51 protein-coding genes and 2 tRNA genes (1 of these 53 cut by a window edge) are annotated in these 56,188 nt (G+C 67.6%); 32 read left to right on the top strand and 21 right to left on the bottom strand.

Translation table 11 applies throughout. The annotated features are described in order from the left end of the window. From clpX to BME24068_RS13770, 5 genes are all read left to right on the top strand, one after another. On the top strand, positions 1-644 hold the 3' portion of the coding sequence (clpX, locus tag BME24068_RS13790) for an ATP-dependent Clp protease ATP-binding subunit ClpX (protein ID WP_006754177.1). 628 nt of this gene lie to the left of the window's left edge; 644 of the gene's 1,272 nt are visible here — the last part of the coding sequence; the start codon falls outside the window, past its left edge; it ends in the stop codon at positions 642-644. Positions 645-841: 197 nt separating this feature from the next. Beyond that, the gene (gene lon / locus BME24068_RS13785; RefSeq protein ID WP_096503147.1) at positions 842-3,268 is read left to right on the top strand and encodes an endopeptidase La; all 2,427 of its coding nucleotides are present in this window, start codon (positions 842-844) and stop codon (positions 3,266-3,268) included. Positions 3,269-3,474: 206 nt separating this feature from the next. Next, positions 3,475-3,550 (top strand) — tRNA-Val (locus BME24068_RS13780). A gap of 23 nt (positions 3,551-3,573) precedes the next feature. Next, positions 3,574-3,650, top strand: a tRNA-Asp gene (locus BME24068_RS13775). A 341-nt stretch (positions 3,651-3,991) separates the two neighbouring features. Further along, entirely contained in the window at positions 3,992-5,923 is a 1,932-nt protein-coding gene (locus BME24068_RS13770) for a SurA N-terminal domain-containing protein (RefSeq protein ID WP_174926413.1), read from the top strand. A gap of 88 nt (positions 5,924-6,011) precedes the next feature. Here the strand turns inward: BME24068_RS13770 and BME24068_RS13765 are convergent, their stop codons facing one another. Further along, positions 6,012-6,686, bottom strand: a complete 675-nt coding sequence (locus BME24068_RS13765; RefSeq protein WP_174926412.1) for an arylesterase — start codon at positions 6,684-6,686, stop codon at positions 6,012-6,014. On the opposite strand from BME24068_RS13765, the gene BME24068_RS13760 reads away from it, so the two are divergent. Next, the gene (locus BME24068_RS13760; protein WP_174926411.1) at positions 6,685-7,386 is read left to right on the top strand and encodes an ABC transporter ATP-binding protein; all 702 of its coding nucleotides are present in this window, start codon (positions 6,685-6,687) and stop codon (positions 7,384-7,386) included. The two genes, BME24068_RS13765 and BME24068_RS13760, sit on opposite strands and share 2 nt — an antisense overlap. Before the next feature lie 77 nt (positions 7,387-7,463). Here the strand turns inward: BME24068_RS13760 and pgi are convergent, their stop codons facing one another. From pgi to BME24068_RS13745, 3 genes are all read right to left on the bottom strand, one after another. After that, positions 7,464-9,086 carry a glucose-6-phosphate isomerase gene (gene pgi / locus BME24068_RS13755; RefSeq protein WP_174926410.1) on the bottom strand — a complete coding sequence of 541 codons (1,623 nt, stop codon included), beginning with the start codon at positions 9,084-9,086 and terminating at the stop codon, positions 7,464-7,466. A gap of 111 nt (positions 9,087-9,197) precedes the next feature. After that, positions 9,198-10,742: an NAD(P)H-hydrate dehydratase gene (locus BME24068_RS13750; protein ID WP_174926409.1), complete on the bottom strand. Its 1,545-nt coding sequence runs from the start codon at positions 10,740-10,742 to the stop codon at positions 9,198-9,200. Between the two features lie 51 nt (positions 10,743-10,793). After that, positions 10,794-12,095, bottom strand: a complete 1,302-nt coding sequence (locus BME24068_RS13745; protein WP_096503135.1) for an FAD-dependent oxidoreductase — start codon at positions 12,093-12,095, stop codon at positions 10,794-10,796. 329 nt (positions 12,096-12,424) lie between these two features. Here BME24068_RS13745 and purL point away from each other — a divergent pair, with 329 nt between their 5' ends. Together purL and BME24068_RS13735 are read left to right on the top strand one after the other, a co-directional pair. Further along, positions 12,425-16,489, top strand: a complete 4,065-nt coding sequence (purL, locus tag BME24068_RS13740) for a phosphoribosylformylglycinamidine synthase (RefSeq protein ID WP_174926408.1) — start codon at positions 12,425-12,427, stop codon at positions 16,487-16,489. Next, on the top strand, positions 16,489-17,031 hold the full coding sequence (locus BME24068_RS13735) for a GNAT family N-acetyltransferase (RefSeq protein WP_174926407.1): 543 nt from the start codon (positions 16,489-16,491) through the stop codon (positions 17,029-17,031). The genes purL and BME24068_RS13735 overlap by 1 nt, the downstream gene beginning before the upstream one ends. A gap of 169 nt (positions 17,032-17,200) precedes the next feature. Here BME24068_RS13735 and BME24068_RS13730 read toward each other — a convergent pair whose 3' ends face one another. From BME24068_RS13730 to BME24068_RS13710, 5 genes are all read right to left on the bottom strand, one after another. Then, positions 17,201-17,983: a peptidylprolyl isomerase gene (locus tag BME24068_RS13730; RefSeq protein WP_096503129.1), complete on the bottom strand. Its 783-nt coding sequence runs from the start codon at positions 17,981-17,983 to the stop codon at positions 17,201-17,203. A gap of 18 nt (positions 17,984-18,001) precedes the next feature. Next, the gene (locus BME24068_RS13725; RefSeq protein ID WP_174926406.1) at positions 18,002-18,310 is read right to left on the bottom strand and encodes a BolA family protein; all 309 of its coding nucleotides are present in this window, start codon (positions 18,308-18,310) and stop codon (positions 18,002-18,004) included. 1 nt (position 18,311) lies between these two features. Beyond that, positions 18,312-18,842, bottom strand: a complete 531-nt coding sequence (locus tag BME24068_RS13720) for a septation protein A (RefSeq protein WP_096503125.1) — start codon at positions 18,840-18,842, stop codon at positions 18,312-18,314. Positions 18,843-18,965: 123 nt separating this feature from the next. Beyond that, positions 18,966-19,397, bottom strand: a complete 432-nt coding sequence (msrB, locus tag BME24068_RS13715) for a peptide-methionine (R)-S-oxide reductase MsrB (protein ID WP_174926405.1) — start codon at positions 19,395-19,397, stop codon at positions 18,966-18,968. A gap of 38 nt (positions 19,398-19,435) precedes the next feature. Then, positions 19,436-21,004 (bottom strand): protein adenylyltransferase SelO, encoded by a 1,569-nt coding sequence (locus tag BME24068_RS13710; RefSeq protein ID WP_096503121.1) that lies wholly within the window; start codon positions 21,002-21,004, stop codon positions 19,436-19,438. Positions 21,005-21,168: 164 nt separating this feature from the next. Between BME24068_RS13710 and BME24068_RS13705 the strand changes: the two genes are divergently transcribed. The 6 genes from BME24068_RS13705 to BME24068_RS13680 all read left to right on the top strand — a co-directional run bounded on the left by BME24068_RS13705 (position 21,169) and on the right by BME24068_RS13680 (position 29,859). Beyond that, complete coding sequence (locus tag BME24068_RS13705) at positions 21,169-22,812, top strand: 3-(methylthio)propionyl-CoA ligase (RefSeq protein WP_096503119.1); 1,644 nt, start codon at positions 21,169-21,171, stop codon at positions 22,810-22,812. Between the two features lie 184 nt (positions 22,813-22,996). Continuing rightward, positions 22,997-25,081 (top strand): 3-hydroxyacyl-CoA dehydrogenase NAD-binding domain-containing protein, encoded by a 2,085-nt coding sequence (locus tag BME24068_RS13700; protein WP_174926404.1) that lies wholly within the window; start codon positions 22,997-22,999, stop codon positions 25,079-25,081. A gap of 44 nt (positions 25,082-25,125) precedes the next feature. After that, on the top strand, positions 25,126-25,758 hold the full coding sequence (gene pncA, locus BME24068_RS13695; protein ID WP_174926403.1) for a bifunctional nicotinamidase/pyrazinamidase: 633 nt from the start codon (positions 25,126-25,128) through the stop codon (positions 25,756-25,758). Positions 25,759-25,798: 40 nt separating this feature from the next. Next, complete coding sequence (locus BME24068_RS13690; RefSeq protein ID WP_096503113.1) at positions 25,799-26,977, top strand: acetyl-CoA C-acyltransferase; 1,179 nt, start codon at positions 25,799-25,801, stop codon at positions 26,975-26,977. A gap of 308 nt (positions 26,978-27,285) precedes the next feature. Continuing rightward, positions 27,286-28,686 carry a sensor domain-containing diguanylate cyclase gene (locus BME24068_RS13685; protein WP_174926402.1) on the top strand — a complete coding sequence of 467 codons (1,401 nt, stop codon included), beginning with the start codon at positions 27,286-27,288 and terminating at the stop codon, positions 28,684-28,686. Positions 28,687-28,761: 75 nt separating this feature from the next. Then, positions 28,762-29,859 (top strand): DUF3592 domain-containing protein, encoded by a 1,098-nt coding sequence (locus tag BME24068_RS13680; RefSeq protein WP_174926401.1) that lies wholly within the window; start codon positions 28,762-28,764, stop codon positions 29,857-29,859. Between the two features lie 336 nt (positions 29,860-30,195). Here BME24068_RS13680 and dmeF read toward each other — a convergent pair whose 3' ends face one another. Together dmeF and BME24068_RS13670 are read right to left on the bottom strand one after the other, a co-directional pair. Continuing rightward, positions 30,196-31,473: a CDF family Co(II)/Ni(II) efflux transporter DmeF gene (gene dmeF, locus BME24068_RS13675; RefSeq protein ID WP_174926400.1), complete on the bottom strand. Its 1,278-nt coding sequence runs from the start codon at positions 31,471-31,473 to the stop codon at positions 30,196-30,198. An 11-nt stretch (positions 31,474-31,484) separates the two neighbouring features. Further along, complete coding sequence (locus tag BME24068_RS13670; protein ID WP_096503105.1) at positions 31,485-31,757, bottom strand: metal/formaldehyde-sensitive transcriptional repressor; 273 nt, start codon at positions 31,755-31,757, stop codon at positions 31,485-31,487. Positions 31,758-32,164: 407 nt separating this feature from the next. Here BME24068_RS13670 and BME24068_RS13665 point away from each other — a divergent pair, with 407 nt between their 5' ends. The 5 genes from BME24068_RS13665 to BME24068_RS13645 all read left to right on the top strand — a co-directional run bounded on the left by BME24068_RS13665 (position 32,165) and on the right by BME24068_RS13645 (position 35,517). Continuing rightward, complete coding sequence (locus BME24068_RS13665; RefSeq protein ID WP_096503103.1) at positions 32,165-32,479, top strand: Dabb family protein; 315 nt, start codon at positions 32,165-32,167, stop codon at positions 32,477-32,479. After that, complete coding sequence (locus tag BME24068_RS13660) at positions 32,476-32,955, top strand: PaaI family thioesterase (RefSeq protein WP_174926399.1); 480 nt, start codon at positions 32,476-32,478, stop codon at positions 32,953-32,955. Before BME24068_RS13665 ends, BME24068_RS13660 begins: the two co-directional genes overlap by 4 nt. Before the next feature lie 113 nt (positions 32,956-33,068). Then, the gene (locus tag BME24068_RS13655; RefSeq protein WP_174926398.1) at positions 33,069-34,067 is read left to right on the top strand and encodes an NADP-dependent oxidoreductase; all 999 of its coding nucleotides are present in this window, start codon (positions 33,069-33,071) and stop codon (positions 34,065-34,067) included. Positions 34,068-34,128: 61 nt separating this feature from the next. Then, on the top strand, positions 34,129-35,088 hold the full coding sequence (locus BME24068_RS13650) for an alpha/beta hydrolase (protein ID WP_096503097.1): 960 nt from the start codon (positions 34,129-34,131) through the stop codon (positions 35,086-35,088). A gap of 39 nt (positions 35,089-35,127) precedes the next feature. Then, a complete protein-coding gene (locus BME24068_RS13645; protein WP_174926397.1) occupies positions 35,128-35,517 on the top strand; it encodes a GNAT family N-acetyltransferase in 390 nt (129 codons plus the stop codon). Positions 35,518-35,531: 14 nt separating this feature from the next. On the opposite strand, the gene BME24068_RS13640 is transcribed toward BME24068_RS13645, so the two are convergent. Beyond that, positions 35,532-36,377 carry an NRDE family protein gene (locus BME24068_RS13640; RefSeq protein ID WP_096503093.1) on the bottom strand — a complete coding sequence of 282 codons (846 nt, stop codon included), beginning with the start codon at positions 36,375-36,377 and terminating at the stop codon, positions 35,532-35,534. Positions 36,378-36,453: 76 nt separating this feature from the next. Next, positions 36,454-37,488 carry a CAF17-like 4Fe-4S cluster assembly/insertion protein YgfZ gene (gene ygfZ / locus BME24068_RS13635; protein ID WP_174926396.1) on the bottom strand — a complete coding sequence of 345 codons (1,035 nt, stop codon included), beginning with the start codon at positions 37,486-37,488 and terminating at the stop codon, positions 36,454-36,456. A gap of 77 nt (positions 37,489-37,565) precedes the next feature. Between ygfZ and mltG the strand changes: the two genes are divergently transcribed. From mltG to BME24068_RS13590, 9 genes are all read left to right on the top strand, one after another. Next, entirely contained in the window at positions 37,566-38,585 is a 1,020-nt protein-coding gene (gene mltG / locus BME24068_RS13630) for an endolytic transglycosylase MltG (protein WP_096503089.1), read from the top strand. Beyond that, complete coding sequence (tmk, locus tag BME24068_RS13625) at positions 38,586-39,206, top strand: dTMP kinase (protein WP_096503087.1); 621 nt, start codon at positions 38,586-38,588, stop codon at positions 39,204-39,206. 19 nt (positions 39,207-39,225) lie between these two features. Continuing rightward, on the top strand, positions 39,226-40,254 hold the full coding sequence (locus BME24068_RS13620) for a DNA polymerase III subunit delta' (protein ID WP_174926395.1): 1,029 nt from the start codon (positions 39,226-39,228) through the stop codon (positions 40,252-40,254). Between the two features lie 79 nt (positions 40,255-40,333). After that, the gene (locus BME24068_RS13615; RefSeq protein WP_096503083.1) at positions 40,334-41,113 is read left to right on the top strand and encodes a TatD family hydrolase; all 780 of its coding nucleotides are present in this window, start codon (positions 40,334-40,336) and stop codon (positions 41,111-41,113) included. Between the two features lie 44 nt (positions 41,114-41,157). Next, positions 41,158-41,868, top strand: coding sequence for an ankyrin repeat domain-containing protein (locus tag BME24068_RS13610; protein WP_096503081.1), 711 nt, complete (start codon positions 41,158-41,160; stop codon positions 41,866-41,868). A gap of 122 nt (positions 41,869-41,990) precedes the next feature. Then, positions 41,991-42,347, top strand: coding sequence for a Rap1a/Tai family immunity protein (locus BME24068_RS13605; RefSeq protein ID WP_031399254.1), 357 nt, complete (start codon positions 41,991-41,993; stop codon positions 42,345-42,347). 96 nt (positions 42,348-42,443) lie between these two features. After that, positions 42,444-43,616: a mechanosensitive ion channel family protein gene (locus BME24068_RS13600; RefSeq protein ID WP_174926394.1), complete on the top strand. Its 1,173-nt coding sequence runs from the start codon at positions 42,444-42,446 to the stop codon at positions 43,614-43,616. A 32-nt stretch (positions 43,617-43,648) separates the two neighbouring features. Beyond that, positions 43,649-44,824 (top strand): AAA family ATPase, encoded by a 1,176-nt coding sequence (locus BME24068_RS13595; protein ID WP_096503077.1) that lies wholly within the window; start codon positions 43,649-43,651, stop codon positions 44,822-44,824. 262 nt (positions 44,825-45,086) lie between these two features. Then, positions 45,087-46,151, top strand: a complete 1,065-nt coding sequence (locus BME24068_RS13590) for a glycosyltransferase family 4 protein (protein WP_174926393.1) — start codon at positions 45,087-45,089, stop codon at positions 46,149-46,151. A 99-nt stretch (positions 46,152-46,250) separates the two neighbouring features. On the opposite strand, the gene BME24068_RS13585 is transcribed toward BME24068_RS13590, so the two are convergent. The 3 genes from BME24068_RS13585 to BME24068_RS13575 all read right to left on the bottom strand — a co-directional run bounded on the left by BME24068_RS13585 (position 46,251) and on the right by BME24068_RS13575 (position 48,144). Further along, positions 46,251-46,838: a BPSL1445 family SYLF domain-containing lipoprotein gene (locus BME24068_RS13585; RefSeq protein ID WP_096503073.1), complete on the bottom strand. Its 588-nt coding sequence runs from the start codon at positions 46,836-46,838 to the stop codon at positions 46,251-46,253. Between the two features lie 230 nt (positions 46,839-47,068). After that, positions 47,069-47,518: a hypothetical protein gene (locus BME24068_RS13580; RefSeq protein ID WP_162826239.1), complete on the bottom strand. Its 450-nt coding sequence runs from the start codon at positions 47,516-47,518 to the stop codon at positions 47,069-47,071. A 335-nt stretch (positions 47,519-47,853) separates the two neighbouring features. Further along, on the bottom strand, positions 47,854-48,144 hold the full coding sequence (locus tag BME24068_RS13575; protein WP_006402283.1) for a PsiF family protein: 291 nt from the start codon (positions 48,142-48,144) through the stop codon (positions 47,854-47,856). 272 nt (positions 48,145-48,416) lie between these two features. Between BME24068_RS13575 and BME24068_RS13570 the strand changes: the two genes are divergently transcribed. After that, the gene (locus BME24068_RS13570) at positions 48,417-49,439 is read left to right on the top strand and encodes an asparaginase (protein WP_174926392.1); all 1,023 of its coding nucleotides are present in this window, start codon (positions 48,417-48,419) and stop codon (positions 49,437-49,439) included. Between the two features lie 112 nt (positions 49,440-49,551). On the opposite strand, the gene lysM is transcribed toward BME24068_RS13570, so the two are convergent. The 5 genes from lysM to gcl form a co-directional block, all read right to left on the bottom strand. Further along, complete coding sequence (gene lysM, locus BME24068_RS13565; protein ID WP_096503069.1) at positions 49,552-50,022, bottom strand: peptidoglycan-binding protein LysM; 471 nt, start codon at positions 50,020-50,022, stop codon at positions 49,552-49,554. Positions 50,023-50,033: 11 nt separating this feature from the next. Then, the gene (locus tag BME24068_RS35290) at positions 50,034-50,159 is read right to left on the bottom strand and encodes a hypothetical protein (protein WP_264161748.1); all 126 of its coding nucleotides are present in this window, start codon (positions 50,157-50,159) and stop codon (positions 50,034-50,036) included. A gap of 322 nt (positions 50,160-50,481) precedes the next feature. After that, positions 50,482-51,375 carry a 2-hydroxy-3-oxopropionate reductase gene (locus BME24068_RS13555; RefSeq protein WP_174926391.1) on the bottom strand — a complete coding sequence of 298 codons (894 nt, stop codon included), beginning with the start codon at positions 51,373-51,375 and terminating at the stop codon, positions 50,482-50,484. Positions 51,376-51,417: 42 nt separating this feature from the next. Then, positions 51,418-52,227 carry a hydroxypyruvate isomerase gene (gene hyi / locus BME24068_RS13550; RefSeq protein ID WP_011657073.1) on the bottom strand — a complete coding sequence of 270 codons (810 nt, stop codon included), beginning with the start codon at positions 52,225-52,227 and terminating at the stop codon, positions 51,418-51,420. A 44-nt stretch (positions 52,228-52,271) separates the two neighbouring features. Continuing rightward, positions 52,272-54,047, bottom strand: a complete 1,776-nt coding sequence (gcl, locus tag BME24068_RS13545; protein WP_174926390.1) for a glyoxylate carboligase — start codon at positions 54,045-54,047, stop codon at positions 52,272-52,274. Between the two features lie 171 nt (positions 54,048-54,218). Between gcl and BME24068_RS13540 the strand changes: the two genes are divergently transcribed. The 3 genes from BME24068_RS13540 to BME24068_RS13530 form a co-directional block, all read left to right on the top strand. Then, positions 54,219-55,130, top strand: coding sequence for a LysR family transcriptional regulator (locus BME24068_RS13540; protein ID WP_096503063.1), 912 nt, complete (start codon positions 54,219-54,221; stop codon positions 55,128-55,130). Positions 55,131-55,287: 157 nt separating this feature from the next. Next, complete coding sequence (locus BME24068_RS13535) at positions 55,288-55,926, top strand: RNA polymerase sigma factor (RefSeq protein WP_174926389.1); 639 nt, start codon at positions 55,288-55,290, stop codon at positions 55,924-55,926. Next, positions 55,916-56,188 (top strand): anti-sigma factor family protein (locus tag BME24068_RS13530; protein ID WP_174926388.1); only part of this gene is annotated, 273 nt, incomplete at its 3' end. The genes BME24068_RS13535 and BME24068_RS13530, both read left to right, overlap by 11 nt.

Below are 56,188 nucleotides of genomic sequence, written 5' to 3'. Positions count from 1 at the left end.
AGCAGGCACTGCTGAAGCTCGTCGAGGGCACGATGGCGTCGGTGCCGCCGCAGGGCGGCCGCAAGCACCCGAACCAGGATTTCATCCAGGTCGACACGACCAACATCCTGTTCATCTGCGGCGGCGCGTTCGACGGTCTCGAGAAGGTGATCACCGATCGCACCGAAAAGACGGGCATCGGTTTCGGCGCGACGGTCAAGAGCAAGCAGGAACGCGACGCGGGCGAAGTGCTGCGCGAAACGGAACCGGAAGACCTGATCAAATTCGGTCTGATCCCCGAATTGATCGGCCGTCTGCCGGTGGTCGCGACGCTCGGCAAGCTCGATGAAGCCGCGCTGATGAAGATTCTCGTCGAGCCGAAGAACGCGCTCGTCAAGCAGTATCACAAGCTGTTCGCGATGGAGCGCGTCGAGCTGGAAATCCGGCCGGGCGCGTTGCAGGCAGTCGCCCGCAAGGCGATCCGCCGCAAGACCGGCGCGCGCGGTTTGCGTTCGATCATCGAACAGGCATTGCTCGACGTGATGTACGAGCTGCCGGCGATGAAAGGGGTCAGCAAGGTCATCATCGACGAGAACGTCATCGATGGCGACGGCAAGCCCCTGCTGATCTATGAGGACACGCCGAAGGTGGCGGGTTCGAACTGACCGGCTTGCCGACGATGTTCTGCGAAAAAGGCCGTTCATGAGTCCGTGGGCGGCTTTTTTTCGTTTATCTTGTGGGTAACTCTGACTCGACACGCGGTGGTTACTTTCTTACCGAATATTTCCCGCACTTGAAGGCTTGCAATTCGTTGTGGCGGCCTCAATTACCGAACAATTGATTCCACTCATGGGGAAATGAAATGTCAGGCACCCAACTTCTTCCGCCGGAACGCATCACGCTCCCGCTGCTGCCGCTGCGGGACGTCGTCGTTTTCCCGCACATGGTGATTCCGCTCTTCGTGGGCCGGCCGAAATCGATCAAGGCCCTCGAAGCAGCGATGGAAGGCGGCAAGCACATCATGCTCGTCGCCCAGAAAACCGCGGCCAAGGACGAGCCGACCGAAAAAGACATGTACGAGGTCGGCTGTATCGCCAACATCCTGCAGATGCTGAAGCTGCCGGACGGCACCGTGAAGGTGCTCGTCGAGGGCCTGCAGCGCGCGAAGGCGTTGTCGATCGAAGAACAGGAGACGCAGTTCTCCTGCGAAGTGATGCCGCTCGAGCCCGATCACGCCGACAGCGCGGAAACGGAAGCGCTGCGCCGCGCGATCGTGTCGCAGTTCGACCAGTACGTGAAGCTGAACAAGAAGATCCCGCCGGAGATTCTCACGTCGCTGTCGGGCATCGACGAAGCCGGTCGTCTCGCCGACATGATCGCCGAGCGTCTGCCGCTCAAGCTCGACCAGAAGCAGCACATCCTCGAGATGTTCCCGGTCATCGAGCGCCTCGAGCACCTGCTCGCGCAGCTCGAAGCCGAGATCGACATCCTGCAGGTCGAAAAGCGCATCCGCGGGCGCGTGAAGCGCCAGATGGAAAAGAGCCAGCGCGAGTACTACCTGAACGAACAGGTCAAGGCGATCCAGAAGGAACTGGGCGAAGGTGAAGAGGGTGCGGATCTCGAGGAACTCGAGAAGCGCATCAACGCCGCGCGTATGCCGAAGGAAGCGAAGAAGAAGGCCGACGCCGAGCTCAAGAAGCTGAAGCTGATGTCGCCGATGTCGGCGGAAGCGACCGTCGTGCGCAACTACATCGACACGCTGATCGGCCTGCCGTGGCGCAAGAAGAGCAAGGTCAACAACGACCTGTCGAACGCCGAGCAGGTGCTCGACGAGGATCACTTCGGCCTCGAGAAGGTCAAGGAACGCATCCTCGAGTATCTCGCGGTGCAACAGCGCGTGGACAAGGTCAAGGCGCCGATCCTGTGCCTTGTCGGGCCTCCCGGCGTCGGCAAGACCTCGCTCGGCCAGTCGATCGCTCGCGCGACGAACCGCAAGTTTGTCCGCATGGCGCTCGGCGGCGTGCGTGACGAAGCCGAGATTCGCGGCCACCGCCGTACGTACATCGGCTCGATGCCGGGCAAGATCCTGCAAAGCCTCGCGAAGGTCGGCGTGCGCAATCCGCTCTTCCTGCTCGACGAAGTCGACAAGATGGGCATGGATTTCCGCGGCGATCCGTCGTCGGCGCTGCTGGAAGTGCTCGATCCGGAACAGAACCACACGTTCGCCGATCACTACATCGAAGTCGACTTCGATCTGTCGGACGTGATGTTCGTCGCGACGTCGAACTCGCTGAACATCCCGCCGCCGCTGCTCGACCGGATGGAAGTGATTCGTCTGTCGGGTTACACGGAAGACGAGAAGGTCAGCATCGCGCAGCGTTACCTGCTGCCGAAGCAGAAGAAGAACAACGGCCTGAAGGACGGTGAGATCGAGGTCGCCGAGCAGGCGATCCGCGACATCATCCGCTACTACACGCGCGAAGCCGGTGTGCGTTCGCTCGAGCGGGAAGTGTCGAAGATCTGCCGCAAGGTCGTGAAGATGCTGCTGCTGAAGAAGGCATCGGGCGCGATCAAGGTCGATGGCGAAAACCTCGACACGTTCCTCGGCGTGCGCAAGTACGACTTCGGCCTCGCGGCGAAGGAAAACCAGGTCGGTCAGGTGACGGGCCTCGCGTGGACGGAAGTCGGCGGCGACTTGCTGACGATCGAAGCCGCGGTGATGCCGGGCAAGGGCAACGTGATCCGCACCGGTTCGCTCGGCGACGTGATGAAGGAGTCGGTCGAGGCGGCGCGTTCGGTCGTGCGCTCGCGTTCGCGACGTCTGGGCATCAAGGACGAAGCGTTCGAGAAGCAGGACATCCACATCCACGTGCCGGAAGGCGCGACGCCGAAGGACGGTCCGTCCGCCGGCGGTGCGATGACGACCGCGCTGGTGTCGGTGCTGACGGGCATCCCCGTGCGTGCCGATGTCGCGATGACGGGGGAAATCACGCTGCGTGGCGAAGTGCTGCCGATCGGCGGGCTGAAGGAAAAACTGCTGGCGGCGCATCGCGGCGGCATCAAGCTCGTGCTGATCCCGGAAGAGAACGTGAAGGATCTCGCGGACATTCCGGACAACGTGAAGAACGCGATCGAGATCGTGCCGGTCCGCTGGATCGACAAGGTGCTCGAGCTCGCGCTCGAACGTACGCCGACCCCGCTGCCGCCGGAAGAAGAGGCGAAGGCTGCGGCGGCACCGGTTGGCGAGGCGGCGAAGGATGCCGGCTCGACGGAAGTCGTCAAGCACTGAGCGCACGAACGCCGTCCCTGACGGTTGTTCACGAAACCCGCGGCGTGTCCGCGGGTTTTTTATGCCAGCGGGAATGGTGGTGTGCGAGCGGGATTTTTAAAAAAATCGCATCCGGGCTTGGCAAAATGATCTGGAATGAATTACACTCGCAGGCTCGCTGGTTGTTGATGCCGAAACGCAGATCGCAGCCAGAACGAATCGGAAACGGGTGCTTAGCTCAGCTGGTAGAGCGGCGCCCTTACAAGGCGTAGGTCGGGGGTTCGAACCCCTCAGCACCCACCAGTTTCACGATTCAGCCAGACCAAGGAGCGGTAGTTCAGTCGGTTAGAATACCGGCCTGTCACGCCGGGGGTCGCGGGTTCGAGTCCCGTCCGCTCCGCCAGAAAATGAAGAAGCCCGCCTTGTGCGGGCTTCTTCATTTGTATCGTCGGTTGCGCCCGTTGGCGGGCGCGTGACTGCGGAGTGGAGGAAGCCGCCTGCGCGGCTTCCGGCGGGACTCGAAGGGTTGCGCGTGCACGCGCAACCGCGGCCTGCAGGATGTAGGCGAGTCCGGTCCGCTCCGCCAGAAAATGAAAAAGCCCGCCTCGTGCGGGCTTTTTCATTTGCATTGCCGATCGCGCCCGCTTGTGCGCGCTTCGTCGAGTCGACGAAGCCGTCTGCTTTTCTCCCGTCCCACCCTGTATGTTGTAATATCGGACGTTTTGTCCAATTTTCCCGTCACGCATGCTCGATTTCTTCCGTAATCACCAGCGCCTGATGATGGCGCTCCTGCTCCTGATCGTGTTGCCGGGGCTGGGTTTCGTCGGGATCCAAGGTTTCCGCGGTTTCTTCGACGACAGTGCGAACGTCGCGGCGGTCAACGGGCACAAGATCACGCGAGTCGAATTCGACGGCGCGTTCCGTCAGCAGATCGACCAGGCGCGCCAGGCGCTCGGCGGGCAGTTCGACATCAAGGCGTTCGATACGCCCGATCATCGCAAGCAAGTGCTCGACGGCCTGATCCAGCAACGTGTGCTGGCCGATGAGACGCAGCGCCTGCACCTTACCGCTTCCGACAACGCAGTGCGCGACGCATTGATGAGCGACCCGATGATCGCGTCGCTGAAGAAGCCGGACGGCTCGATCGACGTCGAACGCTATGCGCAGCTGCTGTCGTTCCAGGGCATGACGCCCGAGCAGTATCAGGAGCGCGTGCGCTACAGCCTCGCGCTGCAGCAGATTCCGGCGAGCATCGTGTCGAGCGCGTTCACGCCGAAGAGCCTCGCCCAGCGTCTGTCCGAACTGGCAGCGCAGCAGCGCGAGGTGCAGGCGCTCGTGTTGAAGACGAGCGATTACGCAGCGAAGGTGCAGCCGACCGACGCGCAGCTCGCCGCGTACTACGACGCGAACAAGCAGAGCTTCGCGACGCCGGAAACCGCGACGATCCAGTACCTCGTCTATTCGCCGGCCGCAGCCGCCGCGAGCGCGCAGCCGACCGATGCGGACATCAAGAAGTTCTATGACGACAACCCGACGCATTTCCGCACGGAAGCGCAGGCGCGCGTGAGCCACATCTTCATCGCCGCGGCGAGCGACGCAAGCGCTGCCGACAAGGCGGCTGCGAAGGCGAAGGCCGAGCAACTGCTGGCCGACGTGAAGGCCCATCCGGACCAGTTTGCGCAGATCGCGCAGAAGAGCTCGCAGGACGCACCGTCGGCCGCGAAGGGCGGCGACCTCGGCTTCATCACGCGCGGTTCGACGGCGGGCGGCAAGGCCTTCGACGACGCGGCGTTTTCGCTGAAGCAAGGCGAGATCAGCGGTGTCGTGCAGTCGGATCTCGGCTTCCACATCCTGAAGGCGACCGAAGTGAAGCCGTCGGTGGTCAAGCCGTTCGCGGACGTGAAGGACCAGATCGCCGCGGACCTGAAGCAGCAGTATGCGTCGAAGGCGTTCTCGGACAACGCGGAAGGATTCACGTCGACCGTGTATGAAAAGGCGAAGTCGCTGCAGCCGGCTGCGGACAAGTACAAGCTGACGATCCAGACGGCCACCGTCACGCCGACGCCGAATCCGCAACTGCCGCCGACGAGCCCGCTGAACAATCCGAAGTTCCTGACGGCCGTGTTCGCGAGCGACTCGGTGAAGAACCAGAACAACACGCAGGCGATCGACGTCGGCAACAACACGCTGATTTCCGCGCACGTCACGAACTACAAGCCGGCAGCCGTGCCCGCGCTCGACGCGATCAAGGACGCCGTGCGCCAGAAGGTGATCGCCGAGCAGGCCGCGGAACTCGCGAAGAAGGACGGTGCGGCGAAGCTGGCCGAGCTGCAGAAGTCGAAGTCGACCGACGGGTTCGGCGCCGCGCAGAAGGTGTCGCGCACGCAATCGCAGGGCCTGACGCCGGCGGCATTGAGCGCCGTCTACAAGGTCGATGCGAAGACGCTGCCGGCCTACATCGGCGTCGATCTCGGTGCGGACGGCTACGCGATCTATCGCGTGAACGCGGTGATCCCGGGTTCGGCGGTCGATCCGCAGCAGCTCGCGGCCGCGCAGCAGCAGATGGCGCAGGTCGAAGCGCAGAGCGAGGGCGAAGCGTATCTTGCCGCGCTGCGTGACCGCTCGAAGGTGAAGCTGTACGGTACGACGCCCCGTGCGCAGGACGAGAACAACTGAGCATCGCTCTCTCGTTCACTGTTTCGCACGTAACGACACAAAGCCCCGCTCGAAGCGGGGCTTTGTGTTTTCCGGCGCGGCGGTAGTGTCAGCCGCGCGGCTTGCCGAGCAGCGGCTTCAGCGCCGGCCAGACGTTGTCGAGCAGAATGCCTTGCGCCTGCTGGGTCGGATGCATCTGATCCGACTGGAACATCTCCGGCTTGTTCTCGATGCCGGCGAGCAGGAACGGCACGAGCGGCACGTCGAGTTCCTTCGACAGCCGCGTATAGACCGCGTGGAATTTCTGCGTGTAGTCGGGGCCGTAGTTGGCCGGTACGTACATGCCGACCAGCACGATCTTCGCATGCGCGCGCCGCGCATCGGCGATGATGTCGCGCAGGTTCTGCTCGGTCGTCGCGAGCGGCACGCCGCGCAGCGCATCGTTCGAACCGAGCTCGACGACGACGATCGACGGCTTGAGCCGTTGCAGCACCGCGGGCAGTCGCGCGCGGCCGCCGCTCGTGGTGTCGCCGCTGACGCTTGCGTTCGCAACGCTATAATCGACTCGCCCGGTCGCGAGACGTTGCCGCAGCAGCGCAACCCAGCCCGTGTCGCGCGGCAGCCCGTATTCGGCCGACAGGCTGTCGCCGAGCACGACGAGCACAGGCTGGCCCGACGACGGCGCGGCAGCCGTCGCCGCCAGCGCGGGCACGGTTGCGGCGAACAGGGTACCCAGCAGTGCGGCGAGCGCCGCACGTCTTTTCCAGCGAAATGTCGTGTCCATGTTCAAGATTACCGATCCGATCATCGAAGTCCATGACGTGTGCAAGCGAGTCGCCGACGCGACGGGCGAACTGACGATCCTCGACGGCATCACGCTCGCGGTGCGGCCCGGCAGCAGCCTCGCGATCGTCGGTGCGTCGGGGTCGGGCAAATCGACGCTGCTCGGCCTGCTCGCGGGGTTGGACAGCGCGACGAGCGGCACGGTTCGCCTGCTCGGCCGCGCGCTCGACCCGCTCGACGAGGACGAGCGTGCCGCGCTGCGCAATGGCGCGGTCGGCTTCGTGTTCCAGTCGTTCCAGTTGATGCCGCACCTGACGGCGCTCGAAAACGTGATGCTGCCGCTCGAACTGCAGGGCGGCATCAGTGCGCGCGAGGCGGCCGAGCGTGCGCGCGCGCTGCTCGTGCAGGTCGGCCTCGCCGAACGCACCGCGCATTATCCGAAGCTGCTGTCGGGGGGCGAGCAGCAGCGTGTCGCGCTCGCACGCGCGTTCGTCACGCGACCGGCGATCCTGTTCGCGGATGAGCCGACCGGCAGCCTGGACGCAGCGACGGGGCACGCGGTCATCGACCTGATGTTCGAGTTGAATCGCACGCACGGCGCAACGCTCGTGCTCGTCACGCACGATACCGAACTCGCGCGGCGCTGCGAGACGACGGTGACGATCGAAGCCGGACGCATCACCGCTCCGCACGCGGCGTAGCACCGCATTGCATTGCTTCGCCGGCCGCGCAGGCGCGTTTCACCCCCGTGCGGCCGGCATGCGCATCGCGCGTCGTGTCAGCGCTTGAGCGCCGCACGTGCGCGCTCGATCAGCGCGGTGGTCGACGAATCGTGCTTCGCGGGGTCGACCGACTCGGCCGACAGGTCGGCTTCGACGACCTTGCCGAGAATCTTGCCGAGCTCGACGCCCCACTGGTCGAACGGATTGATGTCCCACACCGTCGCTTGCACCAGCACCTTGTGCTCGTACAGCGCGATCAGCGCGCCGAGCGTGCGCGGCGTCAGCGCGTCGACGAGCAGCGTCGTCGTCGGGCGGTTGCCGGGGAACGTGAGGTGCGGTGCGAGCGCTTCCTTGCCGGGGCCGGCGACCTTGCGCGCTTCGTCGAGCGTGCGGCCGAGCATCAGCGCTTCGCTCTGCGCGAAGCAGTTCGCGAGCAGCTTCGGATGATGGCTCGCGAGTGGATGCTCGGGCGTCAGCACCGCGACGAAGTCGATCGGCACGATCGTCGGGCCCTGGTGCAGCATCTGGAAGAACGCATGCTGGCCGTTGGTGCCCGGCTCGCCCCACGTGACGGCCGATGTCGGGTAATCGACGAACGTGCCGTCCAGACGCGCGGACTTGCCGTTGCTTTCCATCTCGAGCTGCTGCAGGTACGACGGCAGGTAGTGCAGCGCTTCCGAATACGGCGCGACGAGATAGCTCTGCGAGCCGAAGAAGTTGCGATACCAGATGCCGATCAGGCCGAGCAGCACCGGCAGGTTGCGTTCGAGCGGCGCTTCGCGGAAATGACGATCCATGTCGTTCGCGCCGGCGAGCAGTTCGTCGAACTGTTCCGGTCCGATCGCGATCATGATCGACAGGCCGACCGCCGACCACAGCGAATAGCGGCCGCCGACCCAGTCCCACATTTCGAACACGTTGTCGGCCGCGATGCCGAACTTCACGACTTCGGCCGGGTTGGCCGACACGCCGACGAAGTGCTTCGCGAGCGCATCTTCCGGGCAGCCGCGCGCGACGAACCAGTCGCGCAGCGAGCGCGCGTTCGTCATCGTCTCGAGCGTCGTGAAGGTTTTCGACACGATGATCGCGAGCGTTTCTTCCGGATCGACCTGTTCGAGCACGCGCGCGAGATCGGCGCCGTCGACGTTCGACACGAAGTGCGTCGAGATGTCGGGCGTCGCGACGTGGTGCAGCGCGTGCGTGACCATCTTCGGCCCGAGATCCGATCCGCCGATGCCGATATTGATCACGTGGCGGATGCGTTTGCCCGTGTAGCCCGTCCACGCGCCGCTGCGCACGGCGCGTGCGAAGGTCGCCATCTTCGCGCGCTCGGCGCTGACCTGCGCATGGAACGGCGCTTGCGGGTCGGTCGCGCGCAATGCCGTGTGCAGCGCGGCGCGACCTTCGGTCGGGTTGACGATCTCGCCGGCGAACATGGCGTCGCGGCGCGCTTCGATGCCCGCTTCGCGGGCCAGTTGCACGAGCAGGCGCAGCGTGTCGTCGTTGATGCGGTTCTTCGAGAAATCGGCCGCGAGGCCGCCGCCCGGGATCGTGAAGCGTTCGGCGCGGGTCGGTGCGTGGTCGTTTTCCGGCGCGAACCAGTCGCGCAGCCGCGCATGGCGGATCTGTTCGAAGTGGGATTGAAGGGCAGTCCAGGCGGGGAGCGAATTCAGCGTCATGGCGGTTCGAGTGAAGCGTGAATCGGGAGGAATGCCGCGCCGGCGCATCGGGATCGGAAGGCCGGCGGACGAGCGGGCCCGCCGTGCGGCGGGGCACTCAGTATAGCGGCGTTATATGTCGGCGCGCGGCGACGGGTAAAAAAGGCGATTGATCAGCGTGCGTACCATCGGTGCGAGCTCGCCCGCGGTGAGGCCGGCCGGCCCCGTGCCGTTCGCGGTGAGCGTGTCGGCCGCGAGGCCGTGCAGATAGACGCCCGCGAGCGCGGCTTCGTACGGTGCGACGCGCTGTGCGAGCAGCGCGCCGATCAGGCCGCCGAGCACGTCGCCGGTGCCGCCGGTGGCGAGCGCCGCGTTGCCGGTCGGGTTGATTGTCACGCGGCCGTCGGGTGCCGCAATCACCGTGCCCGAGCCTTTCAGCACGACGATGCCGGCGTAGCGCGCGGCGAGCGCCTGCGCCGCGGCCAGCCGGTCGTGCTGCACGGACGCGGTGTCGGTGCCGAGCAGCCGGGCCGCTTCGAGTGGATGCGGCGTCAGCACGCATGCGTTGCCGCGCGCGCCGCGAGCGGCAACGGCGGCCGCGAGGTCGGCGTGGGTCGCGACGAGGTTCAGCGCGTCGGCGTCGAGCAGCGTGGCCGCGTCGTGCGCGAGCGCGTCGCGCACGAGCGTCGCCGCGGCCTCGCGGGTGCCGAGGCCGCAGCCCGCCGCGATCGCGGACATCGCATCGAGGTCGAGGCCGTCGGCCGGATGCAGCATCAGTTCGGGAAACGGCGGATCGTACGGCGGCGCGCCGGTGCCGAGGAAGCCGACATGCACCTTGCCGGCGCCTGCGAACAGCGCGGCACGCGCGGCGAGGATCGGCGCGCCGCACATCCCCGTGTCGCCGCCGAGCACCGCGAGGCTGCCGAACGTGCCCTTGTGCGATGCGAACGCGCGTGCGGGCAGCGCGGCGGCGAACCGCGCAGGCGCATTCAGCACGACGGCCGGCACGGCAGGGGGCGCGACGTCGAGCGATGCGATCTCGATCTCGCCGGCGAAGTCGCGGCCGTCGCCCGTGTAAAGGCCCGGCTTCGCGCCGATGAAGGTGAGCGTATGCGTGGCGGCGACCGCGACGCCGGCGCCGACGATGCGGCCCGTGTCGCTGTCGAGCCCGCTCGGCACGTCCAGCGCGAGCACGCGGCCGCCGCTTCGCGCATGCGCGGCGATGCGCGCGGCCTGCGCGGCGAACGGGCCGTCGAGCGCACGGCCGAGGCCGATGCCGAACAGGCCGTCGACGACCCATGCGTAATCGTCGAGCGATGCGGGCGGTTCGCTCGACAGCGGCACGCCGGCCGCGCGTGCGAGGCCGAGCGCCCATTGCGCATCGTCCGGCTTGACCGGTACAGGCATCCACGCCTGCGTCGCGACGCCGAGCTGCTGCAGTTGCGCGGCGGCCACCAGTGCGTCACCGCCATTGTTGCCCGGGCCGACTGCGAACCAGATGGGGCGCTCGTCGCCGGCAACCCGTTCGGACAGCCAGCGCGCGGCGGCGGCGCCGGCGCGGCCCATCAGCGTGTGGGGCGGCAGTTCGGCGGTCGCGGCGGCCTCGGCCGCACGCAGGTCGGCGACGCGCAGCAGCGCGATCGGAGTGGAGTCGGGAAGCGGGCGGGCAAGGGTCATCGCGGGATCGTGACGGCAGGGAGGATGCCGCCCGGGACGGGCCCGCGGCGGTCAGGTCGTGAAGCGCGCGGCGCTCAGCGCGGCGAGCGTGTCGGCAGGCCACTGCTGCGTGTCGCCGCCGAGGTAGTCGGTCACCACTTTAGCAGACCCGCACGCGAGCGCCCAACCGGCCGGGCCGTGGCCGAAATTGACGAAGACGCGCGGATGCGGGGTCGGACCGACGACCGGCAGGCCGTCCGGCGACAGCAATTGCATGCCTTGCCACGACAGCGCGGCGGAGATTTTCGCGGCGCCCGGCACCCAGTCGTGCACGGCCTGGCCGAGCAGCGCGAGCGCCGCCTCGGACAACGGCTCGGGCAGCGGCTTCGCGGTGTCGGCGAGGCTCTGCAGCACGGCGCCGCCGCCGACGCGCAACCGCTGATGCGTGCGCGTGATCGAGATTCGCTTGATCGAATCGACGACGCTCAGGTGCGGCGCGTGTTCCTCGTAGGTGACGGGCGCGGTCAGCGTATGCGCGCGGACCGGATGCAGCGGCAGCCGCCAGCCGAGCCGCTCGAGCAGCACCGGGCTGCCGGCGCCGGCGGCGACCACGATCGCGTCGGCCGAAATCACGTCGACTTCGCGGGCGTTGGCCGCGTGCCGGCCGCCGGGCGGCGCGAGCTCGACCGCGGCGCGGCCGGTGTCCACGCGGATCGCGGCGACCTCCGCGCCAAAGCGGAACTGGACGCCGTGCTCGTCGAGCGTCTGCTTGACCAGTTTCGCGAACAGCGGGCAGTTGCCGGTGCGTTCGGTCTCGAGCAGCACGCCGCCGGCGAAGCCGGGTTCGGCCGGCACCGACGGCTCGAGCGCCGCGCATTCGTCGGCGGTGAGCACGCGGTACGGCTGGTCGAGCGTGCGCAGCAGGTCGAGCGCCGGCTGCAGGGCCTCCCAGTCGCGCGGGTCGCGCACGACGTGAAGGATGCCGGGTTTCTGCTCGAATTCGAGCTGGAAGCGCGTTTCGATGTCGGCGACGCTTTCGCGCGATGCGTCGATCAGCGGGCGCAGCCGCGCGTATTGTGCGGCGAATGCGTCGGGCTCGCGCAGCGCGCCGAGTTCCTTGACGAAGCGGCGCACGCCGCCGTTGAAGCCCGGCTTGTAGACGATGCCGCTGTCGCGCGGCTGGCGCTGGCGCATGAAGGTCGGGCCGAACCAGACGTCGAGCGGGCTCGGCAGCAGCGTGCCGCCGTCGCCGTAGGTCGCGCCCTGCGCGACGGTCGCGTGGCGTTCGACCACGCACACGCGATGGCCGGCCGCGCGGAGCTGGTAGGCGGTGGCGACGCCGCTGATTCCGCCGCCGATGACGATGACATCCATGGACTGATTCGATGACGGGCAGCGCGCACGCCGCCCGGTGAGAATTCGCTGACGGGCTCCGGCCCGGTGAACCGGGAATGATAGCGCCAAAAACGCGGGAAACGGCGCCGCGCGAGCCTATCCGGTTTCGCCATCGTGCGTCCGCCGGCTACCGCGGCCGCGCGCGGCGGCCCGGCGCTGGCCCGCGCGCCGGACAGGCCGGCGCACCGTGGCGGTGCATGACGGGTGCCGATCGGCCGGTCTGGGACGACCGACTTCCGGGTATAATTACGGCCTTCCTTTCGCCCCACGTCGCCACCTCGCGCGACTCATCGACGTCAGTCCAGCCCATGGCTCACTTCTCGTGTTTTCCCGGCGCTTCGGCCCTCTCCGATTTCCGTCAAACCCGTCTGCTCGACACGCTCAAGCAAATCGACGCCAACATCGTCGCGGTGCGCGGCCAGTTCCTGCACTTCGTCAATGCGGCCGAGCCGCTGTCGGCGGACGACAGCGCCCGCATCGACGCGCTGATGCACTACGGCGCGCCGTTCGAGCCGGCGACCGAGAAGGGGACGGCCGAGACCTTCGTCGTGCTGCCGCGCTTCGGCACGGTTTCGCCGTGGGCGAGCAAGGCGACCGACATCGCGCAGCACTGCGGCCTCACGCAGGTGCGCCGCATCGAGCGCGGCGTCGAGTTCACGGTCACGTTGAAGTCGGGCCTGCTCGGCGGCAAGAAGGCGCTGTCCGACGACGCGCGTGCGGCCGTGGCCGCCGCGCTGCATGACCGGATGACCGAAAGCGTGGTCGCCGCGCGCGACGATGCGAAGCACCTGTTCGACGAACTGCCGGCCAAGCCGCTCGCGACCGTCGACGTGCTGGGCGTCGGCCGCGGCGCGCTCGAGCGCGCGAACGTCGAGCTGGGCCTCGCGCTCGCCGACGACGAGATCGATTACCTGGTCGACGCGTTCCGCAAGCTCGAACGCAACCCGACCGACGTCGAACTGATGATGTTCGCGCAGGCGAACAGCGAGCACTGCCGCCACAAGATCTTCAACGCGCAGTGGACGATCGACGGCGAAGCGCAGGACATGTCGCTGTTCGCGATGATCCGCAACACCGAGAAGCTGAGCCCGCAGGGCACGATCGTCGCGTATTCGGACAACTCGTCGATCATGGTCGGCGCCGAAGCCGAGCGCTGGTTCCCGCGCAACGCGGGCGCGGCCGGCGAGCCGGGCGAGCGCTACGGCCGCCACACCGAACTCACGCACACGCTGATGAAGGTCGAGACGCACAACCACCCGACGGCGATCTCGCCGTTCCCGGGTGCGGCGACCGGCGCGGGCGGCGAGATCCGCGACGAAGGCGCGACGGGCCGCGGCGCGCGTCCGAAGGCCGGCCTCACGGGCTTCACCGTGTCGAACCTCGATCTGCCGGACGCACGCCAGTCGTGGGAAAACGCGCGCGACGCCGCGCAGCCGGTCGGCGAGCGCAACCCGAACGATGCGCAGGGCCCGTACGGCCGCCCGGACCGCATCGCATCGCCGCTGCAGATCATGATCGACGGCCCGCTCGGCGGCGCCGCGTTCAACAACGAATTCGGCCGCCCGAACCTCGGCGGCTACTTCCGCGTGTACGAGCAGAACGTCGGCGGGAAGGTGCATGGCTATCACAAGCCGATCATGATCGCGGGCGGTCTCGGCAACATCGCGGATCAACACACGCACAAGCACGACGTGCCGGCAGGCTCGCTGCTGATCCAGATCGGCGGCCCCGGCATGCGGATCGGCATGGGCGGCGGCGCGGCGAGCTCGATGGCGACCGGCGCGAACACGGCCGAGCTCGACTTCGACTCGGTGCAGCGCGGCAACCCGGAAATCGAGCGTCGCGCACAGGAAGTGATCAACGGCTGCTGGCAGCTCGGCGCGGAAAACCCGATCCTGAGCATCCACGACGTCGGCGCGGGCGGCCTGTCGAACGCATTCCCCGAGATCGTCGACGGCGCGGGCAAGGGCGCGCGCTTCGAGCTGCGCAAGGTCGCGCTCGAGGAGTCGGGCCTGTCGCCGCGCGAAATCTGGTCGAACGAAGCGCAGGAGCGCTATGTGCTGGCGATCGCGCCGGCCGACCTGCCGCGCTTCGAAGCGATCTGCGCACGCGAGCGCTGCCCGTTCGCGGTGGTCGGCGTCGCGACCGACGAACGTCAGCTGCAGCTCGTCGACGACGAAGCGAAGGGTGCCGACGAATTCCCGGTCGACATGCCGATGGACGTGCTGCTCGGCAAGCCGCCGCGCATGCATCGCGACGTCGCGCGCGTCGCCACCGAGCGTGCGCCGGTCGACGTGACGGGCATCGCGCTGTCGGAAGTCGCGGTCGACGTGCTGAAGCACCCGACGGTCGGCAGCAAGTCGTTCCTGATCACGATCGGCGACCGTTCGGTCGGCGGCACGTCGGTGCGCGACCAGATGGTCGGCCCGTGGCAGGTGCCGGTGGCCGACTGCGCGGTGACCGCGCTCGACTACGCCGGTTTCAAGGGCGAAGCGATGACGATGGCCGAGCGCACGCCGCTCGCCGTGATCGACGCACCGGCATCGGGCCGCATGGCCGTCGGCGAAGCGATCACGAACATCGCGAGCGCGCCCATCGCGTCGCTCGACAAGCTGAAGCTGTCGGCGAACTGGATGGCCGCCTGCGGCACGGCCGGCGAGGACGCCGCGCTGTTCGACACCGTCAAGGCGATCGGCATGGAGCTGTGCCCGGCGCTCGGGATCGGCATCCCGGTCGGCAAGGACTCGCTGTCGATGAAGACCAAGTGGGACGAGCAGGGCGTCGCGAAGGAAGTGGTGTCGCCGGTGTCGCTGATCATCTCCGCATTCGCGCCGGTCGAGGACGTGCGCCGGCACCTGACGCCGCAACTGCGCCGCATCGCCGACGCGGGCGACAGCGTGCTGATCGCGATCGATCTCGGCCGCGGCAAGAACCGGATGGGCGGCAGCATCTTCGCGCAGGTCACGCAGCAGGTTGGCGACGCGACGCCGGACGTCGACGATCCGGAAGACCTGAAGCGCTTCTTCAACGCGATCCAGTCGCTCAATACGCAAGACAAGCTGCTCGCTTACCACGACCGCTCGGACGGCGGCCTGTGGGCGACGGTGTGCGAAATGGCGTTCGCGGGCCACGCGGGCGTGTCGCTGAACGTCGACATGCTGACGCTCGACCCGAATCACGAATCCGACTACGGCGATGCGAAGGACTGGGCGAAGCAGACGAGCGGCCGTCGCGAGGATCGCACGCTGCGCGCGCTGTTCTCCGAAGAGCTCGGCGCCGTCGTGCAGGTGCGCGCGGCCGATCGCGACGCGGTGCTCGGCGCACTGCGCGAGTTCGGCCTGTCGGCGTGCTCGCACGTGATCGGCACGGTCAACGATCGCGACGTGATCGAGGTGTATCGCGACGCGAAGAAGGTCTTCGACGCGCCGCGCACCGAACTCCACCGCGCATGGGGCGAAGTGAGCTGGCGCATCGCGCGCCTGCGCGACAACCCCGCCTGCGCGGATGCGGAATACGACGCGCTGCTCGACGCGGCCGACCCGGGCATCTCGCCGGTGCTGACGTTCGATCCGGCCGACGACATCGCCGCGCCGTTCATCGCGACGGGCGCACGTCCGCGCGTCGCGATCCTGCGCGAGCAGGGCGTGAACTCGCATCTCGAAACGGCGTACGCGTTCGACCGCGCGGGCTTCGACGCGCACGACGTGCACATGAGCGACCTGCTCGCGGGCCGCGCGACGCTCGCCGATTTCGCGGGCGCGGTGGCATGCGGCGGTTTCTCGTACGGCGACGTGCTGGGCGCAGGCGAAGGCTGGGCGAAGACGATCCGCTTCAACGCGAACCTCGCCGACATGTTCTCGGCGTTCTTCGCCCGCCCCGACACGTTCGCGCTCGGCATCTGCAACGGTTGCCAGATGCTGTCGAGCCTCGCGTCGATGATCCCGGGCGCGCAAGCATGGCCGAAGTTCACGCGCAACAAGTCCGAGCAGTTCGAGGCGCGCTTCTCGTTCGTCGAAGTGGAGAAGTCGCCGTCGATCTTCTTCGCGGGGATGGAAGGCTCGCGGATTCCGGTGGCGGTCGCGCACGGCGAAGGCTATGCGGACTTCTCGCAGCAGGGCGATATCGATCGCGTCGCGGTCGCGATGCGCTACGTCGACCACCGCGGCGAAGCGACCGAGCGCTATCCGTTCAACCCGAACGGCTCGCCGGCCGGCATCACGTCGGTCACGACGGCCGACGGCCGCTTCTCGGTGCTGATGCCGCACATGGAGCGCGTGCACCGCACGGTCACGATGAGCTGGCATCCGGAAGGCTGGGGCGAAGCGAGCCCGTGGCTGCGCGTGTTCCGCAACGCACGCCGCTGGATCGGCTGATGTTCGATCCGCACGCGCCGGTCGAGATCGTCACGCTGCGCGACGAACGCGCGAGCGACGTCGATGCGATCGGCCGCGTGATCGTGGCGGCGTTCGCGGACGAGCCGCAGCACGGGCAGTTCGAGCGGCGGATCGTCGACGCGCTGCGCGCGGGTGGTGCGCTCAGCGTGTCGCTCGTCGCGGAGCGCGACGAGCGCGTGATCGGCCACGTCGCGTTCTCGCCGGTGTCGATCGGCGGTGCGCCGGCCGCCAGTCAGCAGTGGTACGGGCTCGCGCCGCTCGCGGTGCGGCCCGATTGCTGGCGGCAGAGCATCGGCGCGGGGCTGGTGCGCACGGGGCTCGACGCGTTGCGCAGGCTCGGTGCGCGCGGCTGTGTGGTGCTCGGCGATCCCGCGTACTACGCGCGCTTCGGTTTCAAGCCGTTCGATGGTCTCGTGTTTGCGCACGCGCTGCCCGGGCATTTCCTTGCGCTGTCGTTCGATGCAACCGCGCCGCGGCCGTCGGGCGACGTCCGCTATCACGACGCATTCGAGTCGGTGTGAGCCGGCGTATTGGCTCGGTGCGCCCACGCACGTGATGCCGCCATCCTGACAGAAAGGCCGCTTCGAGCGGCCTTTTGCTTTGTGCGGCCTTCGCGGCAACGCGTAGCAGCCGCGCATGAAAAAAGGCCACTCGCTGGAGTGGCCTTTGCGTGGGCGAGCGTCGCCGACGTTACTGGATCTTTGCCTGCTGGCGCAGGTTTTCCTCGAACGCCTGCAGCTTTTGCTGCACGAGCTGCTGCGCGATCTGCGCCTTCACCTGGTCGAACGGCGGCGGTGCGACGTCGCGGATGTCGTCGACACGGATGATGTGCCAGCCGAACTGCGTCTTCACCGGCTCGTCGGTCATCTGGCCTTTCTGCAGCTTCTGCGCGGCCGCCGCGAATTCCGGCACGTACGCCTTCGGATCGGACCAGTCGAGGTCGCCGCCGTTCTTGCCCGAACCCGGATCCTTCGAGTACTGCTTCGCGAGGTCTTCGAACTTCGCGCCGGCCTTGATCTTCGCGATCAGGTCCTTCGCCTGCTGTTCGCTGTCGACGAGGATGTGGTGCAGGTGGTATTCGCGGTTGCCGCCCGCCGTCTTCACGAGATCGTCATAACGCGCCTTCACTTCGGCGTCGGTCGGCTGGTTCTTCTTCAGGAAGGTCTCGATCATCGAGCGCAGCACGACCGTCTGTTGCGCGACGGCGATCTGCGCCTTCACGTCCGGACGGCTCGGGATGCCTTCGCGGATGGCTTCCTGCATCAGGATTTCGCGGTTCACGAGTTCCTGGCGCACGGCCTGCTGCAGTTGCGGGCTGTCGGTCTGGCCTTGCTGGACGAGCTGCGCGACCATGGCGTCGGCGCGCGACTTCGGAATCGGCGTGCCGTTGACGACGGCGATGTTCTGGGCAAATGCCGGTGCCGCTGCAAAGGCAGCCGCCGCGACCCACAGGCGGGGGGATTTCAGGATCATCGGGAATTCCTAGTGAGACTAGATTGAAGATTCGTTGAATTCTTCGGGCGTGTAAGCCACGATCGCGAGCGCGTGAATGCCGCGCTGCATCGCATCAGCGAGCGCATCATACACCAGCCGGTGCCGCGCGACGCGCGGTTTGCCGGCGAAGGCGGCCGACACGATCGTTACCGTGTAATGGCCGCCGGCGGCGGCGCCGGCATGGCCCGCGTGCTGCGCGCTGTCGTCGCGTACTGCGAGGGACAGCGGCGCGAGCGATGCGGTGAGACGCGCCTCGATCAGCGCGATGCGCTCGTCGGGCGATGCGTGGAGAAAGGTGTCGCTCATGTTACTCGTCCTTCAGGTACTTCGTGAGCCACAGGCTCTGCAGGATGATGAACACGACCATGGCGCCCGTCGTGCCGAACAGCTTGAAGTTCACCCACTGCGATTCGGTGTAGTTGTGCACCACGTACAGGTTCGCAACGCCGAGCACCGCGAAGAACAGCGCCCACGCGACGTTCAGCTTGTCCCACACGGGATGCGGCAGCGTGAGCTGCTTGCCCATCATCTTCTCGATCAGGTTGTTGCCGAACGCATAGCGCGCGGCGAACAGCCCGATCGCAAACAACCAATACAGCACAGTCGGTTTCCATTGAATGAATTTTTCGTCATGCAGGACGAGGGTGGCGCCGCCGAACACGACGATCACGCCGAGGCTGACCCACAGCATCGTGTCGACCTTCCGGTGCCGGAAGGCGACCCACGCGACCTGGGCCAGCGTCGCGACGATCGCGACGGCAGTGGCGGTGAAGATGCCCCAGACCTTGAAGGCAGCGAAAAACAGGATGATCGGAAACAGATCGAACAGGAATTTCATGGCGCTCGCAGCTGCGTGAAAGGTCGCATCGCGCGGCCTTTCACCGTTGTAGGGACCCGCCAGGCGCCACCGTCGCGGATCGTGGCAGCCGGGGAGGCTGCCGTCGGATCCGTCCGGCGCCGCTCATTCGTTTTCGGGTCGGGACTCGAAGTTTAACGCAGCCGAATTGATGCAGTACCGCAAACCGGTCTGGTCGCGGGGGCCATCCTCGAACACGTGGCCGAGATGCGCGCCGCAATGGTTGCAGCGCACCTCGACGCGCACCATCCCGTGCGAGCGGTCGATCTTCTCGTCGATCACTTCGCCGTTCAGCGGCTTGAAGTAGCTGGGCCAGCCGCAGCCCGAATGGAATTTGGCGCCGGATTCGAACAGCGGCGTGCTGCAGACGACGCATGTGTAGATGCCGGCGTCTTCCGTGTCGGTGTATGCGCCGGTGAACGCGCGCTCGGTCGCCGCGTGCTGCGTGACTTCGTACTGCATCGGCGTGAGGCGGCGGCGCAGCTCGGCGTCGTCCTTCCGGTACGGGAAGGTCTTGTCGTCGGAATCGTGTGACATGTGGGGGTTCTCCTGATCGGTCGGTCGGGTCGCGCGGGTCACGACGAGCAGCTCACTTCGAGCGACCCGGCCCAGTCGGGCGGCAGTGCCGCATACGCTTCATGTTCCGGTTGTTCGTCGAACGGGCGGCGCAGCACCTGCGCGAGCCGCTCGACTTCGGAAAAATCCTTCTCCTTCGCGCGCCGGATCGCGACTTCGGCTAGATGGTTGCGCAACACGTATTTCGGGTTCGCGCGGTTCATCGCGGCGGCGCGTGCCGCGTCGTCGCGCGTTTCGTCGGACAGCCGCGCGCGGTAGAGGTTCGCCCATGCATCGAACGCGTCGCGATCGATGAACAGGTCGCGCACCGGCGCGTCGCGGCTCGCGTCGTGCTTCGACAGCTGCGCGAGCCGGCGGAACGTCAGCGTGAAGTCCGCGTGGCTCGCGTGCATCGTTTCGAGCAGCTTGTTGGCGAGCTCCGCGTCGTTCTCGCGTTCGAGTTCGAGGCCGAGCTTCGCGCGCATCAGGCGCTCGAGCGCGGGGCCGAAGCGCTCCGGAAACTTCGCGAGCACGGCCTGCGCGTCTTCCACCGCACGCTCGGCGCGCGCATCGTCGTCGGCGATGCCGTGCTGCAGCCCGATCAGCGGCAGCAGCGCCTGCGCGAGGCAATAGCAGTTCCAGTGCGCGATGCGCGGCTGCATCCGGTATGCGTAGCGGCCGCTCGTGTCGGAGTGGTTGCAGATGTGATTCGCGTCGAACGCGTCGACGAAACCGAACGGGCCGTAGTCGATCGTCACGCCGAGGATCGACATGTTGTCCGTGTTCATCACGCCGTGGCAGAAGCCGACCGCCTGCCATTGCGCGACGACGTCGGCCGTGCGGAACATCGCGGCTTCGAGCAGCGCGAGGTACGGATCGTCGGCCTCGCGGCAGGCGGGATAAAAGCGGTCGATCACGTGATCGGCGAGCTGGCGCAGCAGGTCGGGGCGATCGTTCGAGAAGAAGTGCTCGAAGTGGCCGAAGCGCACGAAGCTTTCCGACACGCGCGTGACGACCGCCGACGTCTCGATTTCCTCGCGCACCACCGGCTGGTCGGAGCCGATCACCGTGAGTGCGCGCGTGGTCGGAATGCCGAGATGATGCATCGCTTCGGAGCACAGGAATTCGCGGATCGACGAGCGCAGCACCGCGCGGCCGTCGCCCATGCGCGAGTACGGCGTGCGGCCGCCGCCCTTGAGCTGCAGTTCGAAGCGCCGGCCGTCGGGGCCGGGAAGTTCGCCGATCGTCAGCGCGCGGCCGTCGCCGAGCTGGCCGGCCCATACGCCGAACTGGTGGCCGGAATACACCGATGCGTACGGCATCGCGTTCGCGGGCCAGTCGCGTGTCGGGTTGCCGGCGAACAGCTCGGCGAAGCCGGGCTGCGCGACGATCGATGGCGGCAGGCCGAGCAGTCGCGCGACTTCGCCGGAAAAGCCGACGACGTACGGCGCGGGCAGCGGCGCGGCCGGCAGCCGCGTATGAAACGCATCGCCGAGCGTGACGAACGCGCGTTCGGCGGGCGCGCCGAGCGTCTCGGCGAGGTCGGGGAGCGTGTCAGCCGCATCGGCTGCGCTTCGGGAAAACGACATGTTGAGCGCCTCTGGGTAAGTCGATATTGTAAGGCGGCGCCGCGCCGCCCGCATGGCGGCGCGCGCGCCTTGCGCCAGGCCTGTCCGGGCCGTGGACGGGTCGTACGCTGGCGCACTGCTTCGAGGCGGGTCACCGATTCGCGTCCTTCCGGGAGAACAAGACGATGGGTAAGCCGTTGCTGGGCCAGATGATGGACATGCCGTTGCTGGTGTCGTCGTTGATCGCGCATGCCGCGCGGCATGCGGGCGACACGGAGATCGTGTCGAAGCGCGTGGAAGGCGACCTGCATCGCTACACGTACCGCGATTGCGAGCAGCGCGCGAAGCGGCTCGCACAGGCGCTTGCGCGGCTCGGCGTCGAATCGGGCGAGCGCGTCGGCACGCTCGCGTGGAACGGCTATCGGCATCTGGAGGCCTATTACGGGATCGGCGGGATGGGCGCCGTGTGCCACACGATCAACCCGCGCCTCTTTCCCGAGCAGATCGCGTACATCGTCAATCATGCGGAAGACCGCTACGTCTTCTTCGACATCAATTTCGCGCCGCTCGTCGATGCGATCGCGCCGCAGTGCCCGAATGTGAAGGGCTGGATCGCGATGACGGACGCCGCACACCTGCCGTCCGGCGCGACGCCGTACCTGTGCTACGAAACGCTCGTCGACGCCGAGGACGGCCGCTACGACTGGCCGCGCCTCGACGAACTGCAGGCGTCGGGCCTGTGCTACACGTCGGGCACGACCGGCAATCCGAAGGGCGTGCTGTATTCGCATCGTTCGACGGTGCTGCATGCATACGGCGCCGCGCTGCCCGATGCGATGAACCTGTCGGCGCTCGATGCCGTGCTGCCCGTCGTGCCGATGTTCCACGTGAACGCGTGGGGGCTGCCTTACGCGGTGCCGCTCACCGGCGGCAAGCTGGTGCTGCCCGGCAAGGATCTCGACGGCAAGTCGCTGTACGCGCTGATGGAGGCCGAGCGCGTGACGTTTTCCGCGGGCGTGCCGACCGTGTGGCTCGGGCTGCTCAACTACATGCGCGAGGCCGGCGTGCGCTTCTCGACGCTGAACCGCACGGTGATCGGCGGCTCCGCGTGCCCGCCCGCGATGCTGCGCACGTTCGAGGACGAGTACGGCGTGCGCGTGATCCACGCATGGGGGATGACCGAGCTGTCGCCGCTCGGCACGCTCGCGAAGCTGAACTGGGCGCAATCGCAGCGCTCGCCCGACGCGCAGCGCAAGCTGCTGGAAAAGCAGGGGCGCGTGATCTGCGGCGTCGACATGCGGATCGTCGGCGACGACGGGCACGAACTGCCGTGGGACGGCGTCGCGTTCGGCGAACTGCAGGTGCGCGGGCCGTGGGTGATCGACCACTACTTCAGGAGCGATACGTCGCCGCTGTCGGACGGCTGGTTCCCGACCGGCGACGTCGCGACGATCGACCCCGACGGCTTCCTGCAGATCACCGACCGCAGCAAGGACGTGATCAAGTCCGGCGGCGAATGGATCAGCTCGATCGACATCGAGAACGTCGCGATCGCGCATCCGGGCGTCGCCGAAGCGGCCTGCATCGCCTGTGCGCACCCGAAATGGACCGAGCGGCCGCTGCTCGTCGTGGTGCCGCGCGAAGGCGCGAGCCTGACCCGCGAGGCGCTGCTCGCGTTCTACGAGGGCAAGGTCGCGAAGTGGTGGGTGCCCGACGACGTCGTGTTCGTCGAATCGCTGCCGCACACGGCGACCGGCAAGCTGCAGAAGCTCAAGCTGCGCGAGTCCTTCCGCGACTACGTGCTGCCGACGGCGGTCTGCGAGTCGTAAGCCCCGTGGCCGGAGACGGCCTGCCGCACGGTTGCCCGATCCGGCCCCCGGATCGGGAAAAATTCAAATTGAACGACCGTGCTTTTTCGTTGTATGCTGCCTCCGTTCGATCCGGACATGCGGCCGTTCGACCGCGCACAATGAAGCGCAGCCACCCCGGCGCGCGATGCATGGAGGCAGGCAGATGGCAGTGGATTACTCGACTCGCGACGGCGTGGCCGTCATCACGCTCAACAATCCGCCCGTCAACGGGCTCGGCCTGTCGACCCGGCTCGGCGTCATGGACGCGCTCGAGCGTGCCGCGCAGGATCCGTCGGTCACGGCGATCGTGCTGACCGGCGCGGGCCGCGCGTTCTCGGGCGGCGCCGACATCACCGAATTCAATACCCCGAAGGCACTGCAGGAGCCGACGCTGCACACCGTGATCCGCGCGGTGGAGACGAGCGCGAAGCCGGTCGTCGCGGCGCTGCACAGCGTCGTGATGGGCGGCGGCCTGGAACTCGCGCTCGGTGCGCACTATCGCGTCGCGGCGCCGGGGGCGCAGATCGCGCTGCCCGAAGTGAAGCTCGGGCTGCTGCCGGGCGCCGGAGGCACGCAGCGCCTGCCGCGCGCGGTGGGGCTCGAAACCGCGCTGAACATGATCGTGTCGGGCGCGCCGGTGCCGTCGGAGCAACTCGCGAAGAGCGGGCTGTTCGACGCGATGGCCGACGGCGACCTGCTCGACGCGGCCGTCGCGTTCGCGCGCAAGGCCGGCGCGCAGAACGGGCCGCATCCGCGCGTGCGCGATCGCAAGATCGTCCACGAGAATGCGGCGGGTTTCATCCAGTTCGCGCGAAATTCCGCACAGGCCGCCGCACCCAATTTCCCCGCGCCGCACAAGTGCATCGATGCGATCGAGGCGGGCGTGCTGAACGGCTTCGACAAGGGCAGCGTCGCCGAGCGCGACGGTTTCGTCGCGCTGATGATGACGCCGGAAAGCCGCGCGCTGCGGCACGCGTTCTTCGGCGAACGCGCGGCGAGCAAGATTCCCGACGTGCCGCCGGATACGCCGGTGCGCGAGATTCGCCGCGTCGGCGTGATCGGCGCCGGCACGATGGGCGGCGGGATCGCGATGAACTTCATCAACGCGGGCCTGCCCGTCACGCTGCTCGAGACGAAGCAGGACGCGCTCGATCGCGGGCTCGCCACGATCCGCAAGAACTACGACGCGCAGGTGAAGAAGGGCAAGCTCACGCAGCAGAAGCTCGACGCGCGCATGGCGCTGATCGCGCCGACGCTGTCCTACGACGACCTGAAGGATGCGGACCTGATCATCGAGGCCGTGTTCGAGGAACTCGGCGTGAAGGAACAGGTGTTCGGCCAACTCGACGCCGTGGCGAAGCCCGGCGCGATTCTCGCATCGAACACGTCGACGCTCGACGTCGACAAGATCGCCGCCTTCACGAAGCGTCCGCAGGACGTCGTCGGCATGCACTTCTTCAGCCCCGCGAACGTGATGAAGCTGCTCGAGGTCGTGCGCGGCGCGCAGACCGCGAAGGACGTGCTCGCCACCGTGATGGCGGTCGCCAGGAAGATTCGCAAGACGGCGGTGGTGTCGGGCGTGTGCGACGGCTTCATCGGCAACCGGATGATCGAGCAGTACATCCGCCAGGCGCTCTTCATGCTCGAGGAAGGCGCGCTGCCCGCGCAGGTCGATCGTGCGATCGAGAAGTTCGGTTTTGCGATGGGCCCGTTCCGGATGAGCGACCTCGCCGGCAACGACATCGGCTGGGCGATCCGCAAGCGCCGCTATGTCGAGCAGCCCGATCTGCAGTACTCGAAGATCGCCGATCGCCTGTGCGAGCTGGGCCGTTTCGGCCAGAAGACGGGCGGCGGCTGGTACGACTACGTGCCGGGCGAGCGCAAGGCGAAGCCGTCGGCGCTCGTCGACGAGATGGTCGTCGCGTATTCGAAGGAGCGCGGCGTCGAGCGGCGCAAGATCGGCGACGACGAGATCGTCGAGCGGCTCGTGTTCGCGCTCGTCAACGAAGGCGCGAAGATCCTCGAGGAAAAGATCGCGTCGAAGGCGTCCGACATCGACATGGTCTATCTGACCGGCTACGGCTTTCCGCTGTGGCGCGGCGGCCCGATGTTGTACGCCGACATGGTCGGCCTCTACAACGTCGAGCGCGCGATTCGCCGCTATGCGGCCGCGCCGAACGGCGACGCGTGGCAGCTTGCGCCGTCGATCGTCGAGCTGGCCCGAGCCGGGCGCGGGTTCAACGGCTGACGGCGCGGCGTGACGGCGCGACCGGCCCAATCAGGAGAAACGCAATGAAACGCACCGACGACGTGCTGCTCGTGATCGACGTGCAATACGACTTCATGCCGGGCGGCGCGCTCGCGGTGCCGGACGGCGACGCGGTCGTGCCGGTGATCAACGCGCTCGCGCAGCGCTTCGACCAGGTCGTGCTGACGCAGGACTGGCACCCGCGCGAGCACGTGTCGTTTGCCGCGAACCATCCGGGGCGCGAGCCGTTCTCGACGCTCGCGCTGCCGTACGGCGAGCAGGTGCTGTGGCCCGTGCACTGCGTGCAGGACACGGAAGGCGCGGCGCTGCATCGCGACCTCGACATCCCGCATGCCAGGCTCGTGATCCGCAAGGGCGGCGACGCGCAGGTCGACAGCTATTCCGCGTTCGTCGAAGCCGATCGCACGACGCGCACGGGGCTCGCCGGCTATCTGCGCGAGCTTGGCGCGAAGCGCGTGTGGTGTTGCGGGCTCGCGACCGACTATTGCGTCGCATGGTCGGCGCTCGATGCGCGCGCGGCGGGCTTCGACGCCGCGGTGATCAACGATGCGTGCCGCGCCATCGACCTGAACGGGTCGCTCGCGTACGCATGGCAACAGATGCAGGCGGCGGGCGTCGCACACGTGACGTCCGCGGGCGCGCGCCCGACGGCGTAGCGCATTCCCATCCGATTCAGCAGGACCGAAGGAGACTCGCATGACCGAAGCCGTAATCGTATCGACCGCACGCACGCCGCTCGCGAAATCGTGGCGCGGCGCATTCAACATGACGCACGGCGCGACGCTCGGCGGCCACGTGGTTGCCGCCGCGCTCGAACGCGCGAAGCTCGACCCCGCGCGCGTCGAGGACGTGATCATGGGCTGCGCGAATCCCGAAGGCGCGACCGGCGCGAACATCGCGCGCCAGATCGCGCTGCGCGCCGGGCTGCCGGTCAGCGTGCCGGGGATGACCGTGAACCGTTTCTGCTCGTCGGGTCTGCAGACGATCGCACTGGCCGCGCAGCGGATCATCGCAGGCGAGGGCGACGTGTATGTGGCGGGCGGCGTCGAATCGATTTCGTGCGTGCAGAACGAGATGAACCGGCACATGATCCAGGAAGGCTGGCTCGTCGAGCACAAGCCCGAGATCTACTGGAACATGCTGCAGACGGCCGAGAACGTCGCGAAGCGCTACGGGATCGCGAAGGACCGGCAGGATGCCTATGGCGTGCAGTCGCAACTGCGCGCGGCGGCCGCGCAGGAAGCCGGGCGCTTCCGCGACGAAATCGTGCCGATCACCGTGCGTGCGGGCATCGCCGACAAGGCGACGGGCCGGCTGTTCACGCAGGAGGTGACGGTGTCGGCCGACGAAGGCATCCGGCCCGACACGACGCTCGAAGGCGTGTCGAAGATCCGTTCGGCCTTGCCGGGCGGCGTGATCACCGCCGGCAACGCGAGCCAGTTTTCCGACGGCGCATCGGCGTGCGTCGTGATGAGCGCCGATGTCGCGCAGCGCGAAGGGCTGCAGCCGCTCGGCGTGTTCCGCGGCTTCGCGGTGGCCGGCTGCGAGCCGGACGAGATGGGCATCGGTCCGGTGTTCGCGGTGCCGAAGCTGCTGAAGCAGGCGGGGCTGAAGGTCGACGACATCGGCCTGTGGGAGCTGAACGAAGCGTTCGCGGTGCAGGTGCTGTATTGCCGCGACACGCTCGGGATTCCTGACGAGCGCCTGAACGTGAACGGCGGCGCGATCGCGGTCGGCCACCCGTACGGCGTGTCGGGCGCGCGCCTGACGGGCCACGCGCTGATCGAAGGGAAGCGCCGCGGCGTGAAATACGTGGTGGTCACGATGTGCATCGGCGGCGGGCAGGGCGCGGCCGGCCTGTTCGAAATCGTCTGATCTTTGTCCGCCGGCGGTGGCGGTTTGGCGGGGTAAACGTCGCGACCCCGGCGCGAATCCGCGATGATCGGGTGCAATTCGTAACGAAGAGAGGGTAAACGGCGTCTGCCGGGTGATGCCGTTTCCCCTTACTTGTCAAACGAATTGCCGCCCTTATACTTGCTCTGTCATTTGTCTTTCGGCGGGATGGGCCCGCGCGTGCGTCGTTCCGGCGTACGCGACGCGTTCCCGGCAGCCGGCGCAGATGCATCGTGCGTTTCCGGCGCCATGGACGTTCGAACCACGCAGCAGACCGAACGGGGACCGAATTGAGTACGACCTATGCCGCCGGGGAACCGCCGCGCGTCGTGAGCGCGGCCGCGAGGCTCTACGCAAAATGCCTGCTGGTCGGATTCGCATTGCTGCCGGCCTATCTGATCGCCTATCTGTGGTTTTTCAGCGACCCGCACGCCGTGTTCGAGAGTCATGCATTCCATGAACTCGCGATCGCGGCCGCGACCCTCGAGGGCGCGTTCGTCACCTACGTGACGTGGGTCTGCTACCGGTCGTCCGGCGAGCCGTTGCTGCGCTGGCTCACGCTCGGCTTTCTCGGCTTCGCGATGATCTACGCGTTGCACGGCGCATTCACCGGGATGGCGCACCACAACATCTGGCTGTTCCTGCTGTACGGGCCCGCGTCGCGCCTCGTGATGTCGATCCTGCTGCTGACCGGCCTGCTGTCGTATGCCGAGCCGCCCGATCGCATCGAGAAGCGCACGCGTGCGCGCACGTGGCTGCCGTGGATCGTGTTCTTCGTGATCGTCAACGTGGCGGTCGCGTACATCGCGTATTCGCCCGTCGCAGGCGCGCTCGGGACGCGGATGTCGATGGAAGGCGGCGCGCTCGTGTTTTCCCTGCTCAACGTCGGCGTGCTCCTCGCGCGGCGCATCCGTTCGCCGCTGATGGTGATCTACGGCATGTCGATCACGGCGTTCGCGCTGTCGTCGCTCGCGTTCATGCTCGGCAAGCCGTGGAATCACATGTGGTGGCTCGCGCATGCCATCTTCGCGGGCGGGTTCTTCCTGCTCAGCTACGGCGTGGTGCAGGCGCTGCAGACGACGCGCTCGTTCTCCGCGATCTACAGCCAGGAAGACCTGATGAGCCGGCTGTCGGAATCGATGGCGCGCACCGAGAGCGCCCTGCAGGAATTGCGGCGCACGAACCAGAAGCTCGAATACATGGCCGCGACCGATCCGATGACGGGCGCGTCGAACCGTCGCCAGTTCATCGCGCAGGTCGAGCGCGAGATCGTGCGCGCGGAACGCGACGGCACGCCGTTCTGCCTGCTCACGCTCGATCTCGACAATTTCAAGAACATCAACGACGCATACGGGCATCAGATCGGCGACGAGGTGCTGCGCGGCGTCGTGCGCCAGTGTCTCGAGGCGATTCGTCCGGCGGGTGCGCTCGCGCGGGTCGGCGGCGAGGAGTTCATGGCGCTGTTGCCGGAGATGCCGCTCGAAGGGGCGCGCATGACGGCCGAGCGCGTCCGCTCGTCGATCGCGAGCGCGCCGTTCGGTCTGGATTTCAAGCGCGTGCAGGTGACGGTCAGCGTCGGCGTTGCGCAGTACGGCGTCGACGGGAGCACGGTCGATGCGTTGCTGCGAGTGGTCGACGAGCGGTTGTATCAGGCGAAGCGGGACGGACGGAACCGGGTCGTGTCGCGGTGAACCGCGCGAGTCCGTGCGGCAGTGCGGAGCATCCCGGACCGTATCATGTCGGTCTGACGAGACCGGACATGATGCATGAACGACAAGAGCACGCCTGACGACGACAATATCGCAAAGGCCGATGCGCGACGCAGTGTTTCGACGACCGGGTACGCACGGCGCGACGCCGGGCAACGCAAGGCACGCAGGACTTCAACGCGCAAACCCGTCGATATGGCCGCGCTCGGCGCGACGCGCGCATCGATGCGCCGACGCGTGAACGGGTTCTTGCTGGTCGGCGTGGCCCTTTTGCTGAGTGCTGCCGTCTGGGCCTATGCCTCGATCTCGGCGGCTTCGCGCATGACGGAAACCGAGGCCGTCGTCGTCGGATTTTCACACGACGGCTACGACGCCGGCCACTACCGGACCGTCTATCGATTCGTCACCGCGAACGGCGAAGCCGTCGAGGTGAAGGGGCAGATGGCCACGACGTCGCCAAGCGCTGATCCGGGCGACAGGGACCGGCTCTATTACGACCCGACTCACCCGGCCGACGGCGTGATCTTCGCCGGGTTTTTCGAGCGGTGGTTCGGCGTCGGGATCCTGACCATTCTGGGCACCGTGTTTGCCGGGATCGGCGTGCTGGTCGGACGGGATGGCTCGTCGTCGACGGAGCCCGGGCAAACTGCCGGGCATGCGTCTGGTGCGAAATCCCAATCCAAAGCAATGAGCATGATGGCCGGGCTCGCGCTCGTCGCCGGATTGCCGTTGTTGCTGGGTACCGGCCTGCTGGGCGGCGCAGGGGCACTTTACGTACACAACCAGAAGCAGGTTCGAGATTATGTTCACACGACCGGACAGATCGTCGGGATGGCGGAGCGCAAACGCAGTGATCGCGGCGCCGGCAGTATGTATTCGGCGATCGTCACGTTCAGGACGGACACCGGCCGGACCATCACTTTTGCGCAGGGTTCGTCGTCCAGCAATTCGCTGAATACCGGGGACACCGTTCGGGTGCTCTACGATCCCCGCAATCCCGATCGCGCGGTCGTGCGCAGTTTCGGCGAGCAGTGGGGGGCGATCCTCATCCTGTGCGCGATCGGATTGCCGTTTGTCGCGGTCGGCGTGGGCTTTGGCGGCTGCGCTGCCCTGGATGCGTGGCGTTATCGCCGGAAGAAACGCAAGGCCCGCTGAGCGACGCGGATGGATTGCGGTTGGGCGTGGCGGTGCCGGCCCGGTGCGCAAGCTGACGATCGCGCGCGGCAACCCATATCGCCTGCCGCACGACCAGGTCATCGTGCCGTGATACGCGGAACGCGTGGATTTCGGCCGCGGCGCCTGGTTCGCGCTCGGCATCCCGACGTCGGCGACGATCCGCTGCAGTGCGTCGTCCGGCGGCGTGCCGAACCGCGGCGCGAAGCCGACCGCAGGATGTGGCAACGCTGTCCGGCTGGCGCTGAAGCGATCACGCGATAGCGATGCGGCCGCCGAACGAACGCGCGTCGACTTCAGCGGATTTGTCCACCCTCCTCATTGCCTTCGCGTCGCAGGCACAACCTCGACGGTAACGTGCGACAAATTTCTGAATTGCTGCAGGATACGGTGATAGAAGCGGGCATCGCGCTGCGGGTTGTCCGTCACCACGGACACGACCGCACTCATGTGCCCCGGCCCGAGTCGCCACACATGCAGGTCGCCGACGCGGTCGCCATTGCCCTCGATCGCGCCACGCACGTGGTCCGTCAGACGCCGATCCGAATTCATGTCGAGCAGGATTGCGCCGGTGTCGCGCAGCAGGCCGTACGACCAGTTCGCGATGACCAGCGCGCCGATGATGCCGGCCAGCGGATCCATCCATAGCCAGCCGAACGCACGCGCGAGCAGCAGCCCGACGATCGTCAGCACGGAAACGGCCGCATCGGCGATCACGTGGATGTAGGCAGAGCGGATGTTGTGATCGCGCGCGGCCGCACCGTGGTCGTGTTCCTCGAACGCCAGCGCGTGCTCGCGGCCGTTCAGGCGGACGATCGCCTTGAACGCATGCGGCTCGGGGATGGCTTCCGTCGATTCCAGATAGCCGCCACGATCTTGCATCGCGAATGTCTGCCGCGTACCGTCTGGACGGACCGTCGTCACCGATACGGCGCCGGCATCGACCGGCTGCGTCTCCTGCGTCTCCTGCGTCTCCCGCGTCGCGGGCGCCATGCGGAAAACCGGCGGCACGCCATCTTCGAACACCGACACGACGAATACACCCTGCCGATCGAAGATCTGGTGCGTTTCCTCTTCGTCATGGTCGTGGCCGTGATGATGCCCATGACCGTGACCGTGGTTGTGGCCGTGATGATCGCCGCTCAGCAGCCAGACGCTCGCGATGTTGACGAGCAGGCCGGCGACCGCGATCGGAATCGCCTCGCCGAAATGGATCGGAACCGGAGCGAGCAGGCGCGCGACGGCCTCGTACCCGATCAGCATCGCGATCATCGCGAGCACGATCGCGCTGGTGAAGCCCGCCAGATCGCCGAGCTTGCCGGTGCCGAACACAAAGCGCGGGTCGTTCGCGTGTTTGCGCGCATAGGTATAGGCGAGCGCGGCGATCAACATCGCGCCCGCGTGCGTCGACATGTGCAGGCCGTCGGCGATCAGCGCCAGCGAGCCGAAAATCGATCCGCCGACGATCTCGGCCACCATCATCGCCGCGCACAGCGCGATGACCGTCCAGGTTCTGCGTTCGTTCTGTTCGTGCGCGGCACCGAGAAAGATGTGGTCGTGCCCTGCGCCGAAGGCATCGTTCTTGAAATCGTTCATCGCTCCCCCGATTATTTGAAGTAGCTGTGAACGACTTCGATCAGTTGTTCGGTCGCGCTGCCTTCGTCGTGGTGATCTTCGGCATCGACCAGATGGCTGCGGATGTGATCTTCGAGCACGACCGCAAGCAGCCCATTCATCGCGCCGCGACCGCTCGTGATCAGGCGGAGGATTTCGTTGCACCCGCGCTCGTCCTCCAGCGCGCGTTCGATGGCTTCGACCTGTCCCTTGATCCGGCGGACACGGTTCAGCAGCTTCTGCTTTTCCTTGATGGTGTGGCTCATGGTAGTCCCTTCACATATAGTGGGGGGGACTATAAACCCAATTGCCTTCCCATATAGGGGGTGGGGGTATAGTTCGGGGGATGAATGTCTCTTTGCCGACGATTTCGTACCGATGGCGCCAGAGTTTCGGTCCGCCCGGTCGAATTTCGATCTCGCCCATCGGCGCCGGTAATTTTGATAGGCTTGCTGTCTGCCTCGACTTGCCGAATCTTGACGTCGGCGAGTGGCATGATGAAGAGGCGGGTATCGGGTCGGCGATGCTCGAACGTACCCGCTTTCCTACCCGTTTTTCGTGCGGATGTGGACGGTGAGCCATGAACTGCGGCGAACCGCCGAGCGTCCGCTAACCCCCGCCACGCAATGCCTTCGCGGCATTTGTCGAACTGGCGCGAACTCGTGAGAACTACATGATCAGGCACATAGTGATGTGGAAGTTGAAGGAATCGGCGGAAGGCGGCACGCGCGCGCAAAACGCACTCCGGCTGAAGGAAAAGCTCGAAGGCTGCCGCGATCTCGTGCCCGGGATCCTGCAGCTCGACGTCGGCGTGGCGACGCCGGGCCTCGATGCGACCAGCGACGTCGTGCTCGTGTCCGATTTCGCGGACCAGGCCGCACTCGATGCGTACCAGGTGCACCCCGTTCACCAGGAAGTGAAGAAATTCGTCGTGGCGGTGGCCGAATCGCGCCAGTGCGTCGACTACCTGTCCGACAGCGCACGATGAGCGACGCGGCAGCCCCGGCGGACGGTCCGTCGATCGAAAGCCCGTTCGTCGACCTGCTCGGCGTGCGGCTGGTATCCGCGAAGGACGGTGCGAGCGAGATCGTGCTGCCGCTCGACGAACGGCACATGAACACGTGGAGCATCGCGCACGGCGGCGTGACGATGACGCTGTCGGACATCGCGCTCGCGATGGCCGCACGTAGCCTGACCGATGACGGCGTCGGCGTCGTCACGGTCGAGATGAAGGTGAACTTCATGCAGCCCGGGCGCGGCGAGTTGCGCGCATACGGGCGCGTGATGCATCGGTCGACGACGATGGCGTACTGCGAAGGCGAAGTGCGCGACAGCGACGGCAACTTCGTCGCGAAGGCGCTCGGCACGTTCAAGTACATGCGGCGGCTCGCGGTCGGCCGCGACATCAAGCGGCAACGCACGCGCACGGTGCCGGACGCGCAGCCCGGCCCGAGCGACGTGTAAGCGCTGCCACGCGCGGCCCTGCCTGGTCACGGGCAGGGCCGCTTTGTTTTGGGGCATGGGCGCGCGGGCTCCCGCCGCCGCAATGCCGGGTGAATGAAACGAAGGAGGCAGCAATGAACACGGTCAACCGCCAGATCCTGCTCGTGTCGCGCCCGCAAGGTGCCGCGAGCGTCGACAACTTCCGGCTCGTCGAGACGCCGCTCGCGCCGCTCGCCGACGGCGAACTGCGCGTACGCAACCATTTCCTGTCGCTCGATCCGTACATGCGCGGACGCATGAGCGACGCGAAGTCGTACGCGGTGCCGCAGCCGCTGAACGAAGTGATGATCGGCGGCACGGCGGGCGAGGTGGTCGAATCGCGGCACCCGGATTTTGCGGTTGGCGAGCACGTGGTCGGCCCCTTGGGCTGGCAGGAATACGGCACGTCGAACGGCAGCGGACTGCGCAAGGTCGACACGTCGCGGGTGCCGCTGTCCGCATGGCTCGGCGTGACCGGCATGCCGGGCGTGACCGCGTGGGTCGGGCTGAACCGGATCATTGCGCCGAAGGCCGGCGATACCGTCGTCGTCAGCGCGGCGAGCGGTGCGGTCGGCAGCGTCGTCGGCCAGCTCGCGAAGCGCGCCGGATGCCGCGCGGTCGGCATCGCGGGCGGCCCCGACAAGTGCCGGTACGTGGTCGACACGCTCGGCTTCGACGCGTGCGTCGACTACAAGGCCGGCCGGCTTGCCGACGACCTGGCCGCCGCGACGCCGGACGGCGTCGACGGCTGCTTCGAGAACGTCGGCGGTGCGGTGCTCGACGCGACGATGGCGCGGATGAACGCGTTCGGCCGCATCGCCGTGTGCGGGATGATCTCCGGTTACGACGGCGCCGTCGCGCCGCTCGCGAATCCCGGCCTGATCCTGCGTTCGCGGCTGACGATGCAGGGCTTCATCGTGTTCGAACATCCCGACGCATGGCCGCCCGCGCTGGCCGAGCTGGGCGAACTCGTCGCGACGCGCCAGCTGCATTACCGCGAGACGATCGCACACGGGCTCGAGCGAGCGCCCGACGCGTTCCTGGGGCTGCTGAAGGGCCATAATTTCGGCAAGCAGCTCGTGCAGCTCGTCTGACCCGCACGTGGCATCATGTGACGCTTGTCCGTTCACGGCGCCACGCGCGCCGTTCTCGCCCATGCCGCTGAATCCGAAGATCGCCCAGGTGCTCGACATGGTCGAGCGCGCGAAACGTCCGTCCTATCACCAGCAGACGCCGCAGCAGGCGCGCGCCGCGTACGAGAAGAGCGCGCCGATCCTCGACGTCGCGCCGGCGCCGATGCATTCGGTCGAAGCGTGCGTCGTGCCGACGCGCGACGGCCGCACGATCGGCGCGCGGCTGTACCTGCCGGTCGAGCCGAGCCTCGCCGAACCGCTGCCCGCGCTCGTCTACTACCACGGCGGCGGCTTCACGGTCGGCAGCATCGATACGCACGACGCGCTGTGCCGGATGTTCGCGCGCGACGCACAGTGCGCGGTGCTGTCGGTCGACTACCGGCTCGCGCCCGAGCACAAGTTTCCGACCGCGGTGAACGACGCCGACGACGCAGTGCGCTGGCTGCATCGCGAGGCCGCCGCATTCGGCATCGACGCCGCGCGACTCGCGGTCGGCGGCGACAGCGCGGGCGGCACGCTGGCAACGGTCTGCGCAGTGCTCGCGCGTGACGCGGGCATCGATCTTGCGCTGCAGATGCTGATCTATCCGGGCGTGACGGGCTACCAGGACACCGAATCGCACGCGCGGCTCGCGAGCGGCCATCTGCTGACGCAGGACACGATCCAGTGGTTCTTCGGGCAATACGTCCGCGACCGCTCGGATCGCGACGACTGGCGCTTCGCGCCGCTCGACGGCAAGCGCGATGCGCCGTCGTTCGCGGGCGTCGCGCCGGCATGGATCGCGACGGCCGAATACGATCCGCTGAGCGACGAAGGCGCCGCTTACGCGGACAAGCTGCGCGCGGCCGGCAATACGGTCACGCTGGTCTGCTATCCTGGGATGATCCACGAGTTCTTCAAGATGGGCGGCTATGTGCCCGAAGTGCGCGCCGCGCATGCCGACGCGGTGGCGGCGCTCAAGGCCGCATTCGACGCCGTTTGACGGCGTTGGCGGCGGCGCGGGCGCCGCGCGGAGGAAGCGATGACGGACAGCTGGGTGGAAACGGGCGACTGGACGTCGCTCGGCGGCGATGCCGCGCGTATTCGCGATGCGGTGTTCGTGCGCGAACAGCGGATTCCGCCGGAATGGGAACTCGATGACGAGGATCTGCTGTCGCTCCATGCCGTCGCTTACCGGGTCGACATGACGATCGGCCGCGTCGCGGTGCTGGCCGACGCGCGCGGGCAGGGCACCGGGTCAGCCGTGCTGCACGCGCTGCTGGATGCGGCGCGGCACCGCGGCGAACCGCTCGTGCGGCTCTACGCGCTGGATGCCGCGGTGTCGTTTTACGAGCGGCACGGCTTCGCGGCCGTCGGCGAACCGTTCGTCGAAGTCGGCGTGCGGCACGTCGAGATGGCGCGCGCGCCGTAGCGCCGCGCGCCTGTTCAGCGCGGCTTCGTCGCGTCGATGTCGAACGTGACGGCGCGCTCGAACGTGCCCGGGCGCACGGTGCGGTGCGAGCCGTCGTCGTCGCAGCGTTCCTTGATGTCGACCGTCAGCCGCACGCCTTCCTTCATCGTCACGCGCAGCGCGGTCGTGCCGCGCGTGCCGTATTCGGGCGTTTCGATGAACGCGGCCGACAGCGCACGTTCGCGCTCGAGCGGAATGCCGGTGTGCGGCAGCGCATCGTCGTCGGCGACATGCGTGTCGCGCATCAGCTCGATCAACTCGTCGAGCGACGGCGTCGGGTTGTCGGTCAGCAGCGTGCCGAGTTCCGCGCGCTTGCGCACGACTTTCGGCCAGGGCGTGTCGAGCCGCGCATTCGACAGCGCGTGCACGCCGGCGGTGATCGCCACCGGCGCGGCGACGCCCGTTTCGCCTTCGGCCGCGCGGTTGCAGAACCACGCGAGCTCGCGGCGCTTCCAGTCGCCGACGAGCAGGTTGAAGCCGTTGTATACGGCCGCGTGCTCGGCCAGTGCGCCGAGATAATCGAGCGGCGCGACGGACGGGCCGCCGAGGAAGTCGGAGACGAGCTTGCCGCGGGTCGGCGCGCCCGCGCGAATGTCGAACGGCGCGCGGTAGTTCGTCAGCGCCGCGAAGCGACCGTCGCGCGATACGCCGAGCCACGTGCCGCCGGCTTCGAGATCGCGGCCGGCCAGCACGCCCGGCACGTCCTCCCACCATGAAAGCGGCGCGCTCGTGCGACGGAAGAACTCGTCGCGGTTGGCGGTGAGGGTAAAGACGGGACCGGCGGCGGCATCAGGCTGCCAGTCGAAGGCAATCAGACACATCGGGCGAATCTCTCGCAGGAAACATCGGGCGCCGGCTGCAACGTGCGCACCGGCGCGCGAACGGGTTATCAGTGCATCACACTTCCGTCGGCCACGTGTACGGCAGCGCATCGAACGCGAGCGCCGGACCGTCGGCCGAACCGAGGTGCACCGTGCCGCTGTCGAGCGCGGCCAGCTTGATCTCGACGAGCGCGTCGACGCCGCCCGCGGGCGCTGCCGCCGCATTGACGATCATCCCGCACGGCTGGCCCGGATCGTCGCTGTGGAACAGCTCGATGCCGGCATGCACGGTGTCGGTCTCGCCGGCGACGTGCGCGAGCGCGGTGCGGCGCTTGATCGTCCCGCGATACTGGCTGCGTGCGACGATTTCCTGGCCCGGGTAGCACCCCTTCCTGAAGTTAACGGCGCCGATCACGTCGAAGTTGACCATCTGCGGCACGAACTGTTCGACGGCCGGCTGCGTGATGCGCGGCTCGCCCGCGCGAACGTCGAGCCAGTCCCACACGGCGGGAGACACCACCGGCAGCGTGCCGGCGAGCGCGGCGAGGCGCGCGTCGACTTCCGCGCGCGGCCCGATCCACAGGTAGCGCTTGCGGCCAGCGGCATCCGGCACGCGAATCAGCGCGCCGGCCGGGCCGTCGACCTTCACGTGCACGCCGTCCGGCAGCGCGTCGAAGATGCCCGACAGCGCGTCGCGCACGTCGCCGGCGAAGCCGACCACCGCGAGCGCGTCGCTCGCGTCCGTGAGCTTCGCCTTGGCGCGCAGCACGAACATCGACAGCCGTTTCTGCACGGCGGCCTGCACGTCCTTCGAGACCAGCAGGCGCACGCCGTGACCGGCGCGCCACGCGAGGAACGACGCGAGCAGGCGGCCCTTCGGCGAGCAATAGCCGGACAGGCGCGCGCTCGCGGCATCGAGATGCTCGATGTCGTTGGTGAGCTGGCTGTGCAGGAACGTCGCGGCGTCGTCGCCGGCCACGTCGATCACGCCGAACTGCGCGAGCGGCATGCAGGCGCCCGGCGCGTCGAAATCGGCGGCGGACGGGCGGGGGAAAACGGGGAGCGAGGCAGATGCGGCCTGGGCAGCCGGTGAAGCGAACGGTGTGCTCATGGAATGAGGGAACAGTCAACCCTGACTTTGACGAAGGCGAGCAAGTATTATATGGGTCTTACCTGAGTCACGTTTCCATGTCCCTACTGAAGAAATGCGCCGCGACTGTCGTGGCGCTGGCCGTCGTTGTGGCCGCTGCCGGCGCGGGCGGCGGGTATTACTGGGCGAGCCGGCCGTTGCTGCTGGGCGCCGCGTCGCTCGACGTCACGATCAAGCCGCGCAGCAGCGTGAAAAGCGTCGCGGTGCAGCTCAAGCGCGGCGGCGTGCCGATCGAGCCGTTCGGGTTCGTCGCGATGACGCGGCTGCTCGGGCTGTCGAGCCGGCTGAAGTCCGGCAACTACGAATTCAAGACCGGGATCACGCCTTATGAAGTGTTGCAGAAGATCGCGCGCGGCGACGTGAACGAATACGTCGCGACGGTGATCGAAGGCTGGACCTTCAAGCGGATGCGTGCGGAACTCGACGGCAATCCCGATCTGGTGCACGCGACGGCCGGCATGAGCGATGCCGAGCTGCTGCGCGCGATCGGCGCGTCGGACACCGCGATCCAGCGCGGCAGCGGCGAGGGGCTGTTCTTTCCCGACACCTACCTGTTCGACAAGGGCACGAGCGACCTGAACATCTACCGGCGCGCGTACCACCTGATGCAGACGCGCCTCGACGAAGCATGGGCCGCGCGTGCGCCGGGGCTGCCGTACAAGACGCCTTACGATGCGCTGACGATCGCGTCGATCGTCGAAAAGGAAACGGGCCATGCGGCCGATCGCGGATTCGTCGCGGCCGTGTTCGCGAACCGGCTGCGCATCGGGATGCCGCTGCAAACCGATCCGTCGGTGATCTACGGTCTCGGCGACGCGTACGATGGCCACCTGCGCAAGCGCGACCTGCAGGCGGACACTCCTTACAATACCTATACGCGCCGCGGGTTGCCGCCGACGCCGATTGCCCTGCCGGGCGTTGCCTCGCTGCAGGCGGCGATCAATCCGGCCCGGACGAGCGCGCTGTATTTCGTCGCGAAGGGCGACGGCACGAGCGTGTTCTCGGACACGCTCGGCGATCACAACAAGGCCGTGGACAAGTACATACGAGGTCAATAAATGGCGAGCGGTAAATTCATCACGTTCGAAGGCATCGACGGGGCGGGGAAGACCACCCACCTGCAATGGTTCTGCGAACGCCTGCAAGACAAGCTGGCCGCGAGCGGCCGGCAGGTCGTCGTCACGCGCGAGCCGGGCGGCACGCAGCTCGGCGAGAAGCTGCGCGAGATCCTGCTGAACCAGCCGATGGATCTCGAGACCGAAGCGCTGCTGATGTTCGCTGCGCGCCGCGAGCATCTGGCACTCGTGATCGAACCCGCGCTCGCGCGCGGCGACTGGGTCGTGTCCGATCGCTTCACCGACGCGACGTTCGCGTACCAGGGCGGCGGCCGCGGGCTGCCGCGCGACAAGCTCGAGACGCTCGAGCGCTGGGTGCAGGGCGGTTTCCAGCCGGACCTGACGGTGCTGTTCGACGTCGCGCCGCAAGTCGCGAGCGAGCGCCGCGGCGCCGCGCGCATGCCGGACAAGTTCGAAAGCGAGTCGGACGCGTTCTTCTCGCGCACGCGCAGCGAATACCTGCGGCGCGCGGAAGAGGCGCTGCACCGCTTCGCGATCGTCGACGCGACGCAGTCGATTCCCGAGATTCGCCAGCAGCTCGAACGCGTGCTCGCCGCGCTGTAACACGCAAGGAACGCACGACATGATCTATCCGTGGCAGACCGACGACTGGAACCGCCTGCAGCAACTGCGCGCGCAATGGCCGCACGCGCTGCTGCTGCACGGCCAGGCCGGGATCGGCAAGCTGCAGTTCGCGCAGCATCTCGCCCAGGGCTTCCTGTGCGAAGCGCCGCAGCCGAACGGCGAGCCGTGCGGCACCTGCGCGGCCTGTACGTGGTTCGCGCAAGGCAACCATCCGGACTACCGGATCGTGCTGCCGGAGGCGCTCGCGGGCGAAGCGCCCGGCGCGGCCGACGATGCGAAGCCGGCCGACGCGGACGACGGCGGCAAGAAGACGCGCGCACCCAGCAAGGAAATCAAGATCGAGCAGGTGCGTGCGCTGCTCGACTTTTGCGGAGTCGGCTCGCACCGCGGCGGCGCGCGCGTCGTCGTGCTGTATCCGGCCGAGGCGCTGAACGTCGCTGCGTCGAACGCGCTGCTGAAGACGCTCGAGGAGCCGCCGTCGGGCGTCGTGTTCCTGCTGGTGTCGGCGCGTATCGACCGGTTGCTGCCGACGATCATCAGTCGCTGCCGCCAGTGGCCGATGACCGTGCCGGCGCCCGAGACGGCCCAGGCGTGGCTCACGGCGCAAGGCGTGGACGATGCGCGTGCGCTGCTCGCCGAAGCCGGCGGCGCGCCGCTCGCCGCGCTGGCGCTCGCGAGCGACGAGAATCGGCCGCTGCGCGACTTCACGCTCGGCCAGCTCGCGGCCGGCGCCGCGTGCGATCCGTTCGCGTGCGGCGAGGCGCTGCAGAAGCTGCCGATGCCGCTCGTGCTCGGCTGGTTGCAGCGCTGGCTGTACGATCTGCTCGCGCAGCGGATGGCGGGCGCGCCGCGTTACTTCCCGACGCACGCGACGGCGCTCGCGCGCTGCGCCGAGGCGGTCGACGCGAATGCGTTCGCGCGCTTCATGAAGGCCGTGACGCGCCAGCGTACCGTCGAGAACCATCCGCTCAACGCGCGGCTCGTATTCGAGGAACTGTTTCTCGGTTATCGGGAAATGTTTTCGTGAGCGGGGATTATTTCCGCCGGGTAGGGAAACGATTGCCGGCGAGCGCGTGAGCGCCCGCCTTACGTATTCAGGAAACACGATGTTCGTCGATTCTCACTGCCACATCAATTTCAAGGGTCTCGCCGACCGCCTGCCGGCCGTGCTGGAGAACATGCGCGAGCACGACGTCACGCACGCGCTGTGCGTGTCGGTCGACTTCGAGACGCTGCCCGACGTGCTCGCGATCGCGCAGGCGCACGACAACGTCTACGCATCGGTCGGCGTGCATCCGGATCACGAGGACGCACGGGAGCCGACGCTCGCCGAGCTGGTCGAGCTGGCCGCGCACCCGAAGGTCGTCGCGATCGGCGAGACGGGCCTCGACTACTACCGGCTCGAAGGCCGCTCGATCGCCGACATGGAGTGGCAGCGCGAACGCTTTCGCACGCATATCCGTGCGGCGAGCGCGACCATGAAGCCGCTGATCATCCACACGCGCTCGTCGTCGGAAGACACGCTGCGGATCATGGCCGAGGAGCGCGCGGACGTGCCGGGCGGCGTGATGCACTGTTTCACCGAGCCGTGGCCGGTTGCCGAGCAGGCGCTCGCGCAGAACTTCCATATCTCGCTGTCGGGCATCGTCACGTTCAAGAACGCCACCGACGTACAGGACGTCGCGCGGCGCGTGCCGCTCGACCGGCTGCTGATCGAGACCGACTCGCCGTACCTCGCGCCGGTGCCGTATCGCGGCAAGCCGAATGAACCTGCGTACGTCAGCCATGTCGGACGCTTTATCGCATCGGAACGCGGGATCGCCGTCGAGGCGCTCGCCGATGCGACGACGCAAAATTTTTTCCGGCTGTTCAAGATCGCTCGCTAACGACGCGCGGCACAGCCCACAACCCAGGGAAGGAGCCCACAACAATGACGAAGCCGACCACATACCTGCCCAAGCGCGCACTCGTCGCCGCCGCGCTCGTCGCGAGCGGCCTGTTTGCTGCCGCCGGCGCACACGCCGAGTCGCTCGACGCTGTCGTCAAGGCGGTCAAGTTCGACGACATCGCCGACATCGGCCAGCAACTCAAGAGCGGCAAGCTCGATCCGAACACGCTCGCGCCGAACGGCGATCCGCTGCTCGTGATCGCCGCGCGCGAGAAGTCCGACAAGGTCGCCGCGGCGCTCGCCACGACGCCGAACGTCGATCTCGAGAAGGAAGACAAGGCCGGCGAGAACGCGCTGATGCTCGCGTCGCTGAACGGCGACGTCGGGCTCGTCAAGCTGCTGATCGACAAGGGCGCGGAAGTCAGCAAGAAGGGCTGGGCGCCGCTGCACTACGCGGCCACCAACGGCCAGGACGCGGTCGTGAAGATCCTGCTCGACCACGACGCCTACATCGACACCGCGTCGCCGAACGGCACGACGCCGCTGATGATGGCCGCGCGCGGCAACCATGCGTCGACGGTCACGCTGCTGCTCGACCAGGGCGCCGATCCGCAGGTCAAGAACCAGCTCGGCATCACCGCGCTCGATTTCGCGAAGCACTACAAGGCGCCGGACGCCATCGAGATTCTGACCAAGCGGACGGTGCGCATCGGCGCCTCGACGCCGGCAGATGCGCAAAAGAGTGCAAAATGACGGTTTCGGCGCGACGGCGGGGCGCGCCCGGCCGGCCGGAAACCGGCCGGCAGCGGGCGTCCGGCCGCCGCGCCGGTCAGCGCAGTGAGCGGCCTTCGGGCCGCATTGACATAAGGAACACCATGTTGCGGGCTATGTTTTGTGCCGCGGCGTTTGCCGTGCCGTTGTCGGCGGCGGCGTTCACGGGCGCGGATCTCGACCGGCTGTGCGCGAAGACGGACGTCAAGTCGCGAGCATCGTGCGCGGCCTACATCGAAGGCGCCGCCGATGGCGTCTACAACACCATCGACGCGATCGGCGGCACCACCGGGCCGCGCGTCGGGCAGTATTTCTGCCTGCCGCCCGACATCCGGGCGCAGCAGATGACCGACGCGGTGCGCAAGTACATCGCGGAGAATCCGAAGCTGGCCGACTACAACGCGAGCACCGCGGTGTCGCTCGGTCTCGGCAAGGCGTTTCCCTGCAAGGGCGGCAACTGATTTGACGCCGCGTCCGGGTGCGTGCGACACCCGGACATCGCCGACGCATCCAGGACGAGGCCGATGCGCCTCATAACCGAAGCATCCCGGGCGCCGATGATTTCAATCGAGGAATTGCAGCGCATCGCCGATGCGCCGCTGCATTCGTGGCTCGGCACGCTGTTCGTGTCGGTCGTCGTCGTGCTGGTCGTCGTGATCGTGCATCGACTCGGTGCACGCATCGTCAAGCGTATCGCGCAGCCGTATCCGCTGATGAGCGTGATCCTGCGCTACATCGACAAGCCGTCGCTCGTCACGCTCGCGCTGCTCGCGCTCGAATTCCTGTGGATCCAGGCCGACGAAGGCATGTCGTTCGTGCGCGGGATGCGCACCGCGGCCGCGGTCGGCTCGATCGTCTCGCTGACCTGGCTGCTGGTGCGGCTCGCGGCCGGCGTCGGCGATGCGATCATCCAGGCCCATCCGATGGATACGGCCGACAACCTGCACGCACGGCGCATCCATACGCAGGCCAAGGTGCTCGTGCGGACGGTCATGGTGCTGATCGTGATCATCGGCACGGGCGCCGCGCTGATGACGTTCCCGAACGTGCGCCAGGTCGGCGCGAGCCTGCTGGCGTCGGCCGGCGTCGCGGGTCTCGTCGCCGGTATCGCCGCGCGGCCGGTGCTCGGCAACCTGATCGCCGGACTGCAGATCGCGCTCACGCAGCCGGTCCGGCTCGACGACGTCGTCGTGATCCAGGGCGAATGGGGCCGCATCGAGGAAATCACCGGTTCGTTCGTGTCGGTGCGGCTGTGGGACCAGCGGCGGCTCGTCGTCCCGCTGCAGTGGATCATCGAAAACCCGTTCACGAACTGGACGCGCAGCAGCTCGGAGATCATCGGCACGGTGTTCCTGTCGGTCGACTACCGCACGCCGCTCGCGCCGCTGCGCGAGGAGCTTGCGCGGCTCGTCCATGCGGCGCCCGAGTGGGACGGCCGCGTGCAGGTGCTGCAGGTGACCGACGCGACCGAGCGCACGATGCAGTTGCGCGCGCTGGTGAGTGCCGCCGATGCGTCGGCGTGCTGGGATCTGCGCTGCCGCGTGCGCGAGGGATTGATCGCGTACCTGCAGGCGCGCTATCCGCAATGCCTGCCGCGCAGCCGGATGGAGCTGTATCCGCACGATTCGGCGCCGGAAGAGCCCAATCCCGAGCGGCCGCACGCGCGTCCGCCTGCCGCCAGCACGGCGGCCAATACCGCGGCCGACCCGAAGGCCACCGAAGGCCGCTGAACGCGCGCCCGTACCTGCTGCCATTCCTATCCATGACCGCGCTGAAGACGCTCGCCATCGCCAACTACCGCTCGCTGCGCGAGCTGATCGTGCCGCTCGCGGCGCTCACCGTCGTCACGGGGCCGAACGGCAGCGGCAAGTCGAGCGTGTACCGCGCGCTGCGGCTGCTCGCCGACACCGCGCAGGGCCGCGTGATTCCGTCGCTCGCGCGCGAAGGCGGGCTGCCGTCGACGCTGTGGGCCGGCCCCGAGCGCTTTTCGCGCGCGATGCTGAACGGCGACACGCCGGTGACCGGCACGGTGCGCAGCGGGCCCGTGAGCCTCAGGCTCGGTTTTGCCGGCGACGATTTCGGCTATGCGATCGATCTCGGTCTGCCGGCACCGAGCCGTTCGCAGTTCGCGCTCGATCCCGTCGTGAAGCGCGAATGCATCTGGGGCGGCGCGCTGCTGCGCCCGTCGACGCTGCTGGTCGACCGGCAGGGCGCGCAGATTCGCGCGCGCACCGCCTCGGGCGACTGGCACACGGTGCCGCAGCCGGTCGCGAGCTTCGACAGCATGATGACCGAGTTCGCCGATCCGGTCGGCGCGCCGGAGATGATCGCGGTGCGCGAGCGGATCCGCTCGTGGCGTTTCTACGATCATTTCCGGACCGACGCGCAGGCGCCCGCGCGCCAGTCGCACATCGGCACGCACACGCCGGTGCTCGCGGACGACGGTGCCGACCTGGCCGCCGCGCTGCAGACGATCCGCGAGATCGGGGACGCCGCCGCGCTCGACGCGGCGATCGACGACGCGTTCCCCGGCGCGTCGGTTGACATCGACAATCCGGGCGGCCGCGGCCGCTTCGACGTGCTGATGCGCCAGCCGGGGCTGCTGCGGCCGCTGTCGGCGGCCGAGCTGTCGGACGGCACGCTGCGCTACCTGTTGCTCGCGGCGGCGCTGCTGACGCCGCGGCCGCCCGCGCTGATGGTGCTGAACGAACCGGAAACGAGCCTGCATCCCGATCTGCTGCCGGCGCTCGGCCGCCTGATCGCGCAGGCGGCCGGGCGTTCGCAGGTGCTGGTCGTGTCGCACGCGGCGCGGCTCATCGCGACGCTCGAGCGCGAGGCCGGTTGCGCGTCGCTGGTGCTCGACAAGCAGCTGGGCGCGACCGTGCTCGTCGACGCGGACACGCGCGACCTGCCGCCGTGGAAGTGGCCGTCGCGCTGACGGGCACGGTCAGGCTGGCCGGGATCGCCGCGGCGGGCGGGCGAGGCCGGACAGGCGGGGCGGTACGCCCGCATCGGCGCCGCACGGGAGGGCACCCGGCAGAATGTATCCGGTCTGTAACAACCCCCATAAAATGCAAGACCGGCGCTTCCGGGCCTCGGGATCGCGAATAATAATGAGATATCCGGCCGGCCCGCTCGTACGGGATGGGGCGCGCACGAGCGCACCTGCCGGCCGACCGAGGACACAGGAGACGTGGATCATGAGAATTGCCCAGATCGCCCCGCTGACCGAATCCGTGCCGCCGAAGCTGTACGGCGGCACGGAGCGCGTCGTGTCCTACATCACCGAGGCGCTGGTCGATCTCGGTCATGACGTGACGCTGTTCGCGAGCGGCGATTCGACGACACGGGCGAAGCTCGAACCGGTATGGCCGCGCGCGCTGCGGCTCGACTCGTCGATCCGCGACCGGGTCGCGCCGCACATGCTGCTGATGGAGACGGTCGCGCGCCGCGCGAAGGACTTCGACGTGCTCCATTTCCACATGGACTACTACTCGTTTTCGGTCTTCAACCGGCAGGAAACGCCGTTCGTCACGACGCTGCATGGCCGGCTCGACCTGCCCGAGCAGCAGCCGGTGTTCGACACCTTCAACACCGCGCCGGTGATCTCGATCTCGAACGCGCAGCGCCAGCCGCTGCCGCAGGCGAAGTGGCTGACGACCGTCTACCACGGGCTGCCCGAGACGATGTACCTGCCGCAGCCCGTCGAGCCGCGCTATCTCGCGTTCCTCGGCCGTATTTCGCCGGAGAAGCGGGTCGACACCGCGATTCGCATCGCGCGCCAGTGCGGGCTGCCGATCCGGATCGCTGCGAAGATCGACGCGGCCGACCAGGAGTACTTCGAGCGCGAGATCAAGCCGCTGTTCGCGCTGCCGCACGTCGAGTACATCGGCGAGATCGCCGACCACCAGAAGGCCGAATTCCTGTCGGGCGCGCATGCGCTGCTGTTTCCGATCGACTGGCCGGAGCCGTTCGGGCTGGTAATGATCGAGGCGATGTCGTGCGGCACGCCGGTGATCGCGTTCAATCGCGGCGCCGTGCCGGAAGTCGTGGACGAGGGCGTGTCGGGTTTCATCGTCGAGGACGAGATCAGCGCGGTGGCCGCCGTGAACCGGCTGCACCTGTTGCCGCGCGCACGCGTGCGGCAGCGCTTCGAGGCGCGCTTCACGTCGCGCCGGATGGCGCAGCAGTACGTCGACGTGTACCAGTCGCTGATTCGCGCGCAGAAGCGCTCGCGCTTCAAGGTGATCGATTCGACGACCTGAGCCGCTGCGCGCGCACATGAAAAAACGGCGATGCCCGCAAGGACATCGCCGTTTGTCTGTCGCCCGCGCGCGGGGCGCACGGGCGAGGCTGCCGCAGCGTCAGATCTTCAGCTTCGTGACCTTCGTGCCGTTGATCGACACGTCGCCCATCAGGCCGGCGTTCGTCAGCACGATGACCTGGACCGGTGCGGTGGCCGTGGTCGTGTCGACCGCGCCGTTCGCGCCCATCTTCACGAGCGCGACCGAGGCGCCGGCGCCCGCTGCCCAGCCGTCCGAGCCGCGGAATTCGTCGAGCGCGTCCTGCGTCATGAACAGGAACACGATCGCCTTCGACTGCGCGCCGGCTTGCAGGCCGACCGACAGCGACGACGTGTTGTAGTACCCGACGGTGCTGCCGCCGACGCGCAGCGCGCCGTTGCCGGACTGGCCGCCGACGATGAAGCCGGCCTGGATCACGTCCGGGAAGACCAGCACGCCGCGCGACTTCGCGACGAGTTCACGCGAACCCTTGACCGTGGAGTACATGCGCGACAGCGTGGCGTCGACGCTCGAATCGATCGCCTGACGCTTCGACGCGTTGGTTGCGGCGTTGTCGGGCTTGTCGGGGGTGGTGGTGCAACCGGTGAGCGCGAGGCTACCGACGATGAGCGCAGCGGCGGCTTTCAGCACAAGATTCCGTTTTTGCATCGTTCTTCTCCATCGGATGATGTTCGGAGTGAGTCTCGCTCAAGGAGCGGATCACGTCGGCAGTTATATCACAGTGGATTACAACCCCTTTTCGTTCGGACGTGAAAAAGCGTCAAATCGTTTTCGGGTGTCGCGGCGCGCCAACGGCCGGATCGGCGCGCGCCGGCGCGTCGCGCGTACGGTCGGCGGCGGGCAAGGAAAGACAGGGCGCGCGGGCAGGGCCCGCGGCGTCAGTGCGGGACGGGCGGCACCGGCGGCTTGATCGGCGGGCGCCGCAGCGCGCGGCGGATCAGCGCGATCACCACACCGCACGCGAACAGGAACGCGGCCGGCACGACCCAGTAGCCGACGAATGCATGCCACAGATAGCCGGCGAGCGTGTTGCGGCGCACCACGTATTCGTCGCGGGCCGCCTGCTGGCGTGCCGCGTTGGCCGCGAGCACGTCGGCCGGGCAACCGGCCGCGTGCGCTTCGTCAGGATCGCCATGGCACTTCGCGGCGGCGCCGGCCGCCTGCTGCGCGTCGGTGAGCTGCCAGGTGGTCAGGGCGAGCTGCAGATCGGCCTTGTTGTACGCCATTTCCTCGCGGATCTCGCGCACGGCGACGATCGCGACGGGCACGGCCCAGAATACGATCACGATCACCCAGCGGCGGAACCAGCGGTGTTGTCTCCATGCCATCCATGCCTCCGTTTGACGCGGCGTGCGCGTTCGTCTGAGGGCGGCCCGATGGCGCGTCTTGTACTTGGATGGGCCGCGTTGCAGCCATCATAGAAGAAAACGCGGCGAATTGCCGCATCGTGTGCGGCATTCGCGCGGCGTGCCGGGGAAGCGGGGCGGGAAGGCGGCGGTGTGGGGGGCGTGTGTGTGCGTGCGCTGCGGCGCGGTTGTCGCCGGGCGGCCGACGCGGCGACGCATCCGCTGCCGGGTCGCGCGCGCCGCCGTGCGTGCAGCGAAAACAAAAATGCCGCGCCCGCCGAAGCGGTGCGCGGCATTCGAGACGGGAGCGCCGGGGTTCAGGCGGCCGGCTGGCTGCTCAGGCAGCTCTTCATGAATGCCTTGCGGTCGTCGCCCTTCTTGTCGGCGGCCTGGGTGTTGCAGGCCTTCATCTTTTCCTGCTGCGTCATCTTCTTCGCGGGCTTGGCCGACAGGCAGTCCTTCATGAACGCCTTGCGTTCGTCGCCCGTCTTGCCGGCGGCCTGGGTGTTACAGGCCTTCATCTTGTCCTGCTGGCTGTTCGCGGCGAAAGCCGGGGAAGCCAGCATGCCGCCGAGAAGTACTGCGGCTACGAGCGATTGGATTTTCATTTCGACACTCCCATGGGGTGAATTGCGTTTTATATCGACGCCGTCACGAAACCCGGCGCAACGGGAACAGGGCCGCATCGCGCCGTGCGCTCCGATTATGGCAAATCAATGTGAAAACACCAAAACGGCCTTCCTATAACGCCGCGGGCGGCGCGACCGTTGACGGCGGATGGGTGCCGGCGATCGGGACAAACCATGACGCGGGGCGGCCGATATCGATACTGCGCGCCGGTCCTACCGGATGCCGGCCGTGAGCCATTACAATCGCGGCCATGAATACTCCGAACCCCGCTTTTCCCCCGTCCGCGGCAGCCTTGCCGCGTATCGCCGTACTCGCCACCGGCGGCACGATCGCCGGCGCCGCGCCGGACGCGACCAGCACCGCCGGCTATCAGGCCGGCGCGCTCGGCGTCAATTTCCTGCTCGACGCGGTGCCGGCGCTCGCATCGGTCGCGCGCGTCGACGCGGAGCAGATCGCCAGCATCGACAGCAAGGATCTCGCGCTGCCGCTGTGGAACACGCTCGCCGCGCGCATCGACGCGCTGATGGCCGATCCGGACATCGACGGCATCGTGATCACGCATGGCACCGACACGCTCGAGGAAACCGCGTACGCGCTGCATCTGGTCGTGACCGGCGACAAGCCCGTCGTGCTGACCGCCGCGATGCGGCCGGCCACCGCGCTGTCGTCCGACGGCCCGCTGAACCTGCTGAACGCGGTGACGGTCGCCGCTCATCCGGCCGCGCGCGGGCAGGGTGTGCTTGTCGCGTTCAACAACCGGATCCACGGCGCGCGCGACGTCGTGAAGACGAGCACCTATGCGGTCGACGCATTCCAGACGCCGGAGCTCGGCGCGCTCGGCTGGGTGCAGGACGGCCGCGTCGAATTCGCGCGCCGCGTCACGCGTTCGCGCGATGCGCAACTGGCGATCGCCGCTGCGTGGCCGTGGGTCGAAATCGTCACTAGCTATGCGGGCGTGACGCGCACGGCCGTCGATGCGCTCGTTGCGGCCGGCGTGCGCGGGCTCGTCGTCGCGGGCACCGGCAACGGGTCGATTCATGCGACGCTGCAGGCGGCACTCGCCGATGCGGTGAACGCGGGGGTCGCCGTGGTGCGCGCGTCGCGCGTCGGCTCGGGCCACGTGATGCGCAACGGTGCCGCGAACGACGACGCGTTCGGCTTCGTGAGCGCCGGGTCGCTGAGCCCGTTCAAGGCGCGCGTGCTGCTGATGCTCGCGCTCGCGAACGGCATTCGGGGCCGCGACGCGCTGCAACGCGCATTCGATACGCTGTAGCCGATGGCTGCCCGTCGGGCGGTGTGCGTGACGCATGAAACGACATGCTGTCACACGAATGAAAAAGGCAGGCCGACGGCCTGCCTTTTTTACGTCAGTGCTGCGCGAGTGCTCAGGACTGCGGCGGAATCACGAGCTTCTGGCCCGGGTAGATCCGGTCCGGGCTCGACAGCATCGGCTTGTTCGCCTCGAAGATCACCGGGTACTTGTTCGCGTCGCCATACACTTCCTTGGCGATCGCCGACAGCGTGTCACCCGACTTCACGTCGTGGTACTGAACTTGCGGATCGTCCGGCTGCAGATCGTCGTCGTTCACGCCCGCGACGCCTTGCACGTTGCCGGCCGCGACCTTGACCTTCGCCTTCGTGTCGAGATCGGCGACGCTGCCCGACAGCGTGACCGTGCGCGACGCACCGTCGAACGCGACGGTCAGGTTCGACGTGTCGAGACCTTGCGTGCTGATGTAGTTCTTGATGGCATCGGCCGCGGTCTGGTTCGCGGCATTCGGATCGGCTGCCGCTTGCTCGTCGGCATGACCCAGCAGTTTTTCACCCGCCTCTTTGATAAACGAAAGAAGACCCATCGCTGCACTCCCTAGGTGGTTGAAAAGGAAACGCGCCGTGAAGTGGCGAAAAAAACACCGCGCTGGACGCGGCCACCGAAGGTGAGCGCAAGCGCGGCGGATTTCTCGAAAGGCGTGGCGAAAGTGTAGGCGTTCATCGCGACGATTGCATGAAAAATCGCACGCACGAACGTAAAGAAGTGTAATACGCGAAATCCGACAGGCGGACACCCAACGACGACGTCTGACCGACCAAGGCTTCCCCGGCGCCGCCGGGTGCCGCTGCGGACCCCACCACGCCGCTCTCAGCCCAGAGCGGCGTTTTTCGCCCCGCCGCGCATGCGTTTGGCAATGCGCGGCGGGGCGCCCCACCGTGATGCGCGCGTGCACGCGCATCGATGCGACCGGCCGCGAGCCGGTTCGCGTGTATTCGTCGCGCGCGTTCGCCATTGCGGCGAAACGCGCGCCGTTGCAGCCGCGTTACGCGGCCGGCGTCTGGCCGATTTCGAAGTTCGACATGATCTCGAGCGCACGCACGAGTGCCGAGTGATCCCATGCCTTGCCGCCGTGCGATGCGCACACGCTGAACAGTTGCTGCGCGCTTGCCGTGTGCGGCAGTGCGAGACCGAGCTTGCGTGCGCCGTCGAGGGCGAGGTTCAGGTCCTTCTGGTGCAGCTCGATGCGGAAGCCCGGATCGAACGTGCGCTTGGTCATGCGCGCGCCGTGCACTTCGAGGATGCGCGATGCGGCGAAACCGCCCATCAGCGCCTGGCGCACGCGCTCCGGATCGGCGCCCGAGCGCGCGGCGAACAGCAGCGCCTCGCCGACCGCTTCGATGTTCAGCGCGACGATGATCTGGTTCGCGACCTTGCAGGTCTGGCCCGCACCGTTGTCGCCGACGAGCGTGATGTTCTTGCCCATCTTCTCGAACAGCGGCTTCGCGCGCTCGAAGGCCTGCTCCGGGCCGCCGACCATGATCGTGAGCGTCGCTTCGCGTGCGCCGACTTCGCCGCCGGACACCGGCGCGTCGAGGTAGTCGCAGCCGAGCGCGTTGATCTGCTTCGCGAATGCCTGCGTGTCGAGCGGCGAGATCGAGCTCATGTCGATCACCAGCTTGCCGGCGCTCAGGCCCTTCGCGACGCCGTCGTCGGCGAACAGCACGTTACGGACGTCGGGCGTGTCCGGGACCATCGAGATGATGATGTCGGCGTTCTGCGCGACTTCGGTCGAGTTCGCGACGACCTTGGCGCTTGCGCGCAGGTCGTCCGGAATCGGGAACGCACCGTTCACGACGAGCTGATGATCGCCCTTGAGCAGGTTGCGCGCCATGTGCGCGCCCATGATGCCGAGGCCGATGAAACCGATGGTTGCCATGTGAAAGTCTCCTTGTAGGGGCGGATGCGGGAAGGGCGGATCTCAGGCGGCGCGACGCGCCGAGCCCGGTGCGCAGCCGGCGACGCTTTGCAGCCAGCCGAGCCCTTCCGTCGTGGTGGTGCGGGGCTTGTATTCGCAGCCGACGTAGCCGGCATAGCCGAGCCGGTCGAGCAGCGCGAACAGGAACGCGTAGTTGATCTCGCCCGTACCCGGCTCGTTGCGGCCCGGGTTGTCCGCAAGCTGGACGTGGCCGATCGATGCGAGGTTGCGTTCGATCGTCGCGGCCAGTTCGCCTTCCATGCGCTGCATGTGATAGATGTCGTACTGCAGGAACAGGTTGTCCGAGCCGACCGCGCGGATCACGTCGAGCCCTTCGGACGAGCGGTTCAGCGCGAAGCCCGGGATGTCGAAGCTGTTGCACGGCTCGACGAGCAGGCGGATGCCTTCGCGCTTCAGCGCATCGGCGGCGAAGCGCAGGTTGTCGACGATCGTCACGAAGGTCTTGTCGCGCGCCGTGCTGGCCGACGGGATGCCGACGAGGCAGTTCAGTTGCGGCACCTTCAGCGCCTTCGCGTACTCGATCGCACGGCCCACGCCTTCCTGGAACTCGCCGACGCGATCGGGCAGGCACGCGATGCCGCGCTCGCCCTGGTCCCAGTTGCCGGCGGGCAGGTTGTGCAGCACGAGGCGCAGGCGGTGCGTTTCGAGCCGCTCGGCGAGTTCCTCTTTCGCGTACGGGTACGGGAACAGGAACTCGACGGCGTCGAAGCCCGCGTCGGCGGCCGCCTTGAAGCGGTCGAGGAACGGCACTTCGTTGAACAGCATGGTCAGGTTTGCAGCAAACTTCGGCATGAGCTAAGCCTCTTCGGTCGGTCAGTCAAAAAATGTCGTGCGGATCAGTCGAGCATCGAGATCGCGGTCGGCGCATGCTCGGCCTTTTCGGCGAGCTCTTCGAATTCGTTGATCGCGTCGATCTCGGTGCCCATCGAAATGTTCGTCACGCGCTCGAGGATCACTTCGACGACCACCGGCACGCTGAACTCTTCCGCGAGCGTTTGCGCCTGACGCAGCGCCGGCTCGATCTCTTCCGGCTTGAACACGCGCAGCGCCTTGCAGCCGAGGCCCTCGGCAACCGCCACGTGATCGACGCCATAGCCGTTCAGCTCCGGTGCGTTCACGTTGTCGAATGCGAGCTGCACGCAGTAGTCCATGTCGAACGCACGCTGTGCCTGGCGGATCAGCCCGAGGTACGAGTTGTTCACGACGACGTGCACGTACGGCAGCTTGAATTGCGCGCCGGCGGCCAGCTCTTCGATCATGAACTGGAAGTCGTAGTCGCCGGACAGCGCGACGATCGGGCGGCGCGGATCAGCGGCACGCACGCCGAGCGCGGCGGGGATCGTCCAGCCGAGCGGGCCCGCCTGGCCGCAGTTGATCCAGTTGCGCGCCTTGAACACGTGCAGGAACTGCGCGGCGGCGATCTGCGACAGGCCGATCGTGCTGACGTAGCAGGTATCGCGGCCGAACACCTTGTTCATCTCTTCGTACACGCGCTGCGGCTTGACCGGCACGTTGTCGAAGTGGGTCTTGCGCTGCAGCGTGCGCTTGCGCTCCTGGCATTCCGAGACCCATGCGCTGCGGTCCTTCAGCTTGCCGGCCGCCTTCCATTCCTGTGCGACGGCGACGAACAGTTCGAGCGCGGCCTTCGCATCGGACACGATGCCGAGATCCGGGCCGAACACGCGGCCGATCTGCGTCGGCTCGATGTCGACGTGCACGAACTTGCGGCCCTTCGTGTAGACCTCGACGCTGCCCGTGTGACGGTTCGCCCAGCGGTTGCCGATGCCCAGCACGAAGTCGGACGCGAGCATCGTGGCGTTGCCGTAGCGGTGCGACGTCTGCAGGCCGACCATGCCGGCCATCAGCGGATGGTCGTCGGCAATCGCGCCCCACGACATCAGCGTCGGGATCACCGGCACGCCGATCGTTTCGGCGAACTGCACGAGCAGGTCTTCGGCTGCCGCGTTGAGCACGCCGCCGCCCGACACGATCAGCGGCTTGTCCGCGTCGTTGAGCATCGCGAGCGCCTTCTCGATCTGCGCGCGGGTGGCCGCGGGCTTGTAGACCGGCAGCGGTTCATACGTGTCGATGTCGAACTCGATCTCGGCGAGCTGCACGTCGATCGGCAGGTCGATCAGCACCGGGCCCGGACGGCCCGAGCGCATCAGGTGGAAGGCCTGCTGGAACACGCGCGGCACGAGCGCCGGTTCGCGCACGGTGACGGCCCACTTCGTGACGGGCTTCGCGATCGACTCGATGTCGACGGCCTGGAAGTCTTCCTTGTACAGGCGCGCCCGCGGTGCCTGGCCCGTGATCGCGAGGATCGGAATCGAGTCGGCCGATGCGGAGTAGAGACCGGTGATCATGTCGGTGCCGGCGGGGCCCGACGTGCCGATGCACACGCCGATGTTGCCCGGTGCCGCACGCGTGAAGCCTTCGGCCATGTGCGACGCGCCTTCGACGTGGCGAGCCAGCACGTGGCTGATGCCGCCCGACTTGCGCATCGCGGAATAGAACGGGTTGATTGCCGCGCCCGGCACGCCGAACGCGGTCTGGATGCCTTCCTTCTCGAGCACGAGTACGGCTGCGTCGACGGCTCTCATCTTGGCCATGAATGTCTCCTTGAATGGTGGAATCTTGCGAATCGGTCTGTTGGGGACACTTTAGGGTTGCAGGAAAGGTTTGATAAGATCAGCCGAAGTCGCTTATTTCGAAACTAAAAGTATGGAATGACCGCCGGCCGGGGTTTCCCGCCGACGTCGGAACCGGGACGGAGACAACAGATGGATCGCTTCAAGCAGATCGAGACGTTCGTGCGGGTCGCGGACGCGGGCAGCCTCGCGGCCGCCGCGCTCGAGGAGGGGGTGTCGCCGGTGGTGCTCGGGCGGCGCATCGACGCGCTCGAGAAGCGCCTCGGCGTGAAGCTGATGTACCGCTCGACGCGGCGGCTGGTGGTCAGCGAGGAGGGCACCGCGTTTCTCGAACGCTGCCGCGGGCTGTTGTCCGAATGGGACCAGGCCGAAAACGAACTGGCCGCGGGGCGCCGCGCGGTCAGCGGGCACCTGATCGTGTCGGCGCCGGCCGCGTTCGGCCGCAAGCACGTCGCGCCACACGCGCCCGGGTTCCTGGTCGACAAGCCCGAGATGCAGCTGTCGTTCAACCTGACCGATCGCGTCGTGGATCTCGTGCGCGAAGGCTACGACCTGTCGATCCGGATCGGCGGCTCGGTCGATCCGAACTTCGTCGCGGTGAAGCTCGCGTCGAACCGGCGCGTCGTATGCGGCACGCCCGAGTATTTCCGCCGGCACGGCCGGCCGAAATCGCTCGACGACCTGCTCAAGCACAACTGTCTTGCGTTCAACCTGCAGGGCGGCCAGAACCGCGGCTGGTATTTCCAGCGCCACGGCAAGATTGCGACGATGCGCGTGACCGGCAATCTCGACTGCAACGACGGCGAGCTGCTGCACCGCTGGGTCGCCGAAAGCCTCGGGCTCGGCTGGCGTTCGACCTGGGAAATCGCCGCGCAGCTCGAAACGGGCGAACTCGAGACGGTACTCGACGAATACGCGCTGCCGGACTACGACATCCTCGCGGTCTACCCGCAGCAGCGCTATGTGCCCGCGCGCGTGCGCTACTTCATCGACTACCTGCGCGATGCATACGCGCGCCCCGGCTACTGGAGCAGCACGCCGTAACGGCTGCGGCAACGCCGGTTTTTTATGCTTCATCGGCCTTTCGCGGGAATAAACTCGATGCGATGGCGGTAAGGTCATCGAGCGCGCACGCTGCCGGTCCGTCCGGGCGGCGTGCGGGAGCGGGCGCGGCTTCGGCCGCCGGGACCAGGGAGGCCATGTGGGGCAAGCCGGACAGGCGGTCGACGAGCGGACGGACGATGCGCTGGCGCGCGCCGAGCGGTTTCGCGCGCTCGTGCTGCCGCATCTCGACGCCGCGTACAACCTGGCGCGCTGGCTGAGCGGCAATGCGGGCGATGCCGACGACGTGGTCCAGGATGCCTGCATGCGTGCGTTGCGTTTCGTCGATGCGTGCCGCGGCGACAACGCACGGCCGTGGCTGCTGACGATCGTGCGTCACACCTGGTACACCGAGTGGCGCCGCCGGACCCACGCGCACGAAGTCGCGCTGCCCGACGCGCTCGACGACACCGAGGTTCCCGACGACTGGCAACCGGCGACCGGAGATCCGCTCGCCGAGCTGCTGCGCGGGGAGAACGCACGGCGCGTGAATGCGGCGCTCGCGCAGTTGCCGCCCGAATATCGCGAGGTGCTGGTGCTGCGCGAGATGGAGGATTTGAGCTACCGCGAGATCGCGGCGGTCGCCGACATGCCGGTCGGCACCGTGATGTCGCGGCTCGCGCGCGGCCGGCGCCGGCTGGCCGCGTTGCTGGGCGACGCGCGATCGTCGGCGGGCGCGAGCAAGCCGGCGCGGGCGTCGGCGGGCGGAACCGCAGCGGAGGCGAGCGATGGACTGTAACGAAGCGCGAGCGCTGCTCGACGCGGATGTCGACCGCGAGCTGTCGGCGCCCGACGCGTTGCGCGTCCAGCGGCACGTCGACGGTTGCGACGCATGCCGCCGCGAACGCGAACGGATCGTCGCGTTGGGGCGCGCCGTGCGGCAGGCCGACTATTACCGGGCGCCGGATGCGCTGCGGGCGAGCATCCTTGCCGCGTTGCCGGCGGCGGGCGACGCGGCGGCGGCGCGCGGGCCATCCCGTGCGGAGCCGGGGCCCGACGCT

Origin of the sequence: Burkholderia anthina (assembly GCF_902498995.1) — a bacterium.
Classification (GTDB): domain Bacteria; phylum Pseudomonadota; class Gammaproteobacteria; order Burkholderiales; family Burkholderiaceae; genus Burkholderia; species Burkholderia anthina.
The sequence above is the reverse complement of the archived record's forward strand: the minus strand, read 5'-3'. Positions and strand labels throughout refer to the sequence as shown.

What these genes read in the sequence shown, in the direction of transcription:
- lon (WP_096503147.1), top strand. Translation starts at nt 842, where the DNA reads ATGTCAGGCACCCAACTTCTTCCGCCGGAACGCATCACGCTCCCGCTG.
- BME24068_RS13770 (WP_174926413.1), top strand. Translation starts at nt 3,992, where the DNA reads ATGCTCGATTTCTTCCGTAATCACCAGCGCCTGATGATGGCGCTCCTG.
- BME24068_RS13760 (WP_174926411.1), top strand. Translation starts at nt 6,685, where the DNA reads ATGTTCAAGATTACCGATCCGATCATCGAAGTCCATGACGTGTGCAAG.
- BME24068_RS13765 (WP_174926412.1), bottom strand. Translation starts at nt 6,686, where the DNA reads ATGGACACGACATTTCGCTGGAAAAGACGTGCGGCGCTCGCCGCACTG.
- pgi (WP_174926410.1), bottom strand. Translation starts at nt 9,086, where the DNA reads ATGACGCTGAATTCGCTCCCCGCCTGGACTGCCCTTCAATCCCACTTC.
- BME24068_RS13750 (WP_174926409.1), bottom strand. Translation starts at nt 10,742, where the DNA reads ATGACCCTTGCCCGCCCGCTTCCCGACTCCACTCCGATCGCGCTGCTG.
- BME24068_RS13745 (WP_096503135.1), bottom strand. Translation starts at nt 12,095, where the DNA reads ATGGATGTCATCGTCATCGGCGGCGGAATCAGCGGCGTCGCCACCGCC.
- purL (WP_174926408.1), top strand. Translation starts at nt 12,425, where the DNA reads ATGGCTCACTTCTCGTGTTTTCCCGGCGCTTCGGCCCTCTCCGATTTC.
- BME24068_RS13735 (WP_174926407.1), top strand. Translation starts at nt 16,489, where the DNA reads ATGTTCGATCCGCACGCGCCGGTCGAGATCGTCACGCTGCGCGACGAA.
- BME24068_RS13730 (WP_096503129.1), bottom strand. Translation starts at nt 17,983, where the DNA reads ATGATCCTGAAATCCCCCCGCCTGTGGGTCGCGGCGGCTGCCTTTGCA.
- BME24068_RS13725 (WP_174926406.1), bottom strand. Translation starts at nt 18,310, where the DNA reads ATGAGCGACACCTTTCTCCACGCATCGCCCGACGAGCGCATCGCGCTG.
- BME24068_RS13720 (WP_096503125.1), bottom strand. Translation starts at nt 18,842, where the DNA reads ATGAAATTCCTGTTCGATCTGTTTCCGATCATCCTGTTTTTCGCTGCC.
- msrB (WP_174926405.1), bottom strand. Translation starts at nt 19,397, where the DNA reads ATGTCACACGATTCCGACGACAAGACCTTCCCGTACCGGAAGGACGAC.
- BME24068_RS13710 (WP_096503121.1), bottom strand. Translation starts at nt 21,004, where the DNA reads ATGTCGTTTTCCCGAAGCGCAGCCGATGCGGCTGACACGCTCCCCGAC.
- BME24068_RS13705 (WP_096503119.1), top strand. Translation starts at nt 21,169, where the DNA reads ATGGGTAAGCCGTTGCTGGGCCAGATGATGGACATGCCGTTGCTGGTG.
- BME24068_RS13700 (WP_174926404.1), top strand. Translation starts at nt 22,997, where the DNA reads ATGGCAGTGGATTACTCGACTCGCGACGGCGTGGCCGTCATCACGCTC.
- pncA (WP_174926403.1), top strand. Translation starts at nt 25,126, where the DNA reads ATGAAACGCACCGACGACGTGCTGCTCGTGATCGACGTGCAATACGAC.
- BME24068_RS13690 (WP_096503113.1), top strand. Translation starts at nt 25,799, where the DNA reads ATGACCGAAGCCGTAATCGTATCGACCGCACGCACGCCGCTCGCGAAA.
- BME24068_RS13680 (WP_174926401.1), top strand. Translation starts at nt 28,762, where the DNA reads ATGAACGACAAGAGCACGCCTGACGACGACAATATCGCAAAGGCCGAT.
- dmeF (WP_174926400.1), bottom strand. Translation starts at nt 31,473, where the DNA reads ATGAACGATTTCAAGAACGATGCCTTCGGCGCAGGGCACGACCACATC.
- BME24068_RS13670 (WP_096503105.1), bottom strand. Translation starts at nt 31,757, where the DNA reads ATGAGCCACACCATCAAGGAAAAGCAGAAGCTGCTGAACCGTGTCCGC.
- BME24068_RS13665 (WP_096503103.1), top strand. Translation starts at nt 32,165, where the DNA reads ATGATCAGGCACATAGTGATGTGGAAGTTGAAGGAATCGGCGGAAGGC.
- BME24068_RS13660 (WP_174926399.1), top strand. Translation starts at nt 32,476, where the DNA reads ATGAGCGACGCGGCAGCCCCGGCGGACGGTCCGTCGATCGAAAGCCCG.
- BME24068_RS13655 (WP_174926398.1), top strand. Translation starts at nt 33,069, where the DNA reads ATGAACACGGTCAACCGCCAGATCCTGCTCGTGTCGCGCCCGCAAGGT.
- BME24068_RS13650 (WP_096503097.1), top strand. Translation starts at nt 34,129, where the DNA reads ATGCCGCTGAATCCGAAGATCGCCCAGGTGCTCGACATGGTCGAGCGC.
- BME24068_RS13645 (WP_174926397.1), top strand. Translation starts at nt 35,128, where the DNA reads ATGACGGACAGCTGGGTGGAAACGGGCGACTGGACGTCGCTCGGCGGC.
- BME24068_RS13640 (WP_096503093.1), bottom strand. Translation starts at nt 36,377, where the DNA reads ATGTGTCTGATTGCCTTCGACTGGCAGCCTGATGCCGCCGCCGGTCCC.
- ygfZ (WP_174926396.1), bottom strand. Translation starts at nt 37,488, where the DNA reads ATGAGCACACCGTTCGCTTCACCGGCTGCCCAGGCCGCATCTGCCTCG.
- mltG (WP_096503089.1), top strand. Translation starts at nt 37,566, where the DNA reads ATGTCCCTACTGAAGAAATGCGCCGCGACTGTCGTGGCGCTGGCCGTC.
- tmk (WP_096503087.1), top strand. Translation starts at nt 38,586, where the DNA reads ATGGCGAGCGGTAAATTCATCACGTTCGAAGGCATCGACGGGGCGGGG.
- BME24068_RS13620 (WP_174926395.1), top strand. Translation starts at nt 39,226, where the DNA reads ATGATCTATCCGTGGCAGACCGACGACTGGAACCGCCTGCAGCAACTG.
- BME24068_RS13615 (WP_096503083.1), top strand. Translation starts at nt 40,334, where the DNA reads ATGTTCGTCGATTCTCACTGCCACATCAATTTCAAGGGTCTCGCCGAC.
- BME24068_RS13610 (WP_096503081.1), top strand. Translation starts at nt 41,158, where the DNA reads ATGACGAAGCCGACCACATACCTGCCCAAGCGCGCACTCGTCGCCGCC.
- BME24068_RS13605 (WP_031399254.1), top strand. Translation starts at nt 41,991, where the DNA reads ATGTTGCGGGCTATGTTTTGTGCCGCGGCGTTTGCCGTGCCGTTGTCG.
- BME24068_RS13600 (WP_174926394.1), top strand. Translation starts at nt 42,444, where the DNA reads ATGATTTCAATCGAGGAATTGCAGCGCATCGCCGATGCGCCGCTGCAT.
- BME24068_RS13595 (WP_096503077.1), top strand. Translation starts at nt 43,649, where the DNA reads ATGACCGCGCTGAAGACGCTCGCCATCGCCAACTACCGCTCGCTGCGC.
- BME24068_RS13590 (WP_174926393.1), top strand. Translation starts at nt 45,087, where the DNA reads ATGAGAATTGCCCAGATCGCCCCGCTGACCGAATCCGTGCCGCCGAAG.
- BME24068_RS13585 (WP_096503073.1), bottom strand. Translation starts at nt 46,838, where the DNA reads ATGCAAAAACGGAATCTTGTGCTGAAAGCCGCCGCTGCGCTCATCGTC.
- BME24068_RS13580 (WP_162826239.1), bottom strand. Translation starts at nt 47,518, where the DNA reads ATGGCATGGAGACAACACCGCTGGTTCCGCCGCTGGGTGATCGTGATC.
- BME24068_RS13575 (WP_006402283.1), bottom strand. Translation starts at nt 48,144, where the DNA reads ATGAAAATCCAATCGCTCGTAGCCGCAGTACTTCTCGGCGGCATGCTG.
- BME24068_RS13570 (WP_174926392.1), top strand. Translation starts at nt 48,417, where the DNA reads ATGAATACTCCGAACCCCGCTTTTCCCCCGTCCGCGGCAGCCTTGCCG.
- lysM (WP_096503069.1), bottom strand. Translation starts at nt 50,022, where the DNA reads ATGGGTCTTCTTTCGTTTATCAAAGAGGCGGGTGAAAAACTGCTGGGT.
- BME24068_RS35290 (WP_264161748.1), bottom strand. Translation starts at nt 50,159, where the DNA reads ATGAACGCCTACACTTTCGCCACGCCTTTCGAGAAATCCGCCGCGCTT.
- BME24068_RS13555 (WP_174926391.1), bottom strand. Translation starts at nt 51,375, where the DNA reads ATGGCAACCATCGGTTTCATCGGCCTCGGCATCATGGGCGCGCACATG.
- hyi (WP_011657073.1), bottom strand. Translation starts at nt 52,227, where the DNA reads ATGCCGAAGTTTGCTGCAAACCTGACCATGCTGTTCAACGAAGTGCCG.
- gcl (WP_174926390.1), bottom strand. Translation starts at nt 54,047, where the DNA reads ATGGCCAAGATGAGAGCCGTCGACGCAGCCGTACTCGTGCTCGAGAAG.
- BME24068_RS13540 (WP_096503063.1), top strand. Translation starts at nt 54,219, where the DNA reads ATGGATCGCTTCAAGCAGATCGAGACGTTCGTGCGGGTCGCGGACGCG.